At 57.1% G+C, this 57,671-nt stretch carries 49 protein-coding genes (2 of these 49 cut by a window edge); 15 read left to right on the top strand and 34 right to left on the bottom strand.

Annotated features, from left to right (window positions below; translation table 11 throughout):
- Positions 1 to 192, top strand: the end of a protein-coding gene (locus PZA18_RS02185) for a substrate-binding periplasmic protein (protein ID WP_284099142.1). It extends 558 nt beyond the left edge of the window; 192 of the gene's 750 nt are visible here — the last part of the coding sequence; the start codon falls outside the window, past its left edge; it ends in the stop codon at positions 190 to 192.
- A 67-nt stretch (positions 193 to 259) separates the two neighbouring features.
- Here the strand turns inward: PZA18_RS02185 and ampD are convergent, their stop codons facing one another.
- Entirely contained in the window at positions 260 to 820 is a 561-nt protein-coding gene (ampD, locus tag PZA18_RS02180; RefSeq protein WP_284099141.1) for a 1,6-anhydro-N-acetylmuramyl-L-alanine amidase AmpD, read from the bottom strand.
- A gap of 362 nt (positions 821 to 1,182) precedes the next feature.
- Between ampD and can the strand changes: the two genes are divergently transcribed.
- A complete protein-coding gene (gene can / locus PZA18_RS02175) occupies positions 1,183 to 1,827 on the top strand; it encodes a carbonate dehydratase (protein WP_284099140.1) in 645 nt (214 codons plus the stop codon).
- Between the two features lie 105 nt (positions 1,828 to 1,932).
- Here the strand turns inward: can and PZA18_RS02170 are convergent, their stop codons facing one another.
- Entirely contained in the window at positions 1,933 to 4,005 is a 2,073-nt protein-coding gene (locus PZA18_RS02170; protein ID WP_284099139.1) for a prolyl oligopeptidase family serine peptidase, read from the bottom strand.
- A gap of 210 nt (positions 4,006 to 4,215) precedes the next feature.
- On the opposite strand from PZA18_RS02170, the gene PZA18_RS02165 reads away from it, so the two are divergent.
- From PZA18_RS02165 to prfA, 7 genes are all read left to right on the top strand, one after another.
- A complete protein-coding gene (locus PZA18_RS02165; RefSeq protein ID WP_284099138.1) occupies positions 4,216 to 4,791 on the top strand; it encodes a TetR/AcrR family transcriptional regulator in 576 nt (191 codons plus the stop codon).
- A gap of 99 nt (positions 4,792 to 4,890) precedes the next feature.
- Positions 4,891 to 5,385, top strand: a complete 495-nt coding sequence (locus tag PZA18_RS02160; protein WP_284099137.1) for a DUF4442 domain-containing protein — start codon at positions 4,891 to 4,893, stop codon at positions 5,383 to 5,385.
- Positions 5,386 to 5,515: 130 nt separating this feature from the next.
- Positions 5,516 to 6,337, top strand: coding sequence for a crotonase/enoyl-CoA hydratase family protein (locus tag PZA18_RS02155; protein WP_284099136.1), 822 nt, complete (start codon positions 5,516 to 5,518; stop codon positions 6,335 to 6,337).
- Between the two features lie 171 nt (positions 6,338 to 6,508).
- On the top strand, positions 6,509 to 8,797 hold the full coding sequence (locus tag PZA18_RS02150; RefSeq protein WP_284099135.1) for a PAS domain-containing sensor histidine kinase: 2,289 nt from the start codon (positions 6,509 to 6,511) through the stop codon (positions 8,795 to 8,797).
- Entirely contained in the window at positions 8,787 to 9,404 is a 618-nt protein-coding gene (locus PZA18_RS02145) for a response regulator transcription factor (RefSeq protein ID WP_284099134.1), read from the top strand. Before PZA18_RS02150 ends, PZA18_RS02145 begins: the two co-directional genes overlap by 11 nt.
- Positions 9,405 to 9,935: 531 nt before the next feature.
- Positions 9,936 to 11,189: a glutamyl-tRNA reductase gene (gene hemA / locus PZA18_RS02140; RefSeq protein ID WP_284099133.1), complete on the top strand. Its 1,254-nt coding sequence runs from the start codon at positions 9,936 to 9,938 to the stop codon at positions 11,187 to 11,189.
- Between the two features lie 2 nt (positions 11,190 to 11,191).
- Positions 11,192 to 12,268: a peptide chain release factor 1 gene (gene prfA / locus PZA18_RS02135; RefSeq protein ID WP_284099132.1), complete on the top strand. Its 1,077-nt coding sequence runs from the start codon at positions 11,192 to 11,194 to the stop codon at positions 12,266 to 12,268.
- 106 nt (positions 12,269 to 12,374) lie between these two features.
- Here the strand turns inward: prfA and PZA18_RS02130 are convergent, their stop codons facing one another.
- From PZA18_RS02130 to argS, 5 genes are all read right to left on the bottom strand, one after another.
- Positions 12,375 to 13,334 carry a GGDEF domain-containing protein gene (locus tag PZA18_RS02130; RefSeq protein WP_284099131.1) on the bottom strand — a complete coding sequence of 320 codons (960 nt, stop codon included), beginning with the start codon at positions 13,332 to 13,334 and terminating at the stop codon, positions 12,375 to 12,377.
- Positions 13,335 to 13,347: 13 nt separating this feature from the next.
- A complete protein-coding gene (locus tag PZA18_RS02125; RefSeq protein WP_284099130.1) occupies positions 13,348 to 13,974 on the bottom strand; it encodes a chemotaxis protein CheC in 627 nt (208 codons plus the stop codon).
- A 1-nt stretch (position 13,975) separates the two neighbouring features.
- Positions 13,976 to 14,347: a response regulator gene (locus tag PZA18_RS02120; RefSeq protein WP_284099129.1), complete on the bottom strand. Its 372-nt coding sequence runs from the start codon at positions 14,345 to 14,347 to the stop codon at positions 13,976 to 13,978.
- 14 nt (positions 14,348 to 14,361) lie between these two features.
- Entirely contained in the window at positions 14,362 to 14,820 is a 459-nt protein-coding gene (locus tag PZA18_RS02115; RefSeq protein WP_284099314.1) for an acyl-CoA thioesterase, read from the bottom strand.
- Positions 14,821 to 14,965: 145 nt separating this feature from the next.
- Positions 14,966 to 16,690, bottom strand: a complete 1,725-nt coding sequence (argS, locus tag PZA18_RS02110; RefSeq protein WP_284099128.1) for an arginine--tRNA ligase — start codon at positions 16,688 to 16,690, stop codon at positions 14,966 to 14,968.
- A 178-nt stretch (positions 16,691 to 16,868) separates the two neighbouring features.
- Between argS and tcdA the strand changes: the two genes are divergently transcribed.
- Positions 16,869 to 17,660: a tRNA cyclic N6-threonylcarbamoyladenosine(37) synthase TcdA gene (gene tcdA / locus PZA18_RS02105; protein ID WP_407951171.1), complete on the top strand. Its 792-nt coding sequence runs from the start codon at positions 16,869 to 16,871 to the stop codon at positions 17,658 to 17,660.
- Between the two features lie 44 nt (positions 17,661 to 17,704).
- Here tcdA and PZA18_RS02100 read toward each other — a convergent pair whose 3' ends face one another.
- On the bottom strand, positions 17,705 to 18,142 hold the full coding sequence (locus PZA18_RS02100; RefSeq protein WP_284099126.1) for a DciA family protein: 438 nt from the start codon (positions 18,140 to 18,142) through the stop codon (positions 17,705 to 17,707).
- A gap of 23 nt (positions 18,143 to 18,165) precedes the next feature.
- Here PZA18_RS02100 and PZA18_RS02095 point away from each other — a divergent pair, with 23 nt between their 5' ends.
- Positions 18,166 to 19,062 carry a M23 family metallopeptidase gene (locus PZA18_RS02095; protein WP_284099125.1) on the top strand — a complete coding sequence of 299 codons (897 nt, stop codon included), beginning with the start codon at positions 18,166 to 18,168 and terminating at the stop codon, positions 19,060 to 19,062.
- A 184-nt stretch (positions 19,063 to 19,246) separates the two neighbouring features.
- Positions 19,247 to 21,949 carry a preprotein translocase subunit SecA gene (gene secA / locus PZA18_RS02090; protein WP_284099124.1) on the top strand — a complete coding sequence of 901 codons (2,703 nt, stop codon included), beginning with the start codon at positions 19,247 to 19,249 and terminating at the stop codon, positions 21,947 to 21,949.
- 84 nt (positions 21,950 to 22,033) lie between these two features.
- On the opposite strand, the gene corA is transcribed toward secA, so the two are convergent.
- The 12 genes from corA to PZA18_RS02030 all read right to left on the bottom strand — a co-directional run bounded on the left by corA (position 22,034) and on the right by PZA18_RS02030 (position 36,108).
- Positions 22,034 to 23,113: a magnesium/cobalt transporter CorA gene (gene corA, locus PZA18_RS02085; protein WP_284099123.1), complete on the bottom strand. Its 1,080-nt coding sequence runs from the start codon at positions 23,111 to 23,113 to the stop codon at positions 22,034 to 22,036.
- Position 23,114: 1 nt separating this feature from the next.
- A complete protein-coding gene (gene ppx, locus PZA18_RS02080; RefSeq protein ID WP_284099122.1) occupies positions 23,115 to 24,611 on the bottom strand; it encodes an exopolyphosphatase in 1,497 nt (498 codons plus the stop codon).
- 169 nt (positions 24,612 to 24,780) lie between these two features.
- Entirely contained in the window at positions 24,781 to 25,482 is a 702-nt protein-coding gene (gene phoU / locus PZA18_RS02075; RefSeq protein WP_284099121.1) for a phosphate signaling complex protein PhoU, read from the bottom strand.
- A 378-nt stretch (positions 25,483 to 25,860) separates the two neighbouring features.
- The gene (gene rpiA, locus PZA18_RS02070) at positions 25,861 to 26,514 is read right to left on the bottom strand and encodes a ribose-5-phosphate isomerase RpiA (protein ID WP_284099120.1); all 654 of its coding nucleotides are present in this window, start codon (positions 26,512 to 26,514) and stop codon (positions 25,861 to 25,863) included.
- Between the two features lie 89 nt (positions 26,515 to 26,603).
- Positions 26,604 to 27,215: a MarC family protein gene (locus PZA18_RS02065; protein ID WP_284099119.1), complete on the bottom strand. Its 612-nt coding sequence runs from the start codon at positions 27,213 to 27,215 to the stop codon at positions 26,604 to 26,606.
- Between the two features lie 87 nt (positions 27,216 to 27,302).
- A complete protein-coding gene (speE, locus tag PZA18_RS02060) occupies positions 27,303 to 28,160 on the bottom strand; it encodes a polyamine aminopropyltransferase (protein WP_284099118.1) in 858 nt (285 codons plus the stop codon).
- Entirely contained in the window at positions 28,142 to 28,516 is a 375-nt protein-coding gene (gene speD / locus PZA18_RS02055) for an adenosylmethionine decarboxylase (RefSeq protein WP_284099117.1), read from the bottom strand. Before speD ends, speE begins: the two co-directional genes overlap by 19 nt.
- A gap of 62 nt (positions 28,517 to 28,578) precedes the next feature.
- Positions 28,579 to 29,832, bottom strand: a complete 1,254-nt coding sequence (locus PZA18_RS02050; RefSeq protein ID WP_284099116.1) for a putative Na+/H+ antiporter — start codon at positions 29,830 to 29,832, stop codon at positions 28,579 to 28,581.
- A 578-nt stretch (positions 29,833 to 30,410) separates the two neighbouring features.
- Entirely contained in the window at positions 30,411 to 32,528 is a 2,118-nt protein-coding gene (locus PZA18_RS02045; RefSeq protein ID WP_284099115.1) for a 3-hydroxyacyl-CoA dehydrogenase NAD-binding domain-containing protein, read from the bottom strand.
- Positions 32,529 to 32,539: 11 nt separating this feature from the next.
- Entirely contained in the window at positions 32,540 to 33,748 is a 1,209-nt protein-coding gene (locus PZA18_RS02040) for an acetyl-CoA C-acetyltransferase (protein WP_284099114.1), read from the bottom strand.
- Between the two features lie 36 nt (positions 33,749 to 33,784).
- On the bottom strand, positions 33,785 to 34,936 hold the full coding sequence (locus tag PZA18_RS02035; protein ID WP_284099113.1) for a CaiB/BaiF CoA transferase family protein: 1,152 nt from the start codon (positions 34,934 to 34,936) through the stop codon (positions 33,785 to 33,787).
- Positions 34,937 to 34,944: 8 nt separating this feature from the next.
- The gene (locus PZA18_RS02030; protein ID WP_284099112.1) at positions 34,945 to 36,108 is read right to left on the bottom strand and encodes an acyl-CoA dehydrogenase family protein; all 1,164 of its coding nucleotides are present in this window, start codon (positions 36,106 to 36,108) and stop codon (positions 34,945 to 34,947) included.
- Between the two features lie 256 nt (positions 36,109 to 36,364).
- Between PZA18_RS02030 and PZA18_RS02025 the strand changes: the two genes are divergently transcribed.
- The 3 genes from PZA18_RS02025 to PZA18_RS02015 all read left to right on the top strand — a co-directional run bounded on the left by PZA18_RS02025 (position 36,365) and on the right by PZA18_RS02015 (position 38,765).
- Complete coding sequence (locus PZA18_RS02025; protein WP_284099111.1) at positions 36,365 to 36,559, top strand: hypothetical protein; 195 nt, start codon at positions 36,365 to 36,367, stop codon at positions 36,557 to 36,559.
- Positions 36,556 to 36,939 (top strand): type II toxin-antitoxin system death-on-curing family toxin, encoded by a 384-nt coding sequence (locus PZA18_RS02020; RefSeq protein WP_284099110.1) that lies wholly within the window; start codon positions 36,556 to 36,558, stop codon positions 36,937 to 36,939. The genes PZA18_RS02025 and PZA18_RS02020 overlap by 4 nt, the downstream gene beginning before the upstream one ends.
- Positions 36,940 to 37,307: 368 nt before the next feature.
- Complete coding sequence (locus tag PZA18_RS02015; protein ID WP_284099109.1) at positions 37,308 to 38,765, top strand: 2-isopropylmalate synthase; 1,458 nt, start codon at positions 37,308 to 37,310, stop codon at positions 38,763 to 38,765.
- 89 nt (positions 38,766 to 38,854) lie between these two features.
- On the opposite strand, the gene PZA18_RS02010 is transcribed toward PZA18_RS02015, so the two are convergent.
- From PZA18_RS02010 to pcnB, 14 genes are all read right to left on the bottom strand, one after another.
- The gene (locus tag PZA18_RS02010) at positions 38,855 to 40,771 is read right to left on the bottom strand and encodes a hypothetical protein (RefSeq protein WP_284099108.1); all 1,917 of its coding nucleotides are present in this window, start codon (positions 40,769 to 40,771) and stop codon (positions 38,855 to 38,857) included.
- Positions 40,772 to 41,834: 1,063 nt separating this feature from the next.
- Positions 41,835 to 43,247 (bottom strand): FAD-dependent oxidoreductase, encoded by a 1,413-nt coding sequence (locus tag PZA18_RS02005; RefSeq protein ID WP_284099107.1) that lies wholly within the window; start codon positions 43,245 to 43,247, stop codon positions 41,835 to 41,837.
- A 27-nt stretch (positions 43,248 to 43,274) separates the two neighbouring features.
- Positions 43,275 to 47,729: a glutamate synthase large subunit gene (gene gltB / locus PZA18_RS02000; protein ID WP_284099106.1), complete on the bottom strand. Its 4,455-nt coding sequence runs from the start codon at positions 47,727 to 47,729 to the stop codon at positions 43,275 to 43,277.
- Positions 47,730 to 48,087: 358 nt separating this feature from the next.
- The gene (locus PZA18_RS01995) at positions 48,088 to 49,938 is read right to left on the bottom strand and encodes a phosphoenolpyruvate carboxykinase (GTP) (protein ID WP_284099105.1); all 1,851 of its coding nucleotides are present in this window, start codon (positions 49,936 to 49,938) and stop codon (positions 48,088 to 48,090) included.
- 277 nt (positions 49,939 to 50,215) lie between these two features.
- Complete coding sequence (locus PZA18_RS01990) at positions 50,216 to 51,100, bottom strand: AEC family transporter (RefSeq protein WP_284099104.1); 885 nt, start codon at positions 51,098 to 51,100, stop codon at positions 50,216 to 50,218.
- Entirely contained in the window at positions 51,097 to 51,729 is a 633-nt protein-coding gene (locus tag PZA18_RS01985) for a hypothetical protein (protein WP_284099103.1), read from the bottom strand. Before PZA18_RS01985 ends, PZA18_RS01990 begins: the two co-directional genes overlap by 4 nt.
- Before the next feature lie 110 nt (positions 51,730 to 51,839).
- Positions 51,840 to 52,736 (bottom strand): oxygen-dependent coproporphyrinogen oxidase, encoded by an 897-nt coding sequence (gene hemF / locus PZA18_RS01980; protein ID WP_284099102.1) that lies wholly within the window; start codon positions 52,734 to 52,736, stop codon positions 51,840 to 51,842.
- Between the two features lie 128 nt (positions 52,737 to 52,864).
- Positions 52,865 to 53,242, bottom strand: a complete 378-nt coding sequence (gene panD, locus PZA18_RS01975) for an aspartate 1-decarboxylase (RefSeq protein WP_284099101.1) — start codon at positions 53,240 to 53,242, stop codon at positions 52,865 to 52,867.
- 16 nt (positions 53,243 to 53,258) lie between these two features.
- On the bottom strand, positions 53,259 to 53,735 hold the full coding sequence (locus PZA18_RS01970) for a GNAT family N-acetyltransferase (RefSeq protein ID WP_284099100.1): 477 nt from the start codon (positions 53,733 to 53,735) through the stop codon (positions 53,259 to 53,261).
- 4 nt (positions 53,736 to 53,739) lie between these two features.
- Positions 53,740 to 54,585, bottom strand: coding sequence for a pantoate--beta-alanine ligase (gene panC, locus PZA18_RS01965; RefSeq protein WP_284099313.1), 846 nt, complete (start codon positions 54,583 to 54,585; stop codon positions 53,740 to 53,742).
- Positions 54,586 to 55,536: 951 nt separating this feature from the next.
- A complete protein-coding gene (gene panB / locus PZA18_RS01960; protein WP_284099099.1) occupies positions 55,537 to 56,328 on the bottom strand; it encodes a 3-methyl-2-oxobutanoate hydroxymethyltransferase in 792 nt (263 codons plus the stop codon).
- A 69-nt stretch (positions 56,329 to 56,397) separates the two neighbouring features.
- Positions 56,398 to 57,036: a deoxynucleoside kinase gene (locus PZA18_RS01955; RefSeq protein ID WP_284099098.1), complete on the bottom strand. Its 639-nt coding sequence runs from the start codon at positions 57,034 to 57,036 to the stop codon at positions 56,398 to 56,400.
- Positions 57,037 to 57,097: 61 nt separating this feature from the next.
- Positions 57,098 to 57,580, bottom strand: coding sequence for a 2-amino-4-hydroxy-6-hydroxymethyldihydropteridine diphosphokinase (gene folK / locus PZA18_RS01950; RefSeq protein ID WP_284099097.1), 483 nt, complete (start codon positions 57,578 to 57,580; stop codon positions 57,098 to 57,100).
- A protein-coding gene (gene pcnB, locus PZA18_RS01945; protein ID WP_284099096.1) for a polynucleotide adenylyltransferase PcnB crosses the window boundary here: on the bottom strand, positions 57,577 to 57,671 show its end. The gene runs 1,237 nt beyond the window's last position; only the last 95 of its 1,332 coding nucleotides appear in the window; its start codon lies beyond the right edge, outside the window; the stop codon is at positions 57,577 to 57,579. Before pcnB ends, folK begins: the two co-directional genes overlap by 4 nt.

The following is a 57,671-nucleotide window of genomic DNA, read 5'->3' as shown; positions in this document are numbered from 1 at the left end:
ATTGTCGATGTCGATGAGTTGACCTATCTGCGCCAGATGCCCGAGCTGAAGGGGTTGAAACTGGAAACGGTGCCGTTTCCTGACATCCCTGCCGGAAACGTCCGCTACATCATGTGTGCCAGAACGATCGGTGTAGAGCTGATGCAACGCATCAACACCGCGATCCAGACGGTTTTTCCCAACAAGCCTTAGGCTCTGTTGACCTTAGGTTTGCCGTTGCGCGGGATCGGCTATCGCTTTGATGTCTGGCTGATTGCGATCAGCGGCGCCATTGCGGCATGGTGTCGAAAATCTGCTGCCAGTCGAAATATGGGCCGGGATCGGTTTTGCGGCTCGGGGCGATGTCGTGGTGACCGGCGATCGAGGCAATCGGATAGGCAGCTTGCAGCGCAGTCAGTAGCGATAGCAGGCTGCGGTATTGCGCGGGCGCAAAGGGGTCGTCATCGCCACCTTCCAGTTCAATGCCAATCGAAAAATCATTGCAGCGCTCCCGTCCTTGCCAGCTGGAAACACCGGCATGCCATGCCCGTTGGCCGCAGGCTACAAACTGCACCAATTCCCCATCGCGCCGAATGAAAAAGTGCGCAGACACCCGTAGCTGGTGGATTCCTTCGTAGTAAGGGTGCTCGGCGGGATCAAGCTGGTTGAGAAACAGCTGCTCTACACCCGGCCCGCCAAACTGGCGCGGGGGCAGGCTGATTGCGTGGATGACCACGAGATCAATCCTCTGGCCATCTGGCCGGGCATCGAAGTTGGGCGAAGGGATCTGGCGCGCCTGCGGACACCAGCCGTTGGGGTCGATTTCGAGAGAGTGAGTCATGGTTTGAGGGCGGAAGAGGGTGGGAGCGGGCGGGCTGCTTTTGCAATCAAATCGTGATTCTGGCGATAAATGGGCCAAAATAGCGGGTTTTCCAGTTGTTGTTGACGTTTTGTTTCGGTCGCGCCGGATCGATTTTGGGGGGCGGGCGACGTTAGGGCTCGCTCATTTAGTTTGTCAGGCCGCGCTCACCCTGCCCGGCGAGACCGAAAACGAAACGTCAACCGCGCCTGGTCGAGTACCCGGCAAATTGGCAGCAAAGCCGGGAATGTGGTCCCGCTATTCTAGGCGCTATTGCAACGGTTTTGAGGGGTGTATCAAACCAATGCCAGTGGCCTGGGTTCAATGATTCAAGGAAATTGCCGATGTCCCATGCCTTAGAACATCTGTTCGAAAACAATCGCCGCTGGGCGGCAGAGATTACGGCAGCGCAACCCGATTTCTTCGAGCTGTTATCACGTCAACAAACCCCAGAGTATCTATGGATCGGCTGCGCTGACAGCCGGGTGCCGGCCAACGAGCTGATCGGCTTGTTGCCTGGTGAGGTGTTCGTCCATCGCAATGTGGCCAACCTGATTGTTCATTCTGATCTGAACTGCCTGTCAACCATCCAGTTTGCAGTCGAGTTGCTGAAGGTCCGGCACATCATGGTCTGTGGCCATTATGGCTGCGGCGGGATTCGCACGGTCTTTGAGAAGAAGCGGGTGGGTCTGGCCGATAACTGGTTGCGCCATATTCATGACATCCGTCGCGCGCATCGGCTGCGGCTGCAGGATGTCCCCCCTGAGCAGCGCTTCGATCGCCTGTGTGAACTGAATGTGATTGAACAGGTGGTCAATGCCTGCCAGACCACCATCGTGCAGGATGCCTGGTCTCAGGGGCAAGACCTGACGGTTCATGGTCTGATTTACCAGCTGAAGGACGGATTGCTGCAGGATCTGCGGATTTCGATTTCTTCTTCAGACCAGCTGGTGGATAGCTACGCAGCAGCGCTGGATGCGCTGGGCTAGGTTCTGTTGACGATTCGTTTTCGCAAGCAAACGTCAACAGCGCCCGGCCGCCGAGGACACTTCATATACCGATCATGAATTGTCCTCGGCGCCGGGTGTGATGGATTACTTATTGAGCTGATGCCACAGATAGGTGTAAGCCACGCCGTTCATCAGGGCGCGCTGGGCATTGTCGGCGGCACCGCCGTGGCCACCCTCGATGTTCTCGAAGTAGCTGACGGGTTGCCCCATTTCCAGCATCTTGGCGGCCATCTTGCGGGCATGACCAGGGTGAACCCGGTCATCCTTGGTGGAGGTCGCAAACAAAGTCGGAGGGTATTTCACGTCCTGCTTCAGGTTGTGGTACGGCGAGTACTTCGAAATGTAAGCCCATTCCTCCGGCTTGTCCGGGTTGCCGAACTCACCCATCCACGATGCACCGGCCAATAGCGTGTGATAACGGCGCATATCCAGCAGCGGCACCTGACATACCACCGCGCCGAACAGGTCTGGGCGTTGCGTCAGCATAACGCCCATCAACAGGCCGCCATTGCTGCCACCCATAATGCCGAGCTTCTTCGGCGAGCTGACACCACGCTTGTGCAAATCTTCAGCAATCGAGATGAAGTCATTGTAGGCAGTTTGGCGTTTTTCCTTGAGCGCGGCTTCATGCCAGCGCGGGCCGAACTCGCCTCCGCCCCGGATATTCCCCAGCACATAGACGCCGCCTTTTTCCAACCAGGCTTGGCCTACCGTAGCGCTGTAGAAAGGTGTCTGCGGCACTCGGAAGCCGCCGTAGCCATACAGTAGCGTCGGGTTGTTGCCATCGAGCTTGATGCCTTTGCGGGCGATGACGAAGTAGGGCACCCGTGTACCATCTTTCGAAGTGGATTCGTATTGCGCCACCTCGTAGGGGCTGGCATCGAAGAAGGCAGGCAGCTGCTTGAGCTTCTCACGCTTGTCCTGGCCGGCTTGGGCCAGGTACAGCGTAGTGGGGGTCAGGAAGTCGGAAAATGTCAGCAGATAATCGTCCGAGGCTTCTGTGTCCACGGCATGTACTTCCAGATTGCCAAATGCCGGCGTCTCGACACTGCGTCGCCACCATTGATCTTTTTCCAGCCGCCATTCATAGAGCCGGCTTTTCACGTTATCGAGCACTTCAATCAGCACATGCTTGCGGGTGGCCGTCATTCCGCCCAGGGATGTGCGCTCGGTCGGTTCGAACAGGGCGGTGAACCGGCGCTCGCCGGCCTGATAGCGTGCAAAATCAATCACCAGCACGCTACCGGCCGGATAGGTGCGGTCCGCAGCCTTATAGTCGCTTTTTACATTCAAGATCAGCTGATTGCCGATAAAGCTGATCTGGGCATCCTTGGGTTTTTCGATCTTGACCTGCTTGCCTTGCGTGACCAGAAACTCCTCGCTCTCCCAGAAAGTGACGGCACGGTGCAGGGTCAGATAGTGCTGGCCTCGGCTGAAGTGATGGGCTGCCGAGACCGAAACATCGCTTGCCTGGCCTTCAAGTACGGTTTCGGCCGCAGTCAGGGGGGTGCCGCGCTTCCAGCGCTTGATGATGCGGGGATAGCCTGAGTCGGTCATCGAGCCTTTGCCGAAGTCGGTTCCGATGTACAGCGTATCGCGGTCGATCCAGGTGGTATCCGATTTCGCTTCAGGCAAGGCGAATCCATCTTTGACAAAGGACTTGCTGGCCAAATCAAATTCGCGCACGACAGCAGCATCCGAGCCACCACGGGACAGGCTGATCAGACAACGATCATTTTCCGGTTCACGGCAATTGAAGCCGTGCCAGACCCAGTTTTCCCCCTCCGACTTGGCCAGTGCATCTAGGTCGAGCACGGCTTCCCACTTGGGTTTGTCCTTGCGGTATTCGGCTAGCGAGGTACGGCGCCAGACGCCTTTAGGATGCGCTGCATCCTGCCAGAAGTTATAAAAGAATTTGCCGAGCTTCTGGACCGAGGGAATGCGGGCCGGAGAGTCATAAACCGAAAGCAGACTTTTCTGGAGCTTGCCAAATGCGGGGTCGGTTTCCAGCTGATTCAGGGTTTTCCGGTTATGGGTTTTGACCCAGTCCAAAGGCTTCTGGCCCTCGATTTCTTCCATCCACAGATAAGGATCATCGCCGGGGGCGGCCAGGGCCGTGCCAGCCAGCAGAGCAGCCGTTGCAATCAGGTTTTTCATTTTTCGTTGTCTCCGGGGGAAAGTCGGCCAGTTTAGCGGGGGTGGAGCGAGGTTGAAATGCGTTTTGCGGTGGTGTCGTTCGGATGGCGGATCAGGCATCAATGGCTTGATTTCAGCGAATACCCCGGCAAGTCAGGCCAAGGGTGCGCAGAGCGCACGGCTAGCGTCTTGGGTTTGACAGATCAACTTACTAATAAGTAAATTTTGCCTATGTCTAATTCGCGTACCGATACCCGCAAGCAGATTCTGGATTGCGCCGAAACCCTGATGCTGTCGCGTGGTTTCAATGCTTTCAGCTACCAGCATATTTCCAGCCAGCTGGGGGTAAAAAATGCCGCTATTCACTACCACTTTCCCAGCAAGACGGATCTGGGCGTGGCGGTGATCCAGCGTTTTCGTCGCCGTTTTGCCCGTTGGACCGAGCGTGAGGGCCAGCTGACGGCTGATCCATGGATGCGCCTGGAGTGGTATTTCGACCTGCTGGGTCGTTACTACGACGATGACCAGAAAATTTGCCCTACCGGCATGTTGTCTGCGGAATTCCATGCCCTGCCCGAGCCCATGCAGGCGGAAGCACAGGCTTTTGCACTGGGGTTGATCAATTGGGGCGGCGATATCCTGCGCGACGGTGTTGAACGGGGCTATTTCCGCTTTCCGGGCAGCGTAGCGGATAAAACCCTGCAGATATTCGCAGCGCTGCAGGGCGCTTTGCAATTGGCACGCGTACAGCCAGCTGCGCTGGAAGCGGTCATCAAGCAAATCCGCCTTGATCTGGGCGCGCGCTGACAACCTGCAGGCCGTTCCCCGTCGGCCTCTGTGCCAATACCGGCTTGGTGAGACCGGACATGAAACGTCAATAGAGCCTATGTCCCGAGAAGGAAAATCATGACCCCGTTTGAAAATCGCATGACCCGGCAAATCGCCAAATTCGACCGCTTTCCTGGTTTTATGCGCCAGCGTCTGATGTCCTGGGCTTTTGGCAAAGTCATTAAATTTGCCGGGACCGCCGGCGTCAGCTTTGATGTGGTGACGTCGGAAGAGGTGGTGGTCAGCATCGCGAATGCCTCCAAAGTCCAGAACCACATTAAAGGCGTACATGCGGCAGCTATGGCACTGCTGGCCGAAACGGCGACGGGTTTCTGTGTCGGTATGAACCTGCCGGATGACAAGCTGCCGCTGATCAAAAGCCTGAAGGTCAATTATCTGAAGCGTTCGCAAGGCAGTATGCGTGCCGTAGCCCGTCTGACTGAAGCGCAGCGGCAACAGATTCGCACCGAGCCCAAGGGGGAGGTGCTGGTGCCGGTAACGGTGACCGACGAGTCGGGCGAGTCACCCATTACCTGCGAAATGCTGTGGGCCTGGATTCCCAAGAAAAATTGAGCATCTTGCTGGGTGCTGTTGCCGGTTCATTCTCGATCTGAAAATGAAATGTCAACAAAGTCTGGCTGCCTATAATCGAATCAACTTGAATAGAACCCTTTCCTATCCCTCTCTGGAATTGCCAAACGCCATGCCGATACCCACTTTCAGTACTCTTGAGCTCAAGCTCGAAAATCACACGGCCAGCATCAACCTCAATCGCCCCGAAAAAGCCAATGCGATGAACGACGCGATGTGGCAGGAGTTGCGTCAGGCCTTCGTCTGGGCGGATCGAACCCCGGGCGTGCGAGTCGTGGTGCTGTCGGGCAATGGTGACAATTTCTGTGCCGGCATTGATCTGTCTTTATTGATGAGTGTGCAGGCCGCCGTAAAGGATGAGTGCCTGGGCCGGCAGAATGAAAAACTGCATGCCCTGATTCTGGATCTGCAGGATTGCCTGACCGCTTTGGAGCGATGTCGCAAACCAGTTCTGGCGGCGATACATGGCGCCTGTGTTGGCGGTGGCCTGGATCTGGTGGCGGCAGCCGATATGCGCTATTGCACTGAGGATGCTTTCTTCCAGATCAAAGAGATCGATATGGGCATGGTGGCCGATGTCGGTAGCCTGCAACGCTTGCCCAAGCTGATCGGCGATGGGCGGTTGCGTGAACTGGCTTACACCGGCCGTCGCATGATGGGCGAGGAGGCTGAGCGGATCGGGCTGGCCAATAATGTCTACGCCAACCGCGACTCGATGATTATGGATGTGCTGGAAATCGCGGCGACCATCGTGGCCAAGTCACCGCTGGCGATTCGCGGCAGCAAAGAGATCATCAATTATTCCCGAGATCATTCCGTGGCCGACAGCCTGCGCTATGTGGCAGCCTGGAACTCCGGCATGCTGGTGTCGAAAGATCTGGAAGCGGCTGCCATGGCCACGCTCACCAAGACCACCCCACACTTCAAGGATTGATCTGTGGGGGCGCGGGGGCTGTATCGCCCCTTTGCGTCCCCAGGCCCGACGTAACACGATCTGGCAACAAAACGTCAACAGAGCCTAGGGAAATCCCGCGTTCAGATCAATTGAAAAGCCCCTCCTTTGCAGTCACCATGAAGTGATTGCACCCTGCCTGCGTGTCACACCATGCCGCCCAATCGAAAAATCTCCTGGAAGACCCGCGCACTTTGGGCATTGCCCAATTTGTCGATGCTGTTGTTCCTGTTGTCGGTGGGGGCGTTGCTGGTTTACATGCAGCGCAACGAATCCGAGTCAGGGCGCGAGCGTTTGCTGGAAGATCTGCTGTGGCAGGAACAGGCGCTCCGGCATCGGGTGCAGATTCATCAGAATTTTTTGGCGGATCTCGGGCGGGATTTTGCCAAGTCCAATCTATCGGAAGTCGGATTCTACGCGGCGGCCACCTCCAAGGTGGATGACGCACCCGAGGTGGTTGCCGTTGCCTTATCCGATGAATACGGCGATTCGCGCTGGAGCTACCCCGCAGGAAGTCTCGACCCGATCCGTAATATGCCGGCGGCGATTGAACCCATACAGCGCTCGGCCCGGATTGGCATGGCCGGTACCACGCCGGTTTTCGACCTGCCGGGGGTTGGGCCTTGTATTGCCGTTGCGCAGCCCTCGCTCTCGCGCAAGGAATCGCTGGGGGCATTTGTCGCCATCATTTCCTTGAAAAATCTGTTGCGACGCCAGGTGCCCTGGTGGATTGCCGAGCGCTATCAGATCGGCGTGATCGACATCGAGGGGCGGACCGTTGCCGAGACGTTTGAGCAGCGCACGCCCGAGGGAGCGTTGTCGCACGATATTGCGTTTGATCCCCCGGGTTATGGATTGCGTTTGCGGGCAACCAGCTATCGCACCAGTTCGTCCGTTCTGCAGAACCTGCTCTATCTGGTGCTGGCCGGGGTGAGCATGCTGATGGTCTGGTCGGTGTGGGCTTTGCGTCGGCATATGCGAGTCCGGCTGGAGGCTGAGCAGGCACTGCAGCGGGAAACCAGTATGCGGCGTGCCATGGAGAATTCCATGGTGTCCGGGATGTGCGCGATTGATCTGGATGGTCGCATCATCTATGTGAATCGGGCTTTTTGCGAAATGGTGGGGTGGCCCGAGCGAGATTTGCTGAACCGTACCGCGCCCATGCCATTCTGGCCCGCAGATGCCGTTGCGCAATGCCAGGCGGTACATGACGCGATTCTGGCGGGTGAAAACCCCTACAGCGGCTATGCCTTGCCCTATCGGCGTCGCAATGGGGTGCGCTTTGACGTACGCCTTTATTCGGCACCATTGATTGACGATTACGGCAATCACACCGGCTGGATGGCTTCACTCAATGACATTACTGAATTGAAGATCGAACGTGAGGCCCTGAAAGCGGCCCATGAACGTTTTCTGGCGGTCTTGAACGGGTTGGATGCAGAAGTGGCGGTGACCAACTGCCAGACCGGGGAATTACTGCTATCCAACCAACCCTATGCCGAGGCGTTCCAGCTTGGCAGCCCCGATGGGCCGCTCTGCGCCTTGCCATTTCATCGTATGAGCGATGCAGGCGGGGGGGAGGTGTTCGACCCGATCAGTCGGCGCTGGTATCAGGTGCGACGACGCCAGAGTACTTGGGTGGATGGCCACCGCGTCTGGCTTGATTTCGCCAGTGATATTACCGAACGCAAGCTGGCCGCCGAGCGGGAACGACAGCAGGCTGAAAAGCTGCAGCAGTCTGCCAGGCTGATTTCGATGGGTGAGATGGCCTCCAGCCTGGCACACGAGCTGAATCAGCCGCTGGCTGCGATTTCCAGTTACAGCACGGGGTGTACCAATCTGCTCAAAGGCGGCAACCTGCCGGTGGATGCGTTGGCGGAAGCGTTGGAGAAAATCGGCAAACAGGCACGTCGAGCCGGCGAAATCGTGCGGGGCATTCGCGAATTTGTGCAAAGACGTGAACCAAGACGTACGACCTGCAGTCTGGATGAACTGGTCGATACGGTTCTGCCACTACTGCAGGCGGAGTTTCGCAAGCATGGCGTCAAGCTGATAGACCGTCGCACCCCCATGCTGCCGATTCTGCATGCCGACCGGGTCATGCTGGAACAGGTGATTCTCAACCTGACCAAGAACGCAATCGAAGCCATGGCGGATACCCCGCCAGGCTCGCGTGAAGTGACGATAGAAACCGGGCGTGAAAACGGTCAGCTCATCATCACCGTGGCCGACCGAGGCTGCGGAATCGAGCCAGATCAGCTGGAACGCTTGTTCTTGCCGTTTTACACCACTAAACAGGAAGGGATGGGGATGGGTCTGAACATCTGCCGTTCCATCGTCGAATATCACCATGGCAGGCTGTGGGTTGAACCCAACCCCGGAGGCGGGTCGCGCTTCCGGGTCAGCTTGCCACTCAATAAGGAGATGGCTCATGCCGCCTGAACACCGCATCTGTGTCGTTGATGACGACGAAGCTATCCGGGATGCCCTCAAGTGGTTGTTTTTGTCGCGCGGTCACCGCGTTGAAACTTGCGAAAGCGCTGAGCGCTTTCTTGAACACTATAAACAGGACGACTTTAGTGCCTTGTTGCTGGACTTGCGTATGGAGGGGATGAGTGGCATCGAGCTGTTTCAGATCCTGCAAAAACGAGGCTATTGCCCTCCTACGATCTTCCTGACCGGCCACGGCGATGTACCACTTGCCGTGTCATCACTCAAATTGGGCGCCATCGACTTCATCGAAAAGCCATTTGATGACAATGCGCTGGTTGATCAGGTTGAACGCTGCTTGGGTTTGGATGAAATGCGCCGGGCGGAATATCTGGCACGTAGTGAGCTGGAGAAAAAGCTGGGCGACCTCACACCTCGCGAGCGGGAGGTCATGGAGTTATTCCTGCTGGGCCGGCTCAACAAGCAGATTGCCGATGAACTCAGTATCAGCATGAAGACCGTAGAGGTTCACCGCGCCCGCGTGCTGGAAAAGATGGGAGTCAAGTCGGCTGTCGAACTGGCCTCCCTGGTGCGGGATCATCCCGACTTCAAGCGCTAATCGCGATTGAGGATTCATTGACAAGATCGTATTCCGTCAGCGGGGGAGCGAGTCGATTTTTGGGGCATGGTATTGTGAGGGTTCGCTTGTTTAGCCCGCTAAACCGCTTTCACCCTGCCGCATGCGGTGGTTGGGGCATTCGCCCCTAACCACTCACGGCCTACTCTTTGCTGGTATCTCCCTGCCCCAAGACCAGGCCCGGCGCGACCGGAGACAAAACGTCAACAGCGCCTCGCAAGCCTGAAACCCGACGACGTGTGATCCGGTTGCATAAGGCGCCAGCAAGCCAGAAGTTTGGCCTTGCTGAGCCCGCCCCCTTCTGACACCTTACCTCACAGCTATCGGTTGGCGTGGCAATGTGTCAGCCCCTTTCCACCTTGATTTTATTCGTAACGCTTCGGCTTCATCGCTGGTGGTTTATGCCACGCTATTGCGGAAAGCGTCACAGAAAGTCGGCCTGATTGCAGCGACTTCTCAGCAAACCCGGCATTACCGTAATAAAATGTCGGGTTTGCTTTTTTGGACGGCTCCATGCAGTTGTTCGCTTACGGTCTGAATCACCAGACAGCGCCTATCGAGGTGCGGGAAAAACTCGCCTTTGCGCCTGAACAGGTCGAAAGCGCGCTGGCGGACTTGCTGGAACGCCAGGGTGTACGCGAGGCCGCGATTGTCTCGACCTGCAATCGCACCGAGGTCTACTGCAATGCCCGCGATCCTGAAGGTGCCATGCGCTGGTTGGCCGAGTACCGCCAGCTCGATGTGTCCAAGCTGAACCCGTTTCTTTACCGTTTGCCAGGCCGCGATGCCGCACGCCATGCCTTCCGGGTGGCTGCTGGATTGGATTCGATGGTGCTGGGCGAGGCGCAGATCCTTGGCCAGATGAAGGATGCTGTTCGCGCTGCGCAAAGCGCCGGCGCTTTGGGCATTTTGCTTAATGGCCTGTTTCAGCGTGCGTTTTCGGTCGCCAAGGAAGTACGCACCCAGACGGCGATTGGCGCCAATTCAGTTTCGATGGCTGCTGCTGCGGTCAAGCTGGCAGAACGCATCTTCCCGGATATTGGCGAACTCGCCGTCCTGTTTGTTGGCGCCGGGGAGATGATCGAGCTGACAGCCACGCATTTCGCCGCCCGCAAGCCGCGTCGTCTGACGATTGCTAACCGTACGGTAGAGCGTGGTGCTGCGCTCGCTGCCCAGTTTGGTGGCGAGGCCATCTCTTTGGCGGATTTGCCTGAAAGCCTGTCTGCGTTCGATATAGTGGTGACCTGTACTGCCAGCCAGCTGCCGTTGATTGGCAAGGGCTTGGTCGAGCGCGCCATCAAGCGGCGCAAGCATCGGCCGATATTCATGGTTGATCTGGGGGTGCCGCGCGATATCGAACCTGAGGTCGGGCGGCTATCTGACGTCTATCTCTATAGTGTGGATGATCTTGCTGAGATCGTCAGACAGGGACGGGAAGAGCGACAGACTGCCGTCGCCGCTGCCGAAACCATCGTTGACCAGCATGCAGATGACTTCATGCACTGGATAGATAGCCGTGCGCTGGTGCCCACGATCCGGGATCTGAAAGACCATATTGACCGTATTCGCCGACATGAGCTGGAGCGAGCACACAAGCGTCTGGCCAAGGGGGCGCCTGTTGATGAGGTGCTCGAAGCAATGTCCCAGGCAATGGCCGCCAAGTTCATCCATGCGCCCCTGGCAACCCTTAACGAAGCCGGCGCCAGCCAGCATCCCGAGCTAATCGAGCTGGTGCGTCGCCTTTATCACTTGCACGATCGGAATTAAAAATGAAGCCCAGTATTCTCGCCAAGCTAGCTCAACTTGCTGACCGTCTGGATGAGGTCGGCCATCTGCTGGCGAGCGAAGATGTGACCCGCGATATGGACCAGTATCGCAAGCTCAGTCGCGAACATGCCGAGCTAGAGCCGGTGGTTGCACTTTTCCATGCATTCCAGCGCTGTGAGGCCGATCTGGTGGCAGCGCAGGAGATGTTGGCCGATCCTGAAATGCGTGAGTTGGCAGAAGCCGAGATCAGCGATGGGAAGCTGCGACAGGAAGCGCTGGAGGTGGATCTGCAGAAAGCCCTGCTGCCTAAAGATCCAAACGACGAGCGCAATCTGTTTCTGGAAATCCGTGCGGGCACCGGGGGGGATGAGTCGGCCTTGTTTGCCGCAGACCTGTTCCGTATGTATTCCCGTTTTGCCGAGCGAAACCGCTGGCAGGTGGAGATCATGTCGGTATCCGAGTCTGATCTGGGAGGGTACAAGGAAATCATCGCCCGCATCGCCGGCCTTGGGGCGTACTCCAAGCTCAAATTCGAGTCGGGCGGCCATCGAGTGCAACGCGTGCCTGCTACCGAGACGCAAGGGCGTATCCATACCTCGGCCTGCACGGTGGCCGTGATGCCGGAAGCTGACGAGCTGGAAGCGGTCAACATTAATCCCGCAGATATCCGCATTGATACTTTCCGTTCTTCGGGTGCGGGCGGGCAGCACATCAACAAGACCGACTCGGCCGTGCGTATCACCCACATGCCGACCGGTATTGTGGTCGAATGTCAGGATGATCGTTCGCAGCACAAGAACAAGGCACGGGCCATGGCGGTGCTGGCCGCACGCATTCGCGATGGCCAGGAGCGCGAGCGCCACGCCAAGGAAGCGGCTACCCGCAAGAGCTTGGTGGGGTCAGGCGATCGTTCCGAGCGGATCCGAACCTACAATTTCCCGCAGGGACGGGTGACAGACCATCGCATCAACCTGACCTTGTACAAGATCGACGCGATCATGGACGGCGACCTGTTCGAGCTGTCGCAAGCGCTGGTCAACGAATATCAAGCCGAGCAGCTGGCCCTGCTCGGCGAATAAGCCGGCCCGGCCTTGCGTGGTTGTTGCCGCAAAGTGGCGCGCTTTTCGCCTTGCATCAGGCCCATATCCGACAAAGCGCGATCCGGAAACAAAACGTCAACGGTGCCTAGCAGGAGATCCGGCACCGCCCTGCGGCCTTGGCTCGATACAGGGCAAGGTCGGCAGCCTCAATCAACTGGCAGACTGGCACATCCTGCCATTCGGTATTGCAGGCAATGCCTATGCTGACGGTGACCCATTCCCCCGTAGCGGATTGCGGGTGCGCGAGCTGTTGTGTGGCAACGGCACTGAGCATGGCATGGGCTACCTGCAGGGCGCCGTCGTTATCGGTTTCTGGTAGTACGGCTACAAATTCTTCCCCGCCATAACGGGTGATCAGGTCTGACGCCCGCCGCATGGTGCTTTGCAGGGTGTGGGCAATCTGTACCAGACAGCGGTCACCGGCCTGATGGCCGAGGGCATCGTTGTATTTCTTGAAATGGTCAATATCGACCATCAACACCGCCAGAGGGCGCCTGGCCCGGCGGGCCCGCCCCCATTCGTGCTCCAGATACTCCATCAGGCGGCGCCGATTGGGGAGGTTGGTCAGCGCATCATGATAAGAGTGATGCGTCAGCTGCTCGGCTTGTCGCCAGAGAACCTCCTCGCGGTGAACTGCCTGAGTGACGTCTTCGATCTGCAGCAGACACCAACGACGCTGATCCGGCCCTAGCAGTGGAGCTATACGGATTGCCTGCTGGATGCGTTGCGGCTCTTCATCCGGACGGCTTTGCTGGTATAGATCAAAAGGGGCGCGATGCAGCGACTGTGACAGCACTACCGGAAAGCCCCCGGTTAGAACGCCTTGCACGGATTGCTGCACCCGGCTGCGTGCGAGATAGGGAAAGGCTTCGACAAAATTGCGTCCCAACATCTGCTCCGCAGGCTTGCCAGATTTTTCTTCCAACCAGCGATTCCACAGTGCGATCTGGCCCGAAGCATTGAATACCATGACTCCCAGCTGCAGGCTGTTGACGACCTGACCAACAAAATTGTCGTGATCGGACGTATCTGGGCGGCTGGTCATGATGACTCCCGATTCAACCGGCTCGATGCAAGGCGCCTGTCAGAAAGCGATCCAGGCCGGTTCGCAGGCCATCCAGCGATGAGGTGTCCAGCAAAAAGGCCAAAAAGCCCTTTACCTCGCGCTTTTCCAGCGAAAATGCGATCTGCAGCATCAGGATTTCGTGGCTTTGCTTTTTATCCGGCCTGTCGAGCAGGTCTCGACCGCTACCCAGATGCAAGACCGGTGGGTCGCACTGGATGGCCTCGCCGAAGACATCTGAAAGCGTTGAGATACAGGCATTCAGGATGATGTTGCCGATTTCCGTCAGTGCATCCTGTTCCAGCTCGGTCAGGTAAGACAGCGGCATTGGTTTGCCTATCATCAGGCGAACCAGCTCCAAACTGTTTTCTTCGGGAAACATCACCAGGGCTTCCCCGACAAAGCTGCCGGAAAACGCCTGCGACACGGCGCAGACTTTCTGGTTGAGGTTGGGCACCAGCAGCTGGCCGGCTTCATCGCGTGACACAATCCGCAGTTCAGGAATGTTCAGCAATACCGAGTCATGCAGCAGCTCAGACAAGGCTGATGCGGCATGCCCGACACCGATATTGAACACTTCCGACAGGGCATCAAGTTGCAAAGGCGTGAACTGTATGGCCATTTCACGCCCCAATCAGCGCAAGTGCCTGCTGGATCGTGGCGGCCGTGATGGGCTTCTCCAGAAAATGCACGCTGATGGCTTCTGCACGCTGCCTGACGCTGTTCTGTACATTCGCCGTCAGCATGGTAATGGTGGCAGCGGGTTGACTTGCCTTGATCTGCTCGGCGGCCTCCAGGCCGCTGATACCGGGCATGTTGACGTCCATCATCACTAGATCAAGCGACAGGTCGGCCGCGATCGACAAAGCTTCCTGGCCGTTGCCGGCCTCAAGAATCTCCCAGCCCGGATACTTCTCCTCTATATAGGCCCGTGCCAGCATCCGTGACACCTTGCTGTCATCAACGATCAGTACCCGCTTGTTGTTCGTGCTCACCTTGTTGTCTCCGGTTAGTCAGGCTGCTTGCGCAGGGCTTCGTGGCGCTGCACCAGCTCCAGTCGCAGATTTTTTCGCAGCAGCGCCGCTTCAAATCGTCGCTTTTGTTCGGCATCGGCTGGCCGCAGAGGTGGTACCTCCTGAGAGTGACCATCCACTCCCATTGCAACCATCGTGAAGTAGCAGCTATTGGTATGGCGAGATACGCCGCTGTGAACGTTTTCGGCGATCACCTTGATACCAACCTCCATGGAGGTGCGTCCGGTGTAGTTGACGGCAGCCAGGAAGGTCACCAGCTCCCCCACATGGATAGGTTGGCGGAATACCACCTGATCGACGGATAGCGTCACCACGTAATGCCCGGCATAACGACTGGCGCAAGCATAAGCAACCTGATCCAGCAGACGCAGGATGGCGCCGCCATGCACATTTCCGAAAAAATTGGCCATGTCGGGTGTCATCAGCACCGTCATGGTCAGTTCTTTAGGGCGTTCGATGTCCACACGAGGTGCCTTTACCAAGTCTTACTTTCCAATCATAGGAAATCGACAGGCAAACGGCTGAGAAGACTGGATGAGTGGAGCGGTGTGGCGGGCATAACGCCCGCCAGCGGGGAGATTACATTGACTCAGGTGCTTCAATGCCCAGCATATTCAGGCCGGCAGCGAGGATCTTTGCCGTCAGCGCGGATAGCTTCAGACGGCTTGCACTGATCGCAGGCTCGGCCTTCAGTACTGGGCAGGCTTCGTAGAAGCGCATGAACTGCCCCGACAGTCCGTAGAGGTAGGCTGCAAGAAGGTGTGGCATTGCTTCCCGTCCTACGCCATGCACGACCTCGCCAAAACGGGCCAGTTCAAGCGCCAGATTGCGTTCTGCCGGATCTGCAAGCGCGACGCTGGCATTGGAGAAATCCACTTCCGCCTTCCGCAAGATGCTGCAAATCCGGGCGTGGGCGTATTGCAGGTAGGGCGCGGTGTTGCCGTCCAGGGCCAGCATGGTGTCCCAGCTGAAAACATAGTCGCCGGTACGGTTCTTCGAGAGATCGGCATATTTGACGGCGGCAATGCCAACCGTATGCGCAATTTCCCGCCGACGGCTTTCATCCAGATCGGGGTTCTTCTGGCTGACAACCTCGAATGCCCGGTTTTCCGCCTCTTCCAGCAACTCCACCAACTTGACCAGATCGCCAGACCGGGTTTTGAACGGTTTGCCGTCTTCACCGAGCATGGTGCCGAATGCAATGTGCTCCAGCGACATGGCTGCCGGCGCAAAACCAGCTTTCTTGGCCGCACCGAATACCTGCTGGAAATGCAGACCCTGCCGGACATCGACGACGTACAACACCCGGTCCAGTTGCAGGGATCGGGTCCGGTAACGAATGGCAGCCAGATCGGTCGAGGCATACAGATAACCACCATCACTTTTCTGCACGATCAGCGGTAGTGGTGCACCTTCCTTGTTCTTGAACTCATCAAGGAATACGCACTGTGCGCCTTCTGACTCCTGCAACATGCCTAGTGTCGCCAGATCTGCCACGACCTTGGGCAGATCATCGTTATAGGCGCTTTCACCGCGCACGCTGTCGCGGTCGAGCAGCACGCCCAGCTTGCGATAGACCGCATCACAATGCTCCATCGAAATGGCCAGGAACTGCTGCCAGAGTGCCAGCACTTCCGTATCCCCGCCTTGTAACCGCACCACGTAGTCCCGTGACAGATTGGCAAACTCAGGCTCCGCATCGAACCGCTTCTTGGCTTCGCGGTAAAAGGCTTCCAGATCGGTCAGCGCAAACTCGGCGGAGCCACTGTTGCGTACCTCCAGAAAATGGGCGATCAACATGCCAAACTGGGTGCCCCAGTCACCAACATGGTTCTGGGTGATTACCTCATGACCCAGAAACTGCATGATGCGTGCCAGCGCATCGCCAATGATGGTCGAGCGCAGGTGGCCGACATGCATCTCCTTGGCCAGATTAGGCGAGGAGTACTCAACCATGACCTTTTGCTGCGCCGGCATGGGTACGCCCAGCTTGGTGTCAGTAAATGCCAGTTCGGTTTGTTTGGCCAAAAAAGCTGGCGATAGCCGGATATTGATAAAGCCCGGGCCGGCAATCGACACTTCGTCAGCGATGTCCTTCAGGTCCAACGCGTCCACGACCTTCTGCGCGAGCTCTCGCGGATTCAACTTCAATCGCTTCGCTGCAGCCATGATGCCGTTCGCCTGATAGTCGCCGTATTCAGGTCGGCTGGCGGTTTGCAGTAGGGCAGGGCAGTCAGCAGGTGCGCCTGCTGCCAGCATGGCCGCAGCGCAACGAGAAGTGAGAAGTTCGTGAAGTGTTGTCATAGTTAGATTTCCAATAAAACCAGGCCCTGGCGCGAGCGCGACATGCGGTCGAGGAAGAGCCTAGTCTCGATTTTGTGCGCTGCAATGGGGTGCTGGCAAGTTGCTCAGGGTTCCGTATCGTGCCCGACTAAGCTACCCTCGCGGCCGACAGGCCCGGAACAAGGGTGTAATGCAAGGAATGGATATGGAACACGATGATTACGAACGGCGCTTTGGTGGGGTCGGTCGTTTATTTGGTGATGCAGGCTGGCAGCGTTTTCAGGCGGCGCATGTCTGTGTGATTGGCCTGGGTGGCGTCGGCTCTTGGGCTGCCGAGGCGTTGGCTCGTAGTGCGGTGGGCAAGCTCACGCTGATTGATCTTGATAACGTTGCCGTATCGAATGTTAATCGCCAATTGCATGCGATGAATGGCGAATTTGGCAAGCCGAAAGTGACTGCCATGTCCCAACGGCTGAAGGCGATCAACCCGCGATGCGACATTGTCGAAATCGAAGAGTTTGTGGAAGAAGCCAACTTCGATCGAACGCTGGGTGCTGGCTATGACTGCGTGCTGGATTGCATTGACGGCGTGCGCACCAAAGCAGCGTTGATTGCCTATTGCCGTGAGCGCGCCATCCCTTTGGTAACGGTAGGGGGCGCTGGCGGCCAAGTGGATCCTACCCAGATCAAGGTCTCTGACCTGGCACTGACAATACAGGATCCGCTGCTGGCAAAAGTGCGTGCCTTGTTGCGCAAAAACTATGGCTTCCCACGAGAAGCCAAGCGTAAGTTTGGCGTCGAGTGCGTCTTCTCGACAGAACCACTGCGTTACCCTGAGGTTGCCTGTGAAGTTGACGAAGTACCGCAACGACCCCAAGGGTTGAACTGCGCAGGATTCGGCTCCTCCATGTGCGTAACTGCAACATTTGGCCTGTTTGCCGCAGCGCGGGTGCTGAATCAATTGTCCGCCGGGACTTTGACGGAAAGTTAATTATTTTGACAGTGTGAAATTATGATGCTGTGCTGGTCTGAGTACTAGCTCTGGCGCCGTTTGGCGAGCAAAGTGTGCAAGGCCTGCTTGAGCGGCGAGTCAGGTAATTGCTCGCTGGCGGAACTGAAAGCATTCAGTGCCGATTCGCCAAGTTCCAGATTTCGTTTGGGATTTTTAGCCTGATGTGGCAAGAGCTCAACTTGCATCCGTACCTTGATTGCGCTAACTTCAAGCCCGTTTTTTGCCAGATTTATCAGCAGACGGGTTTCCATCTGCCTGAGTTTGGCGGCCACTGCACTGGATCGGGTTGCCACCACCAGGGTTCCTCCCTCTCCGCCTACAGCTTCAGATAAGCCTTTCAACTCGTCGGGGAGCGAGTCGTTCCATGTTTTTTGCAACTCGCGCAAAGCTGCTGCGAGTTTGCCCAGCCTGGCAAGGTTGGGGGTGCGGTCTATAAAACTTGCAATCTTGCGTGAATGCATGGCGGTGAAGGAGTCAAGTAATCGTGAACATTATCGTTGTATCAAACCGTCTCTCCAAGGCAGTAACCCTGGATGCACGTCATCTGGTGGTCGTTGCTGCGCTGGCATTGTTTGCGGTGCTGGGGATGGTTTCTGCTGCAAGTTGGGCCACATACACCCTTACCCGGCAGTTTGGTTGGCATTTGCCGACATTGTCGGGCTCCGCTGCGGCCAACCAGAAGGAAATAGACGCATTGGCTGTGAAGCTCGGCGAGATTCAAGCCAAATTGGTGCAGCTGGACGGCCTTACCGAGCGCGTAGCGGACAAGTCAGGGGTCGATCCCCGTCCGTTTCTGAGCGGCGAAAAGAGCCCTCGTGGCGGTGCCATGCTACCGGGGCGTCCGTTCAACGTGCACGAGCTTGCAGCGGAGATTGGTCAGACCGCGCGGAGACTGGATGATCGGACTGATCAGTTGAATTTGATTGATTCGTTGCTGTTGGAAAAGCGCATCATGAGCTGGCGGGCGCCCTCCGAATTACCCATGCCATCGGGTGTTCAATCTTCGCACTTTGGCTGGCGAATAGACCCGTTCAATGGTCGGCAGACTTTTCATGAGGGTATAGATTTTATTGGCGATGTCGGCGCCCCCATTCAAGCGGCCGCGCCAGGTACTGTCGTGACGGCAGAATACCACCCTGAGTATGGTAATATCGTCGAAATTGACCATGGCAATGGTTTTACCAGTCGCTATGCACATGCCAGCAAGCTGTTGGTTAAAAAAGGTGATCTCATTGCTGCTGGGCAGCAGGTTTCTCTGATGGGAAGTACGGGGCGGTCAACAGGCCCGCATCTGCATTTTGAGATTCGCTACAAAGGTGTACCTCAAAACCCTTTGCATTTTCTGCAGATGGCTGGAACCCAGAATATAGCGTCGCGCTGATTTGATGAGCCGCTTGAAACTGGGTAGTGGTGCCCCAATCCTTTTGGTGAGCTGGTTGTAAAGCCAAGAATTGTTGGCACGGCGGATCGGATTGCCCGATCCGCCGTGTTTTTACGCCCGCACTAATTGCGGGTATTGATTTTGAATATTTAGATGGGGCGCTAGAGCCCCGACTGAAGAGACCATGATCTCCAACCTGCTAAAGAAAATCTTCGGAAGCCGTAATGATCGGCTGCTCAAGCAATACAGTGCCTCGGTACGTCAGATCAATGCTCTGGAAGGGCAAATGTCTGCGTTGTCCGATGCTGATCTGCAAGCCAAGACAGGCGAATTCAAACAGCGGATTGCCAAAGGGGAAGCCTTGCAGGCAATCCTGCCAGAAGCGTTTGCCGTATGTCGTGAGGCTTCCAAGCGGGTTATGGGGATGCGGCACTTTGATGTCCAGCTGATCGGCGGCATGGTGCTCAATGATGGCAAGATTGCCGAAATGCGCACCGGTGAAGGCAAAACCCTGGTCGCTACTTTGCCAGCGTATCTCAACGCCTTGTCTGGCAAAGGTGTGCATGTTGTTACCGTAAACGACTATCTGGCCACCCGGGATGCTGCCACCATGGGGCGCCTCTATAACTTCCTTGGGTTGTCGGTTGGGGTCAATTTGTCGCAGATGCAGCATCAGCAAAAGGTTGAGGCCTATGCGAGCGACATTACCTATGGCACTAACAACGAATTTGGCTTTGATTACCTCCGAGACAACATGGTGTTCTCAAAGGAGGAGCGTGTTCAGCGTGGCCTGAATTTTGCCGTTGTTGACGAGGTTGACTCGATCCTGATTGATGAGGCCCGTACCCCGTTGATCATCTCTGGTCAGGCTGACGACGATATCGGTCTGTATCACAAGATGAACCTCGTTGTTCCGCATCTGGTCAGACAAGAGACTGAGGAAGGCCCCGGTGATTTCTGGGTAGATGAGAAGGCTCATCAGGTTATTTTGTCGGAGACTGGGCATGAGCATGCCGAAGAGTTGCTGGCAAATGCGGGGATTTTGGTGCCCGGTGATAGCCTGTATGCGGCAGCCAATATCAGTCTAATGCACCATTTGTACGCGGCTTTGCGTGCACATGCCTTGTTCCACAAAGACCAGCATTACGTTGTTCAGGGCGATGAGATCGTCATTGTTGACGAGTTTACTGGGCGGTTGATGCCGGGCCGTCGTTGGTCGGAAGGTCTGCACCAAGCGGTTGAAGCCAAGGAAGGTGTCTCGATCAACAAAGAAAACCAGACACTGGCTTCTATTACGTTCCAGAACTACTTCCGCATGTACTCCAAACTTTCGGGGATGACTGGTACAGCGGATACAGAGGCTTACGAATTCCAGCAGATTTATGGTCTGGAGACTGTGATTATTCCGACCAACCGGCCGATGATTCGCCGGGACATGAACGATCAGGTATTTCGTACTGCTGCCGAGAAATACAAAGCCATCGTTATAGATATCAAGGAATGCCAGCAACGTGGTCAGCCAGTGCTGGTTGGTACTACATCCATTGAAAATTCAGAGTTGATTTCGCAACTACTGAATCAGGAGCAGCTCGCGCATAACGTCTTGAATGCCAAGGAACATGCGCGCGAAGCTCAGATTGTGGTGCAAGCGGGCCGCCCCGGCATGATTACGGTGGCGACCAATATGGCTGGCCGGGGAACCGATATTGTGTTGGGCGGCAATATTGAACCGGATATCAAAGCGATTGAAGCTGACGAAACACTCAGCGGTATTGATAAGCAGCAAAAGATTGAATCTTTGCGGGCTGAGTGGCAGATTTTGCATCAGCAGGTATTGCAGGCGGGTGGGTTGCATATCGTCGGCACAGAGCGACATGAATCGCGGCGTATTGATAATCAGCTAAGAGGTCGTTCTGGCCGTCAAGGGGATTCAGGGTCGAGTCGATTCTTCCTGTCGCTCGAAGATCCTCTGTTGCGTATTTTTGCGTCTGACCGGATCGGCGCTTTGATGCAGAGACTCAAGTTACCAGAGGGCGAGGCTATTGAGTCGGGCATTCTGAGTCGTGCTATTGAGAACGCGCAGCGCAAAGTAGAAGGGCGTAACTTCGATATTCGTAAGCAATTGCTTGAGTACGATGACGTTGCTAACGAGCAGCGCAAGGCCATCTACTCGCAACGCAACGAGTTGCTGGAGTCGAGTGATATTTCCGAAACCATTAGCAATTTGCGAGATGGCTTGTTCGGAGATCTGTTCGATCAGTACCTGCCTCCGCAAAGTATGGAAGAGCAATGGGATGTTGCCGGGCTAACCAAAGCCCTGACCGAATTCCAACTTGCTGTGCCGGTTGCACAATGGATAGAGCAGGATAAAAACGTCGATTTGCCAGAAATCCGAGATCGGGTGATTGCGGCATGTCGAGATGCCTATGCCGCTCGCGTTGAGCTGGCTGGCGTGGAAGTGATGCGCCATTTTGAGCGCGTCATGATGTTGCAGATGCTTGATCAGCATTGGCGCGAACATCTGGCGGCGTTGGATCATCTGCGTCAGGGGATTCATCTGCGTAGCTATGGTCAGAAGAATCCAAAGCAGGAATACAAGCGAGAAGCCTTCGAGTTGTTCTCTGATCTGCTTGAGCGAATTCGCCGTGATGTTGTGCATTTGGCGATGACGGTTCAGATCAGCTCTGAAGCGGATGTAGAAGCGCTGGAGCAGCATGAAGAGCCTTCGATGCAATTCCACCATGCGGATTATGAAGAAGCCTTGGGTGCGACCCGTACCACAAGCATTGGTATTCCGGAGGAAGGGTACGAGAAGATCAATCGTAATGATCCTTGCCCTTGCGGGTCTGGCAAAAAATACAAGCAGTGCCATGGTAAGCTGGCTTAATACTTGCCAGAGTCTCCCAAAGCAAAACGCCACAGCATTGCTGTGGCGTTTTGCTTTGGTGCGAAGCGCATGATCACGGAGAGCCTAGCGTAGCCATTTTTTTCGCCAGAAGAAAATCCCCATAGCGGCAGCCAGAAAGGCCATGAGCGCTAGCACGCCAAAGTAACCCCAACGCCAATGCAGTTCGGGCATGAACTCAAAGTTCATGCCATAAATACTGGAAATAAGCGTCAGCGGCATGAAAATGGTGGTGATGACGGTCAAAAACCGCATTTCCAGATTCAGACGATGACCTTGCGCTGACATGAATATATCGAGCAGACCTGCAATCAGATCTCTCAGGGTTTCCAGCGATTCGATCAGGTGAATGGTGTGGTCATAGACATCTCGTAGATAAAGCTGGGTTTCTTTGCTGAAAAGATCGGGTTCATCCCTCTGCAAGGTATTCAGCACTTCGCGCATAGGCCATAGCGCCCGCTTTAACCCAAGCATTTCCTGTCGCAGGCTGTGGATACGGGTGAGTACTGATGTTTGTGCCTTAACCGAGACCTCATCTTCGAGCAGCTCGATTTCTTCTCCAATGTCTTCCACTACCTTGAAGTAGCGGTCAATTACCTTGTCGAGTAGCGAGTAAACCAGATAGTCCGGGCCGCTGCTGGCGACCTGTGTGCCCCCGACTTTGAGCCGTTCCCTTAGCTCTGTAAAGGTGCCGGTCGGCTTTTCCTGAAATGTCAGTACGAAGTTGCGGCCAAGTACGATGCTGATTTGTTCAGAGCTCAAACAGCGGCGATCATTATCAAAGTGAATCAGGCGCGCCACGATATAGCTGTAGCCGTCATAGACATCGACTTTGGGCCGTTGTCCGGTATTCAGGATGTCTTCGAGTACCAGCGGGTGCAGGCCGAAACGTCGCCCCACCTCTTCCAGCAGGGGAATGTTGTGCAAGCCGTGAATGTTCAACCAGAGATTCGGATGCTGCGGCTGAAAGCCTCGTCCTTGCTCAAGTGAAGTAAAGCAGGTTTCCCGATAGCCATCGTGGCCATACTCGATCAGTGTTGCCAGCGGTTCGCTGGTTTTGATCTCGCCGACATGAACCAGACTGCCTGGAGGGAGCCCGGCCTTCTTCGAGTTATGGCCAACGAGTCGGTGCTTATTGCGGCTCAATTCAAGACCAATGATCAAAATTGGGGGATAGATTGAGGTGGATGCCCACATCGCGCCATTCAGCTGACTCTTGCATCAAGGCGGTATGAGTCAGAGGGTTGGCCGTCAACCAGTCATCAGGTGCTGACAGCGTAAACTTGCCGCGATTCACTTCCAGATGGAGTGCGGGTTGATCATGCTCGATTCGACTGCGGCACATCAAGACTGCAAGGCGTAAGGACAGGATCTGCGCCCACTTGGCATCGGGCAGGTTGGTTCCGAGCTTTTTCAGGCCACCTCGATGCGCCAGTACCAGTTGTGCCAGCCGTGCCTGTTCCTGACTCGAAAAGCCTGGCATGTCCGCATGTTGCAGAATGTAGGCTGAATGCTTGTGGTAGGCAGTGTGGGATACGGACAAGCCAATTTCATGCAGCTTGGCTGCGCGAAGCAGGCCGGGCAGTTCGATCTCGGGGTCGATTGCCAGAGAGCGACAGAGCTGACGGTAAAAATGTTCACAAAGCGCGGATACTCGATCTGACTGCGCCAAATCTACATGGTAGCGCCGTTTGAACTGGGTCACGGTGACATCGCGCATATCCCGTTGATGCTGACGACCCACCAGATCGTAAAGTACACCATCACGCAGGGCGCCAAGGGTAATCGACATCTTTTCAATGCCTAACTCGGCAAAGACGGCGGACATGATGGCAAAACCACCGGGCAATACTGGCCGACGGTCGGGGCGCAGGCCATTGAGTTGAATCGCGTCAAGTTGACCAGCTTTGAGCATGATGGAGCGGAGCTTTTCCATCCCTTCAAGGGTAATGCCGCCGGCTGACAGCCCGTTCAGTTCCATGATGTCAGATAGCGAGCGAGCGGTACCTGAGGTGCCGATAGCGGTTTGCCAGTGGTCACGCTGAAATTCACCAGCTATCGACTGTACTTCATTGCGCGCAGCCAGTTCGGCCTCGCGGAATGCCTGCTTGGTTAGCTTGCCATCGGGAAAATACTTGAGGCTGTAGGAGACGCAGCCCATCAGCAGACTCTCGGTTTTCTGCGATTTGAATTGCTGGCCAATGATGAACTCTGTGGAGCCGCCACCGATATCTACGACCAGGCGTTTTTCGCGTGTCAGCGGCAGGGAGTGCGAGGCGCCCAGGTAGATCAGCCGGGCTTCTTCGCGGCCGGCAATGACTTCGATCGGAAACCCGAGTGCAGCTTCGGCTTTGGGCAGGAATTCAGCGGCATTGCGGGCGACCCGCAAAGTGTTGGTGGCGACAGCGCGGACGCTTGCCGGGTCCATGCCACGGAGTCGCTCGCTGAAGCGGGACAGGGCCGCCAAGGCTTTGGTCTGACTCTTCTCGTCCAGCATACCGCGGTTATCAAGGCCTGCGCCAAAACGCACGGTGTCTTTCAGTGAGTCCAGGGGGTAGATTTGATCATCAACGACCCGGGCAACTTGCAAGCGGAAGCTGTTGGAACCGAGATCGACGGCGGCAATGGTGTTATGTGAGGTCATGACTGGACTCTGGCAACGCGGCAACCTACGAATTGTAGCTGGCGGCAGGCGCTTTGCCTAAGCGCCCGCGCAGGATTTTGCTGCATTGCAAGAAGAGGAGGGGCTGCCTCAGGCATTTTGCGGCTGACTCCCAGAGTGCAACGGGGGTAGCCACAAATGTCCATAGCGCCTAGCCCCTGGCTTCCCGTTCCAGCGTCTCCAGGTCGGAGTGGCGAACATCCTTGCCCTTGACCAGATAAATCACATACTCGGAAATATTCTTGGCGTGATCGCCTACCCGCTCAATGGCCTTGGCGATTTCAATGATGTCGAGCGAGGTGCTGATGGTGCGTGGATCTTCCATCATGAAGGTAATGAGCTGGCGCTGCAGGGCACGGTATTCATCGTCAACCTGTTGATCGGCCCGGGCGACTTCGACTGAGACGGTCGGATCAAGCCGGGCAAAGCCGTCGAGTGACTTGCGCAGCATGGCCAGGGCCAGGTCCGCCAGATGGCGCAGTTCCGGAAAACGGGGCAGATTGATGCGGCCGCTCTCATACAGTTTCTGGGCGCGGTTGGTGATCTTGGTGGCTTTGTCGCCGATGCGTTCCAGATCGTTGATGGCCTTGTTGATCGTCAGCACCATGCGCAGGTCGCTGGCCGCGGGCTGACGGCGGGCAATGATGTGCATGCAGGCATCGTCGATTTCCAGCTGCAGGGCGTTTACCCGCTGTTCGTTGTGGTGGACCTTGGCGATCAGGTCGGCATCGTTGGTGGATAGGACGTCCATGGCATCGGTGAACTGTTCTTCGACCAGTCCGGCCATCAGTAGAACGCGCGCGCGTGCTGCTTCAAGTTCGGCATCGAATTGTTTTGAAATATGTTCTGACATGAAGTGCTCCCTCTATTTGGTGGCGCGTTTCTTTTCTCTGTGCAAACCGCCGAGCCTAGGCTCTGTTGACAATTTATTTTCGGATCGCGTTTCGTCGGATTTGGGCCTGGTGCAAGGCGAAAAGTGCGCCGCTTAGTGGTAAGCCGTGCGGTTTTTAACACCGCAGCAGGCCCAAATCCGGCGAAACCCTCCGGGCCGGGTCGATTTTTGGGGCATGGTGTCGTTAGGGATCGCTTATTTAGCTCGCTAAATCGCGCTCACCCTGTCTAACCCTGCCCCAAAACTCGGCCCGGCGCGACCGGAAACAAAGCGTCAACAGAGCCTAGCATTGCTACATGAAGCCCTTATTGCAACCCGGCAGTTCAGGCAAATAGCCTATCAGTGTGTCTTGACGCCGTCCTTGGTGCCCAGCAGTACGATGTCAGCCGGACGATGGGCAAACAGGCCATTTGTCACAACACCCACAATCTCATTGATTGCGGACTCAAGCTTGTTGGCTTCGGCAATCTGCAGGCCGTGTACATCAATAATGATATTGCCGTTATCGGTTACTGTGCCTTCGCGGTAAACCGGATATCCACCCAGCTTTACCAGCTGGCGGCCGACATGGCTGCGCGCCATCGGAATCACCTCTACGGGGAGGGGGAATTTACCGAGGATATCGACCCATTTTGACTCGTCGGCAATGCAAATGAACTTCTCCGCTACCGCCGCGACGATTTTCTCGCGGGTCAACGCTGCGCCACCGCCTTTAATCATCTGGCGGTACTTATTGACCTCGTCGGCGCCGTCCACATAAATCGACAGTTCGCTGATGCTATTGAGGTCATACACAGGAATACCGTGCTGCTTGAGCCGTGCGGCGGATGCCTCGGAGCTGGCGACGGCACCATCAATCCGATGCTTGATTTTGGCCAGTTCGTCGATAAAGAAATTGGCGGTCGAACCCGTCCCTACGCCAACAATGGTGCCATCCTGCACAAACGAGATGGCGGCGCGGGCAACGGCTTGCTTCAGTTCATCTTGGGTCATGGTTTAGACAGTCTTGGGTGGATTGGTAGGCTGATCGTTGTAAATGTTACCGGCTTTAGCGGCGTCAGACGAATGTGCAGCCAGCACTTTCAGGCGGCTTTCTGCAGTTGCCGCACAAATTTCTCGATGCCGGCCAGCAGCATTTCGATCGCAATGGCCGTGAGAATCAGTCCCATCAGCCGTTCGAAGGCCATGGTGACCTTTTCTCCGAGAAAGTCGGCGATTTTTTCTGAAAAGCCAAGCACAACAGCGGCAACCAGCATTGCCACGGTCAGCGCGCCTATCCATTCGTAAAGCCTGTGCGGTTCGCGTGATACCAGCAGCAGCACGGTTGCAATTGCAGATGGGCCGGCGATGAAGGGAATGGCCAAAGGCACCAGAAAGGGCTCGCCATGCGCTTCATGTCCCCAACTGCCCTCGGGATGCGGGAAGACCATTTTCAATGCGATCAGAAACAGAATGACGCCACCGGCAATGCCGAGTGAGGTGTCCGTCAGGTGCATCAGGTTGAGAATCTTCTGGCCAAAAAAGATAAAGAACAGCAATAGCAGGAAGGCAAAAAACACCTCCCGCACAATGATGCGGCGACGACGCTCGGGCTTGACCTGCTTGAGCAGGCTGACAAACAGCGGGATATTGCCGAGCGGATCGGTGACCAGAATCAGCAGGATGGTGGCTGAAACGAAAGAGGATGTTTCCATGCAGTGCTCCGACGGCCCGGCCGGGGGCCTCTTCCCGAACTATAGGCGGTCACTTGAAGGATTGATGGGGGGCGGTGCTGCCAGTGCTTAGGCCGGGAGTAGCCGTTGCACCCAGTTGGGCAAGGCAAACACGGCGCGATGGGTGTCGCCATTGTAGTAGTCGAGGCCGCAAATGCCCCGCTCCTGCAGAATGGCTTCCACGGCCTCTGGGCTTAAGGCTCGTGGGTCCGGACCGCGCGACGCAATCAGCATTCCCCATAGGCCGCCATATAAGGCAATGGGGACCAGATAGGGTCGCACCAGCGAAAATTGTTGTGCCAGTACGGCAATGCTGGCTTGAAAACGTTGCGGATGGAATTGTGGGGAACCGATATGCAGGCACAGCAGGCCATTCGGGCTCAGGTGCTGGTGGCAGGAGGCATAAAACGCGGGTTGGTAGAGGGGCAATGCGCAGCCTTGCGGGTCGGTCAGATCGAGAACGATCAGATCAAATTGCTCATGACTGTTGGTCAGATAGGCAAGGCCGTCGCCGATCTGGATGTCCACGCGGGGGTCATGCAGTGCGCCGTGGTGGATTGCCGCAAAGTGCTGCAAAGCGACATCGATGACAACGCCGTCGATCTCTGCCAGAACGATGCGTTCAATGCCCGGATACTTGAGCAGCTGACGCACCGAACCCCCGTCGCCCCCACCAATTACCAGCGCCTTGCGTGGATTCGGGTGGCTGACAGCCGCCGGGTGGATCAGGTTTTCGTGATAAAAAAACTCGTCGGCCTCCGAGCTCATCAGGCAGCCATCAAGCCGGAAAACCCGACCAAAGGCTGGGGTATCCCGTACTTCGATTTGTTGGTATGGCGTTTGTATGCAGGCCAGTGGCGAGCTGGCCCGAAAGGTCAGGGCGATGTCATCGGTCAGCCATTCGTGGATCAGCTCGGTATCGCGCATGGCTGCCCCCGTTTAATCTGCTGGGTTTCGACTTCGGCAGGTTGGAAAGCCTGCTGTAGCTGGTCTAGCAGCCAGCGTGCCTTGCTGCTGTTATCGGTCGTGAAATTGCAGACGAAGACATCCAGTGACACATAACCATGTTCCGGCCAAGTATGAATGGCCAGATGGGACTCTTTCAGTACGATGGCGCCTGTAGCCCCGACAGGCTCGAATTGATGAAAGTGCTGGCCCACCAGACTCAGACCGGAGCGGCGAACCAGATCAACGCAGAGTTCACGTAAGGCTGCTGCATTATCGAGCAGGCGTTGATTGCCTTGGCACTGGTGAAATTCCGCCAGTAAATGGATTCCTTGCATTGCCATCCTTCCACGGCCGTTCGGGGCCGTCCAAAACCGGCCGGGAAGTCTAGCATGGCCTGCTAAAGCAGATAGAAGCTGGCGCCAGCACAGAGGGTGGGGAGCAGTGCGGCACGGAATAAACCCAGTGGGCTGATCGCGCCTTCATCGAAACGCTCACGCAGCAGTGCAAAGCCAGCTGGATTCGGAGCATTGGCGATCACGGTCAGGCCCCCGCCGGTGACGGCGCCGGCCACCAGGGCATAGCGGGCCTCGGGCGAGAGGCCATTGATCAGCGAGCCCAGATAGGTCAGCGCCGCATTGTCGGTAATGGCCGTCAGGCCGGTTGCACCGAAGAACAGTGAGTCTGGCCCGAGGTTTTCGATAATGGGCTGCAGCCACCAGCTCTGCGGGCCACCGATAACGACAAGGCCCGCCAGAAAAAACGCCACCAGCAGGCTCTCGCGCAACAACAGCGGGCTCTGGAAGCGGGGGTAGGCTGCGGTAAAGCCCAGGAAAAACAGGAACATCCCCATGAATACCACCGGGTGATGGCTGAAAATGACGGTGGCCAGCAAAAACAACCCGTGCACCACAATCACCCACGCGGGCATTGCCACCTCGGCCGGTGGCGTATCGCTGACTTTGGCCAGCAGCTCGCGGCGAAAGCGCGCGGTAACGATGAGGGCGTTTACGCAAACAGCCAATGCAGCTTTCCAGCCGAACGTTGCCAGCATGAAGCTGATGTCCCAATTCCATTTGCTGGCGACCATCAACACCGGCGGTGCCGCGTAAGGGGTGAGCGTGCCGCCGATGGAAATATTTACCAGCAGCACCGCCAGCGTCGCGTACTTGAAGCGTGTGCTGACACCATCAACAAAATAACGGTCGCGTAGCAGGATGGCTGCAACGGTCATGGCCGCGGGCTCGGTGATGAAGGAGCCGAGCAGTGGCACCACCGACAGGCAGATAAAGTAAGCGGCGACGACCGATGAGCCCGGGGCTAGCCTGGCCAGCAGAAATACCAAGCGTCTGGCGGCCATCAGCAGGGGTTGGGTAGCGGCAATCGCCATGACCGCAAACACGAACAGGGGCTCGGTAAAGTTGCAGCTTTCCAGGTAGTCGATGGCGTGCTTCTGGCCCTGCAGCCCCCATAAGCCCAGTATCAGCACTAAGGCCCACAGGCCGAATACGACCTCGACTTCCCCTAGCAAATGCCACAGGCCGCCATGATTGGGGCTGCGATGGGCGCGGTGTTCAAACCACTTGGTAGCGAAGGTATGCAATACCGCCAGCGCGAAAATGGCTGCGGCAAAGTAGAGCGAGGTTTGAGACATGCTGCCGATCTCCCTGTCCTGAAAGTCCTGGCACTGTGCCGTCGCGGTCTGACGGCCAGGCTAGTGAATATTGGTACGACCTTTGCTTTGTGGCCGTCCCTTGATTGTGGTTCAACTTATCGGAGATGGGGAGTTGCGACAAGCCACAAGGGGTAGCATGGGCTGCCCCTTGTGGGTGCCGGCAATGACTGCTGCTTCTAGGCTCTGTTGACGTTTTGTTTCCGGTCGCGCCGGGCCAAGTTTTGGGGCAGGGCGAGGCAGGGTGAGAGAGGTTTAGCGAGCTAAATAAACGAACCCTAACGACGCCCTGCCCCAAAACTCGACCCGGCCTTGCGTGGCTGTTGCCGCAAAGCGGCTTACAGCCACGGCATCCCCCTTGCGGGGACGGAGGGTTTCGCCGGATTTGGGCCTGCTGCCACGTTAACTGCCAGGCTGTTGGCTTGCGATGCAAGCCTTACAGCCTGTGCGCCCAGACGGGAAATCGCGTGGCTTATCACTAAGCGGCGCGCTTTTTGCCTTGCATCAGGCCCAAATCCGTCGAAACGCGATCCGGATATAAAACGTCAACAGAGCCTAGCCTAACGCGGGTGATAACGCTCGCCGCTGGCAGCCATTTGCTTCAGGCTGGCGGGCACGGCAAAACGCTGGCCATATCGGCTGGCCAAGGCATCGCATTCTGCAACAAAGCGCTGGGCGCCCACGGTGTCGATATAGCTGAGCGGGCCGCCAAGGCAGGCAGGAAAGCCCCAGCCGAGAATGGCGCCGATATCGGCATCCCGCTTGGAGCGCAATACGCCTTCATCCAGACACTTCGCCGCCTCAACGGCCTGCACATGCAGCAAGCGCTGCTTTACCGTTTCGACATCGGGCTGGTCGGCCGCCAGAGGGAATTCCTGAGCCAAGCCCGACCACAGGCGTTTGCCCCCCTCGCCGTCGTAGTCATAAAAGCCTTGACCGGCCTTGCGACCGAGTCGGCCCAGATCGTTAACCAGCCGCTTGATGACGGTGTAGGCCGGTTTGGGCTGGAATGCGGCGCCGAGATCCTGCTCGGTCTGTCGGGTAACTTTGAGAATCAGCTCCAGCGAGACTTCGTCGGTGAGGGCGAGCGGGCCGACGGGCATGCCTGCGAGCCGGCCGGCGTGTTCGATCAGGGCCGGGGCCACGCCCTCCGCCAGCAGGGCCATGCCTTCGCTGATATAGGTGTCGAAGACCCGGCTGGTATAAAAGCCGCGTGAATCGTTGACGATGATGGGTGTCTTGCCGATGCGCTTCACCAGATCCATGGCACGCGCCAGCGTGGCGGCAGAGGTCTGCTTGCCGACGATGATCTCCACCAGCGGCATTTTCTCGACCGGTGAGAAGAAATGCAGACCGATGAACTGCTCGGGGCGGGCGCTGGCTTCGGCCAGACTGCTGATCGGCAGTGTGGAGGTATTCGAAGCGAAGATCGCCTCGTTGCTGAGCATGGCTTCAGCACGGCGGGTGACGTCGGCTTTGATGGCGCGATCTTCAAATACTGCTTCGATGACCAGCTCACAGCCCTCAAGTCGGGCCATATCGGTCGCCGGATGTATCCGGCTGACAATGGCGTCGATCTGCTCCGGGGTTTTACGGCTGCGGGCCAGGGCGTCGCGCGCATGCTGGCGGCCACGTTCGGCGGCTTCAAGGCTGGTGTCGATCAATACAACATCCAGTCCGGCCTGCGCGGCCACATTGGCGATGCCAGCCCCCATCATGCCGGCGCCGAGCACACCAATCCGGCTATAGCTTTGCTCGGGTACCCCGGCAGGCCGGTCGGCCAGTTTGTTGGCGGCCTGCATGCCAAAGAACAGGCTGCGGATCATATTGCGGGCTTCGGGTGAGCGGACGGCGGCGACGAAATAACGGGCTTCGATCTTGAGGCCGGTATCGAGGTCGGTCTGCATGCCTTCGTAGACGCAGGAGAGGATGTAACGCAGCGCCGGGTAATTGCCCCAGCTTTTTTCGCGTGTCAGGGCATTGCCGGCGATAAAGGTTTGCATGCCGCCGGGGCTTTGCACGGCGCCCCCCGGAATCTTGAAGCCTTTGCTATCCCACGGCTGTTGCGGCTTGCTTTGGCCTTCACCCAGCAACCAGGCACGGGCGGCGACGATTTCTTCACCCGCCGGGACCACCTTCTGCACGATCCCCAGCTTGGCGGCATCGGCCACTTTCAGACGCTTGCCTTCCAGCAACAGGGGCAGGGCGGGCTGAATGCCGATCAGCCTTGGTAAACGCTGGGTACCGCCGCCACCGGGCAACAAGCCCAGTGTGGCTTCGGGCAGGCCAATGCGGGTGCTGGAGCTGTCCGCTGCAACGCGATAGTGGCAGGCCAGTGCCACCTCCAGACCACCGCCCAAGGTGTTGCCATTGAGGGCGGCGGCGACAGGTTTGCCGCAGGTTTCCAGCTTGCGCAGGCCCTGATGCAGTCGCATGGTCAGGTCGAACAGGGCTTGGGCGTCGTCGGCCTGCGCCAGCATGTCGAGGTCGCCGCCAGCGATGAAGTCATGCTTGGCCGACGTCAGCAGAATGCCACGCAGACCGGGCTCGGCCAGGGCCCGGTCGATGGCGGCGTAAAAGGCGGCCAGTGATTCAGCGTTCAGCACATTCTGGCTTTTGCCGGGCAAGTTCCAGCAGAGGGTGGCGATGCCATCCTGGTCCAGTTGGTAGTCGATCATGATGGCTCCTTTCAAACCCGTTCGATGATGGTGGCAGTGCCCATGCCGGCACCGACGCAGAGGGTGGCCAGTCCGGTCGACAGGTTGCGGCGTTCCAGCTCGTCCAACACGGTGCCAAGGATCATGGCGCCGGTGGCTCCCAAGGGGTGACCCAGGGCGATGGCGCCGCCGTTGACGTTCATCTTGTCGTGGCTCACGTTCAACACATCCATAAAGCGCAGAACGACGGCAGCAAACGCCTCGTTCAATTCGAACAGGTCGATATCCCCCACCCCCATTCCGGCGCGCTTCAGGGCCTTCTCGGTGGCGTAGCTGGGGCCGGTCAGCATGATTGATGGCTCGCTGCCAATGCTGGCGTAGGCGCGCACTCTGGCACGAGGCTTGAGCCCCAGTCGCTCACCCATTTCCTTGCTGCCAAACAGCACGGCGGCCGCACCATCGACGATGCCCGAGCTATTACCAGCAGTGTGGACGTGTTCGACCCGTTCCAGCTCGGGGTAGCGTTGCAGGATCACCGAATCAAAGCCGGCCTGCCGGCCTTGTTCAGCAAAGGCTGGCTTGAGTGAGCCCAGCGATTCAAGCGTGGTCTCGGGCCGCAAATACTCGTCGCGGTCGAGGATGGTGAGGCCATTCAGGTCAAGTACGGGGGCGATCGAGCGATCAAAACGGCGTTCGGCCCAGGCCAGGGCTGCCCGTCGCTGGCTTTCCAGTGCATAGGCATCGACATCGGCCCGGCTATAGCCCCACTTGGTGGCAATGACATCAGCGGAGATGCCCTGCGGCACAAAGTAGGTTTTGAAGGCCGATTCCGGGTCCATGGCCCAGGCACCGCCCGATGACATCATCGGCACGCGCGACATCGACTCGACGCCGCCGCCAATCGCCAGATCGAGCTGGCCTGACATCACCTGACCGGCTGCCATATTGCAAGCCTCCAGACCGGAGGCGCAGAAGCGGTTGATCTGCACGCCGGGCACGCTCTGGTCGTAGTCGGCCAGCAGGACGGCGCTGCGGGCAATATCCGCGCCCTGTTCGGCAACGGGTTCGACACAGCCGAAAATCACGTCATCAACCAAGCGGGTATCGAGTTGATTGCGGTCGCGCAATGCGGCGAGTACGCCCGCAGCCAGTCGCAAGGGGGTGACCTGATTCAGCGAGCCACCAGCTCGCCCTCTGCCGCGCGGGGTGCGCACGGCGTCGTAGATGTAGCAGTCCGTCATGTGTTTTGTCCTCAATCGTTTTTGGATGGTAGGGGTTTATCCCACAACACCGCTGGCCGTCAGCGCCGCAATCTCGGCTTCGTCATAACCATAGTCGAGTAAGATGGCAGTGCCATGTTCGCCGGGGCGAGGGGGGGCAGAGGGCGGTGCGGCGGCGGTGCGGGAAAAGCGGGGGGCGGGCGCAGGCTGCGTGTGCCCGGCGACTTCGATAAAGCTTTGACGAGCCTGGTGCTGGGGGTGCTGCGGCAGCTCATCGAGATCCAATACCGGGGCGAAACAGACATCGCTGCCTTCCAGCCGGCGGCACCACTCGGCTTGCGATCGCTCGGCAATCCGGCGAGCGATGGTGGCCTTGAGGGCGGGCCAGTTGCTGGCGTCGAATTGCTTGCCCGTCACGGCGCTAGTCAGTTCCAGCTTTTCCAGCAGCAGCTGGTAGAACGGCGGCTCGATTGGCCCCAGTGATATCCATTTGCCGTCGGCACAGGCAAAGCAGTCGTAGAACGGCGAGTCGTAGCGAAATACATGGGGGGCCGGTGCATTGCTCCAGCCGCCGCTGGCCTTAAGCGCCCAGATCAGCGAGGTCAGGCTGGCGCTGCCATCGACCACGGCGGCGTCGATCACCTGTCCCAGGCCCGAGTGACGGGCTTCGAGCAGTGCGCAGACCAGACCAAAAGCGAGAAACAGCCCTCCGCCGCCCATATCCCCAACCACGGTGGCTGGCACGGTAGGGGCGCCCTCCGCCCGGCGCGAGAGGCCCAATGCCCCCGACAGCGCCACAAAATTCAGATCGTGCCCTGCCGCCTGTGCCAAGGGTCCGGTCTGGCCCCAGCCGGTCATCCGGCCATAAATCAGGCGGGGATTGGCGGCGAGACACGGCTCCGGCCCCAGCCCCAGTCGCTCCATCACTCCGGGGCGATAGCCCTCGATCAGCGCATCGGCCTGCGCGAGCAGACGGCGTGCCACGGCCAGCCCGGCGGGCTGTTTCAGATCAAGTGCCAGTGAACGTTTACCCCGGTTCAACACATTGGCACGGGGCTCGGTAAATCCCAGCGCCCGGCTGGCCGGGTCGCCGCCGGGGCGCTCGATGATGGTGACGTCGGCGCCCAGGTCGGCCAGCAGCATGCCGCAGTAAGGCGCCGGGCCGACGCCGGCAAATTCGACGACCCGGATTCCCTTGAGTGGACCCATACCTGGCCTCAACGCTTGTCGAGGGAGCGGGCGATTAGCTCCTTCATGATTTCGTTGCTGCCGCCAAAAATCTGGGCGACCCGGGCATCGGCCCACATGCGGGCGATCGGGTATTCGTTCATATAGCCGTAGCCACCGTGAAGTTGCAGACAGGTATCGAGCAACTGGCTTTGCTGCTCGGTCAGCCACCACTTGGCCATATAGGCCGCATTGGGGTCGAGCGAGCCATCCAGATAGCGCTGGATGCAGTCATTGAGGTAACAGCGGGCGATATGAGCCGTGGTGGCACACTCGGCCAGTTTGAAGCGGGTGTTCTGGAAATCGAAGATGGCCTGCTTGAAGGCACGGCGCTCCTGCGTGTATTCGACCGTCAGCTTGACTGCACGCTCCATGGTGGCGACGGCGGCAACCGCAATCAGCAAGCGCTCGTAGGGTAGTTGCTGCATCAGCTGGTAGAAACCACGACCTTCCTCGCCGCCCAGCAGATTGGCTACCGGCACCCGCACTTCGTCAAAGAACAACTCGGCGGTATCAGAGCCGCGCATGCCCACTTTGTCGAGCACCCTGCCACGGCGAAAACCTGCCAGCTCATGGGTTTCGACAGCCAGCAACGACACCCCGCGCGCGCCGGCGTTCAGATCGGTCTTGGCAACGACCAGAATGAAATCGGCCATATGGCCATTGGTGATGAAGGTCTTGGCGCCATTGATGATGTATTCATTACCTTCGCGGCGGGCGCGGGTCTGGATGCCTTGCAGATCAGAACCGGCCCCCGGCTCGGTCATGGCAATCGCCCCGATCCACTCCCCTGACGCCAGCTTGGGCAGCCAGGCGCGCTTCTGGGCCTCGGTGCCGCAATCCAGAATGTAATGGGCGACAATGGTATGCACCGAGGTACCAAAGCTTGGTAGCACCTCACACGCCGTCATTTCCTCCTGACAGACGAACTGATGCGCGGCATTGCCGTCGATGCCGCCATAGGCTTCGGGCAGCTCGGGCAACAACATGCCCATCTCGGCAACCTGTCGCCACACCGCACGATCAACATGCCCTTGCTCAACCCAGCGGGCACGATGAGGCGTCAGCTCTTGCTCAGAAAAACGCCGCACAGCTTCACGCAGGGCGGCGATGTCTTCGGTCATCCACGGATGGTGGGCAGGGGTGGGTAGCATGCTTTGTCTCCTCTACTGGTTGTTGTGATGAAACTTGCTTCTGATTCTAGCGTGCGCTTGCTTGGTTTGGGGGGTGTTCCGTTACATATAACTTGTGGTTTGCCAGTGTCAGTAACCGTGATTGGACGCAGCACAGCTTTAAGCGTTTATTGGTCCAGACTTGTTCCCGAGAGTAGAATTTCAACATGGGTACTTTGCCTGGAGTTGCCAGACAACTGCCCTTGTTAGGTAATTTGATCTTAATAGAGGCCATGAAGTGGAAAAAAATCAAACGGTTAATCCACCCGCTCAGAAAACTATGTATGGGGTTGCGATTAAGCAGCGCAAAGAGGTTGTTGCGCCCGTTGCTATTGATCTGGATGCCCCTCAAGGGAGTCGTGTCGTCATGTCTAGCGCCAAGCGTGTTGCTGCGACCCATGCAGAAGTGATCAAACGGCTGGCGGATCGTTGAGTAATATTGGTCTACTAACGCTCCAGCAGGTAAAGGATATCCATGATTTGATCCTGGATAGCGAGCCTGGCTTGGTGGGGGACTATGGTGATGGTCCTTTGGAGGGTGCTCTTGGCCGTATACAGGCGCATATAGAGTATCGGAGCATGTGTGATGTGTTCGAGATTGCCGCTATGTATGCGGTAGCTTTGGCTCGCGGTCATACGTTTAGTGATGCCAAAAAGCGTACCGCCTTGGTGGTAGCGCTTACCTATCTTGATACGCAAGGCATAGTAATCCCTCGTAGCGCTATTCTTGAAGATGCGATGGTAGATGTGGCCACAGGCTTGTTGAATGCTGATGGTTTTGCTGAGTTGCTTTATTCGCTTGTCCCTGATTGAGCCTGATTAGATGTCTGCGGGTTGACATCCCCTGTCCCCATTGCTTAGTCTCAACCTCATGAACCCGCAGCTGATTCCCCTCCGAATTATTTTGGCCGTGCGCCTGCACGGCCTGTTGCTGCTGCGCCCAGCGCGCTAAAAACACCCCCCTCTCTCAAATTACCCAGTTGTTTTGATCGGCCCGGCCCAACAGGCCAGGCTATCGCTGCCGTTGCCGGCGCTTTCACAAGGAGCTTTGCCATGCGAATTATTCCGCTGATTTCGATTGTCCTGTCCCGACTGCTATCCGGCCGGCGCGCCTCGCGTCCGTGGCAGCTCGCTGGCCTGTTTGCCACCTTCCCGCAAGCAAACCCGCAAAGGACTCGACGATGTTAAGCCCCGCTTCAGCCAAATACCGCGCATTTCCCGCCCTGCATCTTTCCGACCGCCGCTGGCCCGATCAGGTTATCCGCCAGTCTCCGCAATGGTTGAGCTCCGACCTGCGTGACGGCAATCAGGCGTTGGTGCGGCCGATGAGCCCCACCGCCAAACTCAAGTTTTTCGAAACGCTGGTCCGCACCGGCTTTCGCCAGATCGAAGTGGCATTTCCCGCTGCTTCTCAAGCCGATTTCGATTTTGTCCGCCTGCTGATCGAGCAGAAGCGGATTCCCGACGATGTGACCATCCAGGTCATCACCCAAGCCCGACCCGAGCTGATTCGCCGTACTTTCGAGGCGCTACGTGGTGCGCCACGTGCAATCGTCCATCTGTACAACGCAACGTCGCCGCAATTTCGCAAGCTGGTCTATCGCGCCAATCGCAGCCAGGTGGTCAAGCTGGCAAGCGAGGCCGCCCAGTTGATGCAGGATCTTGCGCAGCAACAACCTGAAACAGACTGGCGTTTTCAGTATTCGCCCGAATCCTTCAATGCGACAGAGCTCGATTTTGCATTGGAGATGTGCGAGGCGGTGCTCGATATCTGGCAGCCTACGCCACGCCGTAAGGCCATCATCAATCTACCCGCTACCGTAGAGCGTTGTACCCCGAATATTTATGCCGACCAGATTGAGTGGATGCATCGCAAGCTGTCACGCCGCGACAGTATTGTGCTGAGCGTGCATCCGCATAACGACCGTGGCACTGCAGTAGCGGCGGCCGAGTTGGCCTTGCAGGCGGGAGCCGAACGGGTAGAAGGCTGTTTATTCGGCAACGGCGAACGTAGCGGCAATGTCGATCTGGTGACGCTGGCGCTGAATCTGTATACGCAGGGTGTTGATCCGGGGTTGGATTTCTCTGATCTCGACGCGATTGCGAGAGTGGCAACCGAGTGCAATGGCTTACCAATTCATCCGCGCCATCCTTACGCAGGTGAGCTGGTGTACACGGCATTTTCGGGTTCGCATCAGGACGCGATCAAGAAGGGTCTGGCGGCGCAAATCCCTGGGGATTTCTGGCAAGTGCCATATTTACCGCTGGATCCGCAGGATGTCGGCCGTGACTACGAAGCGCTGGTGCGCATCAATAGCCAGTCTGGTAAAGCCGGGGTGGCGCATGTGTTGCAGCAGGAATTTGGCGTGATTCTGCCGCGTGTGGCGCAGATCGAGCTGGCCGAGCAAGTGCAGCAACTGGCTGATTTCACGGGGCGTGAGGTCGGGAGTGAAGAGCTGTGGCGCCTGTTCGAGCAAGTGTTTCTGCTCAGTGGCCGCATTCTGTGCCGAGGACGTGAGATGGCTGATGACAGCGAATGCTGGCTGATGGAAGTTGATGGGCAGCTCAGCCACTGGCCGCGCCGGCATGGCGGCCGACTGGAGCAAGCTATGCTCGGAGATGCCAGCCGCGTTGATTGAGAGGGAGTTACCTGCCAAAACCAAACGGGACCAGTTGGTCCCGTTTGGTTTTGCTATGCCAGAAGACGACGCATTAGTAGCGCCTGGGTTTACCACTGGCCATCGGCGTGGACGAAATCCAGAATCTGATTGGTCCAGTAAGATGGCACTTCATTGTGGATGGAGTGGCCGATTCCATTGAGGCGACGGAAGCGCCCTCTGGTGCCGAACATGCCGGCGGACATCGAGGTTGTGGCATCGCAGATGCTGGCGTAGTTGAAGTTATCGTCTGCACCACAAGCCAGCAGCAGTGGCCGCTGATCATTCCATTGGTAGAGTGGCTTGGCTGGCTTGCCGGGTTGGGGCGGGTCACCACTTGGGGCCAAGCTGCTGACGACGGTGCGGTGGCTGTACACCAGCTGCTCAAGGGCCAGGCGATAGTGCCAGACCCGGAAGTTGGCATTGTAGGTTTCCTGGCGTTCCCGCCGGTCTTGCTTGATGGCTTTATCTTTGCAGGGCCAATTGCTCGAATACCACATCACCGGCCCTTGTGGCGAAATCACATTGAAGCCCAGATCAATTGGTAACACGGCAATTTTGGTATCGAAGGCATCGGTGAACCAGGCATTGCGATCAGCCAGCACTTCGTTGCCGGGCGCATTGGCCGGGTCGCCGCCAGCTTTGAACCAAAGGCTGCGCAAGGTTGCTTTCTTGCCGGCGAAATCCACGCCGTCGGCAAAGGAGTCCCAGACCGAGGCGGCGGACCATGCCACGGTGGATGGCAACCAGGGGATGTCATGCCGGCGGCCAATCCGCAAGGCCATGTTGCCACCCAGGCTGCCACCCATGAAAGCCTTGACCTGTGCCTTGTCGAGCAGGTTTTTCTCGTCCAGGGTGGTGACGAAGTTCACCAGAAAGTTCTCGATGAAGTTCAAGACCGGGACGTTATGCGTGCCATTGGCGTCGAAGCTGGTTGGAAACGGGGCATCCTTGGGGTGGCCCACGTCTTCCAGGCTGCTGATGCTGAAATGGTTGATCTGATCAGCGTAGCCGCTGGTTGGCAGGTCGAGCGAAATCACCACGTATTTCTTGCCATCTTCCTTGGCCCGCTTCTGGAAAGCTTCGGCCATCTGTTCGGCCTCTTCCGCCCGGGAATCCATTCCGTGGATATAGATATAGACTTCGGCATTCGGGTCGATGCGTGGCGTGAAGGTACTGGCGCCATCTTCTCCGACGCCCAGCACGAAGCGCGGATGCATGCCACCCCATTGCTCGACCATTTGCGCCCAGGCATTACCATCCTTTTCATCTCCGGCAACAAAGTAGCGGGTGTGGACGGTCAGATCCGACTTTCCTCCCGAACGCGGCACTGCCACGGCCAGATCGTATTGATTGAACTGGGTTGCATGGGCATTGACCGGCCGATACGGGCTATCGTCCTCGCCCGAAACGGCGATCCACCCCAAGTCATAGACTTGGCGTAGCGCTGGGTAATGCAAGGCATTGGCAACCTTGTAGGCACGATCCAGTGCGCGGGCGGCATGGGTGGCCGCGTTGTCGGGGGTGAGATTGCCGTAGGGCGTCTTGAGTTTGCTGACAATGTATTGGGTCAGATCTTCATCTTTGATTTTCAAATCCATGAATTTGCCAAAAGATTTACGGCCCGTTACCGCAATGTCGGCAAATGCATTCCCTTTGGCGGTATTACCCGCAGCGTAATACGCCGCAGCCATATTTAAACTGGCCATGGGGTCTTTACCTTGGGCAAACATGCGCAAGTCAAGAGAAAGGCGATGTTCACCCGGAACGAAGAACGGGATGCTTTCCTGCAGCGCAGCGGGCGGTGTGGGCATTAAATCAATACTGCAGGTTTCTGCTGCCGGGGTCCGGTCATAGCCTTTTACCAGATTGTTGGTGGGAATATTGGAGCTAGGAAAAGCATGGGCAATATTAATGCTTAATAATGAAATTGCCGCAATGCCGGAAAATGCTGCAATGGAGCGCTTTGGTGGGTAATGATTATTCATGGTAATTTCCTTTGGTCTCTGAAATTAAATCTCGGTGAATGGCTTTTCGTGCTGGGTAATGTAGATTTGAATAAGCCTGTCGACAATGAGTAATCTGTCCTTTTGTGATTTTTTACAGTTTATTTGTTGTTTTTGTTGTGTGTATTTATTTAAATAAATAAGTTTCGTAAATACTGCAAATGCATGCATTCGTCGGGTGAAAAGTACTGAGACAGGAGCCGGTTGGCAGACGCGGGGCGTCGAGGGGGGCGCCAATGAACGGGGGGTGACAAGAGAGAAAGGGCGCTAGGTTCTGTTGTCGTTAGATTTACAGTCGCCCCGCTCCGAAATTTGGCCGGGTGCGACCGGAAGAAAAATGTCAACAGAGCCTAGCCGACCGCTGTGTCCAAAGAAAAACTGCGAAGCGGCGAGGTGGTTTGTGTCATTTACCCGGCTATTGCATGTGAATGCCGATTCTTCTGGCGCAACCTGAAAAGACCCCGCAGGGTTGTATTCATTACAATGGGTTTTGTGTGAATCGCCTCTTGGGCGGAGTTATAAAGAAAATAAGCGCCTGGATTTTGATGGTCAGGGATGCTTTGTGGAAGATGGGTGCTGCTATGACGGATTTTCATTGGAATACCCTCTCTGAGCATGGGGTGGTAAATTGCTGCTGGGTAATTCAAAGGTATTCTGAAAGTCGGATGGATTCAATGAGATAAATGTCCCGATTTGAGATGATTGTTTGGTAATTATTTTGGTTGTATTGGCCGGGATGGTTTTTTTGGTTTGTGTGGTTATGGTTTTTATTTTTCAGGATTAGGTTTTATTGATATTTTGTTTTGGGATCGCATTTCATCGGGTCTGAGTCTACTACCACGATTAAAAATCGCATGGCGTACCAGTAAGCGGCGCGCCTTTCACCATGTATCTGACCTAAATTCAACGAAACACGATCTGGGCTGGACATTCAACAGAGCCTAAATCACCGCTGCCAATGCAGGGTGGTACGGGCTTTTGATAAAGCAAAAAAACGGCACGGATTGACCGTGCCGTTGGGTGGGGTTATGGCGAAGGAAGGTTCTTACCAGATACCCAGATAAGCCAGCATACCCTCTGCGGCTTGCCGGCCTTCAAACACGGCTCTTACTACCAGATCCGCCCCGCGTACCTGATCCCCGCCCGCAAAAACCTTGGGGTTGGATGTCTGGTGCTTGAACTTCTGCCGTTCGGCAGCGACGGTGCGGCCGCGTTCATCCACGCGGATGCTGTGTGCTTCAAACCAGGCTTCGGGTTTGACCTGAAATCCAAAAGCGATGATGACGCGGTCGCATTCAATGATTTCCTCCGAGCCGGGTACGACAACCGGTGAGCGTCGGCCCTTGGCGTCGGGTTCGCCTAACCGTGTTGTCACCAGCTTGACGCCCAGCGCGCCGTTCAACTGGATGATCTCCACCGGCTGACGGTTCCACAGGAATTCGACGCCTTCTTCCTTGGCATTGGCAACTTCGCGCTTGCTGCCCGGCATATTGGCTTCGTCACGACGATAGGCGCAGACCACGCTGGCGGCACCCTGGCGGATGCTGGTGCGGTTGCAGTCCATGGCGGTATCACCACCTCCCAGCACAACCACGCGCTTCCCTTGCATAGTCTGGTGGGCTTCACCTTCTGGCAGCGTACCCAACCGCTGGCGGATGTTGTTGACGAGGAAAGGCAGGGCTTCCATCACCCCCGGCAGGTTTTCCCCAGCAAAGCCTCCTTTCAGGTATTCATAGGCACCCATGCCCATGAACACGGCGTCGTAGTCGGCCAGCAGGCTGTCGAATTCCACATCGCGACCGATTTCGGTATTGAGGCGGAATTCGACACCCATTTCTTCCAGGATGGCGCGTCGGCGGCGCACGATGTCCTTTTCGAGCTTGAATTCGGGAATGCCGAATGTGAGCAGGCCACCGATTTCCTCGTAACGATCAAACACAACAGGTGTAACACCGTTGCGAACCAGCACGTCGGCACAGGCCAGCCCAGCAGGTCCGGCCCCGATGATGGCGACCTTTCGATCGGTTTTGATCACCTGGCTCATGTCCGGCCGCCAGCCCAGTTTATAGGCTTCGTCGGTGATGTATTTCTCGACACTACCAATCGAGACGGCACCAAAACCGCCTTGGTTCAGCGTACAAGCCCCTTCGCACAGCCGGTCCTGCGGGCAGACTCGGCCACAGATTTCCGGCAGGCTGTTGGTCTTGTGCGACATTTCGGCGGCCTCGAACAACTTGCCTTCCTTCACCAGCTTCAGCCAGTTGGGAATGTAGTTGTGCACCGGGCATTCCCACTCGCAGTAGGGGTTGCCGCAGTCGAGGCAGCGCCCCGACTGCTCGGCCGCATCATGTTTGTTCAGCGGCCGGTAGATTTCCATAAATCGAACTTTGCGCTCACCGGCTTCGACTTTCTCACCGGGGTTGCGCGCAATGTTCATGAACTGGAATACGTCACCCATTTCAGATTCCTTTCCGCACCGTGGCGCTTAGTCCTTGAGCAGGCTGTCGAGTTTGGCGGCCTTGGGTTTCACCAGCCAGAAGTAGTCAACGTAGTCGTCGAAGTCTTCCAGAATCTGGCTACCCAGCTTGGAGCCCGTCAGCGCCACATGCTGTTCGATCTTGGCCTTGAGGAAGGCGCGGTACTGGCCCATGGCTTCGCCATTGATCAGGTGGATGTCGATCAGCTCGTTGTTGTAGCGGTAGGCAAACTTCTCGTCGCGGTCATACACGAAGGCAAAACCACCGGTCATGCCAGCACCGAAGTTCAACCCGGTCTGGCCCAACACAATCACGCAGCCGCCTGTCATGTATTCGCAACCATGGTCGCCCATGCCCTCGACTACAGCAGTAGCGCCAGAGTTACGCACGGCAAAGCGTTCACCGGCCAAGCCAGAAGCAAACAGCTCGCCCCCGGTGGCGCCGTAAAGGCAGGTGTTGCCAATGATGGTGCCTTCATGGGGCTCGTACATCACCTCACTGGGGGGGTAGACGACGATGCGTCCCCCGGCCATGCCTTTGCCGACGTAATCGTTGGCGTCGCCTTCCAGTGTCAGGTGCAATCCCTTGGCGTTCCACACGCCCAGACTCTGGCCGGCGCTGCCTTTCAGACGAATGTCGAGACAACCTTCCGGGAGCCCGGCTGCGCCATGCTGACGCGCAATCTCGCCAGACAGGCGGGCACCTATTGAGCGGTTCACATTGCGCACCGCATATTCGAGCGTGGTGGGGGTCTTCGCGGCGATGGCGGCAGCGGTGTCGCGTACCATGCGTTCCGCCAGCTCGCCCCGGTCGAACGAGGGATTAGAGGCTTGCACACAGTAACGTGGCTCGCTGTCGGGAATCGTGCCCTGGCTCAGCAGTACATCCAGCTTGAGCCGGCCTTGCTTGTCGGATTCGCCTGGCAGAAGTTCCAGCAGATCGGTACGACCAATCAGCTCTTCGAAATTGCGTACACCGAGCTTGGCCATCCACTCGCGGGTTTCGCGGGCAATGAAGACGAAGTAGTTCACCACCATATCGGGCAGACCAGTGAAGTACTTCGAACGCAGTTTGATTTCCTGCGTGGCAACGCCGGTAGCGCAGTTGTTGAGGTGGCAGATACGCAGATATTTGCAGCCCAAAGCCACCATCGGCCCGGTGCCAAAACCGAAGCTTTCCGCCCCCATGATGGCGGCTTTGATCACATCCAGTCCGGTTTTCAGGCCGCCGTCAGTTTGTACCCGCACCCGGCCGCGCAAGCCGTTGGCACGCAGCACCTGCTGGGCTTCAGTCAGGCCAAGCTCCCAAGGGGTGCCGGCATATTTGACCGAGGTCAACGGCGAGGCGCCAGTGCCACCGTCGTAACCGGAGATGGTGATCAGGTCGGCATAAGCCTTGGCCACGCCGGCCGCGATAGTGCCAACACCGGGTTCGGCAACCAGTTTGACCGACACCAGTGCCTGCGGATTGACCTGCTTCAGGTCGAAGATCAGCTGGGCCAAATCTTCAATTGAATAAATATCGTGGTGCGGCGGCGGGGAAATCAGGCTGATGCCGGGCTTGGAGCAACGTAATTTAGCGATCAGCGGGCTAACCTTGTCGCCGGGCAATTGGCCCCCTTCTCCTGGCTTGGCACCTTGTGCGATCTTGATCTGCAGGACTTCGGCGTTGACGAGGTAGTGCGGTGTCACGCCAAAGCGGCCGGAAGCCACCTGCTTGATCTTCGACATCTTCACTGTGCCATAGCGGGAAGGATCTTCGCCGCCCTCGCCCGAGTTGGAGCGGGCTCCCAGCCGGTTCATACCTTCGGCCAGCGCTTCGTGTGCCTCGGGCGACAGGGCACCCAGTGACATACCGGCCGAATCGAATCGCTTGACGATGGTTTCAACCGGCTCGACCTGATCCAGCGGGATACCCTTGCCGGGTTCGATCTTCACCTGCATCAAGTCGCGCAGCATGGCGATCGGTCGCTGGTTGACCAGCTCGGCATACTTCAGGTACTCGCTGTAGTCGCCGTTCTGTACCGCTTTTTGCAGCTGCATGACCACGTCAGGGTTGTAAGCGTGGTATTCCTCGCCAAATACATATTTGAGCAAACCGCCTTGCGAGATGGGGCGCATCGGGTTGAAGGCGGCTTTGGCCAGTACCTTCATGTCGGCTTCGAAGTCAGCGAAGTTGGCACCGCCGATCCGGCTGACGGTGAAAGGCATGCACATGCTGACCACTTCTTCGGCAATCCCGACAGCTTCAAACAGTTGGGCACCACGATAGCTGGCGATGGTGGAGATACCCATCTTCGACAATACCTTGAGCAAGCCCTTGTTGATGCCCTTGCGGAACTTGCTCATGGCCTCGCTGATGGTATCGTCCACTTGGCCGTTCGCCACCAGATCGGCGATCACTTCGTAGGCAAGGTAGGGATGGACAGCGGTGGCGCCGTAGCCGATCAGGCAGGCAAAGTGGTGTGGGTCACGCGCTGTTGCCGTGTCGATCAGCAAATTAGTGCGGCAACGCAGCCCCGCATTGACCAGCGCTGTATGGACCGCGCCTGTGGCAAACAAAGCATGAATAGGCAGCCGATCTTTGGCGATATTGCGGTCGGACAGCACGGCAATCGAAACGCCTTCACGCGAAGCGGCTACTACTTGCTCGCACAGTGCGGTGAGGGCGGTCTGCAAGTTGCTGGTGGCTGGGTCATACGTCAGATCGAAACTGCGTGCGGTAAATTGAGGCTCTTCCTGACTGGCCAGAATCTTGAATTTTTCATAGCTCAGTACCGGACTGCGAACTTCGATCCGTTTGGCGTGGTCGGCGGTTTCTTCAAAGATATTCTTTTCGGAACCGAATACCGTGTTGAGTGACATCACCACCGCTTCGCGAATCGGGTCGATGGGCGGATTGGTAACCTGGGCAAATTGCTGGCGCAGGTAGTCGTAGGGCTGACGGACGCGTTGTGACAGAACGGCCATCGGCGTGTCGTCACCCATCGAGCCAACGGCTTCCTGGCCATCTTCAGCCAGTACCCGGATTACCGCATCCCGTTCTTCAAAGCTGACCTGAAAGTGCTTCTGGAAAACAGCAAGCTGTTCTTTCGACAGCTCGGGACGACCCGAGTCTTCGTCCAGGCTCAGTTCCAGATGGGTGGCGTACTGCTTGACCCAACGGCGGTAGGGGTGTGCAGTCTTCAGCTTGTGGTCGATTTCATGGGGCAGCAAGAGCTGACCGGACTGCAGATCGACGGCCAGGATCTGACCGGGCTTGACCCGACCCTTCTTTACCACGTCTTCCGGCTTGTAGTTCCAGACACCGACTTCCGAGGCAATCGTCAGATGGCGGTCGCGGGTGATGACATAACGGGCAGGCCGTAGACCGTTGCGGTCCAGCATACAGCCGGCGTAGCGGCCATTGGTGAGCACAATACCGGCGGGGCCATCCCATGGCTCCATGTGCATCGAGTTGTATTCGTAGAAGGCACGCAGTTCCTTGTCGGTACTGTCCACATTCTGCCAAGCCGGCGGCACCAGCAGCCGTAAGGCGCGGAAGAAGTCGATACCCCCCATCAGCAGCCCTTCGAGCATGTTGTCGAGGCTCATCGAATCGGAGCCATTGGTCTGCACGATGGGGCGAATGTCATCCATATTCGGGATCAGTGGCGAGGCCATGATCTTTTCGCGCGCCTTGGCCCACGAACGGTTACCCGAAATGGTGTTGATCTCGCCGTTGTGGGCGATATACCGGAATGGCTGCGCCAGCTTCCACTGGGGCCAGGTGTTGGTGGAGAAGCGTTGGTGATATACGGCCAGGCTCGACTGGAAGCGCTCATCCTGCAGGTCCGGATAGAACACGGGTAGGTTCTCGGGGGTGACCAAGCCCTTGTAAGAGATGGTCTGGGCGGACAGGGTGGGCAGGTAAAACGCTGGGTCGGCCGCATTGGCCTTTTCGGCCAGACGACGGCCGATGTACAGACGCCGCTCGAAAGTGGCGGCATCCATGGTGCTGGGGCAATTGACAAAGAGCTGGCCAATTGCCGGCAGGGTGGCCAGAGCGTATTCGCCACAGGCGGCGGTGTTAACCGGTACGCTGCGGACGCCGCAGACTTCCAGCCCCTGGCCCTCCAGTGCATCTTTGAGGTTGGCCAGAGACTGCTTGCCGACAGTCAGATCCCGACTGTAGAAAACCAGGCCGGCTGCGTAGTGGGCAGCCAGATCGAAGCCTTTTTCTTTGGCAACGGCGCGCAGAAAACCATCGGGTTTGCGAAACAAAAGGCCACAACCATCACCCGATTTACCATCGGCAGCCACCGCACCCCGGTGGGTGAGGCAAGCCAGTGAGCTGATTGCGGTACTGACCAGCCAGTGCGAGGGCTTGTCATCCATTTGAGCGATCAGGCCGAACCCACAACTATCCTGCTCGAAGTTCGGACTGTATAAAGTGCCGTCAAGGCGGCTTTGTCTGTCTTCCATTGCAATTTACCCGTGTTCTAACCCTAATCGACCCCAATTCAATTGGGGGAACTACCGATTCTAGCTGACACATTTACACGGCTGCAATTATTTTGTTGCGGTGCGAAAAATCAATAAAATCAAATAGATATGTTTGTTCTGTGCGAAATTTGGTGATTTTGGTGCCGACGTTGTCACGAATTTGCCACTACAGAATGGACTATTTGCCGAGTTAATTTGGCTAACTTGTATAGATGGGTTGGCAATTTTTAATTGCCTATACAAGTGGAATCATTCTCATTTTTCTTATTTTGTTCGGGGGTAATCAGCCAAAAACAAAACCCCGCCTTTCGGACGGGGTTTTGGTCTGCGCCTGGATTTACTTCCAGACTCGCATTTTCATCAGTTCGCGTTTTAACACCAGCTGTTTGGGCAGGCGCTCGCCTAATTTGCTGAAGAACTCGCCGTGTTCTTCCAGCTCCTGCTTCCACAGTTCGGTATCAATGGAAGTCACTCTTTCGAAGTCAGACTGGGTGAAATGCTCAAGTCCATTCCAGTTCAGATCTTCGTAGCTTGGCATCCAGCCAAGAGCCGTCTGGCGGGCTTTGGCTTTGCCTTCGGTGCGATGGAAGATCCATTCCAGCACCCGCATGTTGTCGCCAAACCCTGGCCAGATGAACTTGCCATTGTCGTCTACACGGAACCAGTTCACACAGAAGATCTGTGGGGCGTGCTCAACCACATGGCCCATCTGCAGCCAGTGATTGAAGTAGTCGCCAATGTGGTAGCCACAGAACGGCAGCATGGCAAACGGGTCACGGCGGGTTTCGCCTTGCTTGCCCATGGCGGCTGCCGTGGTTTCAGAACCCATGGTAGCGGCCATGTACACGCCGTAGTTCCAGTTGAAGGCTTCTACAACCAGTGGCACCGCATGGCTGCGGCGACCGCCAAAGATGAAGGCCGAGATCGGTACGCCTGCCGGGTTCTCCCAGTCTGCGTCAATCGAAGGGCATTGCGCGGCAGGGGCGGTGAAACGGGCATTGGGATGAGCGGCTTTACGGCCGGTTTCCTTGGCCAAATCAGGCGTCCAATCGTGTCCTTGCCAGTCGATCAGATGCGCTGGGGCTTCCTTGGTCATACCTTCCCACCAGACATCCCCATCATCGGTCAGGGCGACGTTGGTGAAGATGCAGTTTTCGCGCAGAGTGGCCATGGCGTTCGGATTGGTTTTCTCCGAAGTACCGGGGGCGACACCAAAGTAGCCTGCTTCAGGGTTGATGGCGTACAGACGTCCATCCTTACCCGGCTTGATCCACGCAATGTCATCGCCAATGGTGGTGATTTTCCAGCCATCGTGCGATTTGGGCGGGATCAGCATGGCGAAGTTGGTTTTGCCGCAGGCAGACGGGAAGGCCGCTGCAACGTAGCGCTTCTTGCCTTCGGGAGATTCGACGCCGAGGATCAGCATATGCTCGGCCAGCCAACCCTGGTCGCGCCCCATGGTGGAGGCAATGCGCAAGGCAAAGCACTTCTTGCCCAGCAGGGCGTTGCCACCGTAGCCGGAGCCATATGACCAGATTTCCCGAGTTTCGGGGAAATGGACGATGTACTTGGTGGTTTTGTTGCAAGGCCATACCACGTCGGCCTGGCCGTTTTCCAGCGGCAGGCCGACTGTGTGGACGCAAGGGACGTATTCGCCGGCTTCGCCGAGCACGTCGTACACGGCACGGCCCATTCGCGTCATGGTGCGCATGCTCACGGCGACGTAGGGCGAGTCGGTGACTTCAATGCCGATATGGGCAATCGGGCTGCCGAGCGGACCCATGCTGAAAGGGACGATGTACATTGTGCGACCACGCATACAGCCTTGGAACAAACCATTGAGCGTGCCGCGCATCTCGGCCGGGGCGACCCAGTTATTGGTCGGGCCGGCGTCATCCTTGTTTTCGGAACAGATGAATGTGCGATCTTCTACCCGTGCGACATCAGAGGGGTCTGAGCGGGCCAGAAAGCTGCCAGGGCGCTTTTCCGGGTTGAGCTTGATCAGCATGCCGGTATCGACCATTTGCCGGCACAGCCTGTCGTATTCCTCCTGGGAGCCATCGCACCAATAGATGGACTGGGGTTCGCACAGCGCAACCATCTGGCGGACCCAGGCAATAAGCCCCGGGTGTTTGACGAAGGATGGCGGGGTGATTTCGGCTGGAACAGCCGAGGTCGAGGTCAGCATGTGGAGATTCTCCTAAACACGAAGGTCAAGGCGCGATACCTGCGACGGTTGGTTCGTTCAGGTTCGGCGCGGTCCGGCCAGGCGCAGGCCACCGGGTGGGCGGATTGCGTGGCGGCAAGGTAGAAGAGTGAACGCCGCAGAATTGGTTGTCGCTGCGGCGAAAGTCCAAAATTGTAGCTACATAAGCCGACGCTACAAAGCGCGCAGTCTGCGCCAGAGAGGGCCGGAATGCAATGTTTACAGCGGCTTTTCGACGAAATTTGCAGCATTAAGGCCACTATTGTTCGAGTGCCAGCATCAGCCCCACCGGCACGAAGCCCAGCGAGGCAAGGTTCCCCAGCAAGACGATGGAGGCCACCTTATCGGGCTCCTGGCCATGGCGTTCGGCGATCAGAAAGTTCAGGACGGCAGGTGGGAGGCTGGCAAACAGCCACAGCTGGCCACGACTGATGGCGTCGATAGGTAGCCAGGGGCCGACCAGTGCCGCGATGGCCAATCCAGCCAACGGACAGATTACCGCGCCAACCAACCCGGTACGCCAGCCTCGCAGGCTGACATCGGTCATTCTGGCGCCGAGTGAAAACAGCATGAGCGGGATGGCTGCATCGCCCAGCAGCTTGAGGGGTAACGCCAGCATCGGTGGCGGATGCAGGCTGGCGAGATTGCAGGCAATGCCGGCGATGGCGGCCAGAACCATGGGTGACCGCAAGACCGCGCCTAGTGAGGCTGTCGGATTGACCAGGCGTGCGCCCAGCGTGAAGTGCAGGATGCTGGTCAGGACAAACAGGGCCACCGAGGCCGGCAGATGTGCTGGACCAAAGGCCAGCAGCGCCAGGGGCAGACCCATATTGCCGGTGTTGGTGAACATCATGGGTGGCACAAAACTGCGGCGGTCTTCCCGGATCAGTTTGGCGACAACGGCCCCAATCACCCCTGAACCCAGTACAACCAGCAAGCCCCCGGCCAGCAGCCAGCGATTGGCGATCAGGTCAAAGTCTTTGCCGGTCAGCGACGAGAACACCAGCATCGGAGAGAGTAGATCGACGGTTAGTGTATTCATGGCGCCAAGATCGGGCTTGTGGCGCCGCGCGTATAGATAGCCGATCAATACGATCAGCAGGATGGGGGTGATGATGGCGACAATTCGAGGAAGGGCACTCATATCCAGCCCATGGCCAGCAGGCTGCCACCAACCACGATGTCAAAGCAGAATATGCTGGCCACGACCGCAATCTGGCGGCGTCTGGAGGGCATGTCATAAACCCAATAGCTGACCAGAAAGAAGGGGAGATAGCCAAACAGGAATATGCCCCAGGGGTGACTGCCATTCCACCAAGGCCACTCCCAGGTCAGCACCCCAAGCCAGTTGAGGGTGATTTCAACCAGCACGCACAACACACAGTTGATGGCCGAAACGATAAGGCGATTATTGATGCCGAACCATTTGAGTTTGGGGTCGGCAGGGAGGAGCAGGGTGGCAGTCAGCCCCATGATGAAGAATCCGAACAGTATTTCTATGTTCAGACCCATCAACAGCAGTAGCGAGGTCTGGCCGGAGATGCCCCAGATTGGCGCGTATTGGCTGAAATGGAAAACCAGTCCGTTGACGATCTCATTGAATCCGTCCATACCAACCAGTGCCAAGCCCGCCAGCACACGATTCCAGTTGCCGCGATCGGCTTCTCGTGAGTACAGATAGATCACCAGCATCATCAAAGGAATGATCGACCAGCTGAAGTGGCCCGGCTGGCGCAGGATGCTGAGGGAGTGCTGCGAAATGGCGGTAATCATGATAGGGCGGGGCTCTTGTTACCTTGCATTGTCGGATGATGTTCCCGGAAAGCCGCCTGCCAATGTAGGCGCTGACGACTTTTCGACGTTTTTCTCCCCTTGTTGGGCGCCTAAAGCCAGTCGCGCTCACACAGGAAGTCGCTGAGCAGCCTGGCCTCGGCGCTGCCCGGTGCTGGTGTGTGGTTATAGCGCCAGCTGACTTCGGGGGGCATTGACACCAGAATCGACTCAGTGCGGCCGTTCGACTGCAGCCCGAACAGGGTACCGCGATCCCATACCAGATTGAATTCGACGTAGCGGCCCCGGCGGTAGCATTGCCAGTCTCGCTGGGTTTGGTTCCACTCCAACGCTTTGCGGCGCTGGACGATGGGAAGATAGGCATCCAGAAAGCTATCGCCAATCGCACGCGTCATGGCGAATGCGTTGTCGAAGCCGCCCGCTTGCAGATCGTCAAAAAAGACGCCGCCGATGCCGCGGGGCTCGCTACGATGCTTGAGGAAAAAGTAGCGATCACACCATTGCTTGAATTGTGGATACCAGTCCGGGCCAAAAGGCTGCAGGGCGAGTTGGCAGGTCTGGTGAAAGTGAATGGCGTCTTCCTCGAAGCCATAGTAGGGGGTAAGGTCCATGCCGCCCCCAAACCACCAGACAGGGTCCATGCCCTCCTGCGTGGCGCAAAAGAAGCGCACATTCAAATGTACGGTGGGTACAAACGGGTTGTGTGGGTGTAAAACCAGGCTGACTCCCATGGCTTCAAAGCTACGCCCGGCCAGTTCGGGGCGCCCCGCCGAGGCTGATGGCGGCAGCTTCTGCCCGAATACATGGGAAAAGTTCACGCCGCCGCGTTCCAGTACGTGGCTGCTCTCGATGACGCGGCTGATTCCGCCGCCACCTTCTGCCCGTTCCCAGCTATCCCTCAGAAAAGTACCGCCATCCATGGCTTCCAGGCCGGTAACGATTTTGTCTTGCAGTGAGAGCAGATAGGTTTTGACGGCGAGGGCATCCATCGGAACATCCTATGAAAAAAGTGGGGTGGAAAGTGGGCCTAGTGCGACCGGAAACAATACGTCAACAAGTCTACGGCGACACAACGCAAAAACCGGGCAAGGCCCGGTTTTTGTGATAGAAACAGCGCTTACTTCTGCACTGGGGTTCGGTGTTGCACTTCGGTAATGCGGTTCTGCTCATCCACGAACACCAGCCGGGGAGCGTAGTCTTTGAGCTCGTCATCGCTGAACTGACCGAAAGCGGCGATGATCAACAGGTCACCCACCTGAACCCGGCGTGCCGCCGAGCCATTGACCGAAATGGTCCCCGATCCGCGTTCTGCTTTGATGGCATAGGTTGAAAAGCGCTCGCCATTGGTGACGTTCCAGATATCAATGGCTTCGTACTCACGAATATCCGAGGCTTCCAGCAGATTTTCATCAATGGCGCAGGAGCCAATGTAGTGGAGTTCCGCATCGGTGGTAACGACACGATGGAGCTTTGCTCTGAGCATATTGCGTTGCATAAGTATTCCTTTGCAGTCAGTCGCGCCGGGGATCGCCCGGATGACGGTAAAGCACGTCGGGACAACCTTCTTCGTTGCCCCCGCCGTTGGTAAATTCGACCGGCACAAAGCCGTGCCGTTCATAAAAAGCGCGTGCCGCCAGATTATCGGTAAAGCACCATAACGATGTCTCGTGCTGGGTACGCAGGATATGGCCCAGCAACTGACTGCCTAGCCCCTGGCGCCAGTAGCGGGGGGCGATGTACAGATGATGTATCCACTCCTGATCGTACCCCGCAAATCCGGCGATGTCGTCGTTGCCAGAGCGGGCTAATACGACGGTTTGCTGGTTGGGCAGGTCAGCCAGATAGGCACGGGTTGATTCAAAATCATGCCTTTGTGGCAGCCATGGCATGGCTGTCTGTCGAGCATCCATAAACAGACGGCACAGCTCGGTTGCAATGTCGTCGCCGTTGGACGCGATTCCTAACAGGAAAGTGGTGCCAGTTAGCATGAAATTAAAGCGACACTTCCAGATTGTCGATCAGTCTTGGTTTGCCAAGACGGGCTGCCGCCAGCACAACCAGCGCCTTATCGCCCGGCCGGGCGTGATCTAGCGTCTGGGCGGTGCGGATTTCAACATAATCAACGCGCCAGCCATGGTTTTCCAGGTCGGCGCGGGCTGTTTCGGTGAGCTTTACAAAGTCGCTATCTCCTGCTTTCAGAGAAGACTCGATCTGCTTCAGGTTGCGGTAAAGGCGAGGAGCTTCGGCTCTTTCCTCGGGGGTCAGATAACCGTTGCGCGATGACAGTGCCAGCCCATCGTCAGCACGGCCAGTATCGACCGGCACAATGGTGACCGGAAAATCAAGATCCGCCACAAAACCTTCAATAACCTTCAGTTGCTGGTAATCCTTTTTGCCAAACATGGCGTATTCAGATTGCACGATATTGAATAGCTTGGTGACGACAGTGGCGACGCCCCGGAAGTGGCCTGGCCGGAATTTGCCGCACAGCTCATCTTGAATCGCTGGTGGTTCTACCTTGTAGCGCTGTTCGGTGCGCGGATACAGCTCTTCGACGGATGGATGGAACACCACATCAACACCTGCCGCTTCAAGTTTGGCGCAATCTTCATCGAAGGTGCGCGGGTAGGTCAGGTAATCCTCGCCCTGACCAAATTGCAGCGGGTTGACGAAGATTGAGACCACCACTCGCCGGGCGTGTTGCCGGGCCGCTGCAACCAGGGCCAGATGGCCTTCGTGCAGGTTGCCCATGGTTGGGACAAAGGCCAGTGTCTCTCCTGCAACCAGCAGCGTTTTGCGCCAAGCGCGCAGCTCGGCAATCGAAGTAATAATCTTCATCGGCAGTCCTGAGGAAATCCGTTTCTCGTTTGTCTGTGTTTTGAGTTTTTGGCGCAGACCGTTTAGCGCTTCGTTGCACCAGGGGCGATCTGCTTCGCCGACTTGTGCAAGGTGCCGTTCGGCGTCTTGCAGGGCCTGTGACGCCTTGATCTGCTCACCTGCCAGTAGATGGGCATGGCCCAAACTTTCGTAGCCAAATAACCATTCCAGCGCAGCAGCATCGTTCTGCCGGCAGATGTCCAGGCAGGCCTGCGCATGAATGATGGCCGCTTCAGCAAGGCCAGCGGCACAGTGGCTCATAGCCAGACGGTATTCGGCCCGTTCGGTTTCCAGCCACCCCCCGGCAATCGCCCAGAATTGGCGGGCATAGCCAGCGGCCATCAGCATCAACTCGTTGGCCTGTGCCGAGCGTTCTGGTAGTCCCTCCAGGCTGCAAGCCAGGTTGTTGCCAGCAATGGCGACTGCCCGTGCTGCAGGATTGCCTGCTTCGGCATAAGTCTGGGCAGCCGTCGCGGCCCGCCTTAATAGCATCCCGGCGCGTTCCAGTTGCTGGTGGGCGGCGAGTGCCGATGCTGCAACGCCATCCGCCCGTATCGCCGCTGTTGGTGAAAGTGAGCTTGGTAGCGCATTGTCGCTACCTGAGCACAGGCGAAGTGCCGCCCGGTTGATGGCGATGGTTTCTGCGGCGGCTGTGTCGATTTCCGGCACATGGCGCGCGAGTTGATCTAACAACCGTATACCTGTTTCCCATTGGCCCAGATGCTCGCCCAAAACGTGGCTGGCTAGACGTGCCATACCCGCAATATCTCCAGGAGTGCGGAGTTGTGACATGCCTTGGTCGAGCCGGTCGGCAACGACCTGGGCGTTATCTGCGTGGTCATTCCACGCTTGATTGAGCCAATCGGTAAAGTTGTCCACGGTCGGATTCCTGTTCTGGACGTGATGGATAACTCAAAAACTATGCTCTGCAGCTGGGAAGGTCTTGGCCTTGACCGCCTGGACGTAGGCTTCAATCGCTCCTTGTATGCTGGTAGTGCCTTGCATGAAATTTTTGACGAAACGTGCTTTTTTGCCAGGGTAGACGCCGAGCATGTCATGTAACACCAGAACCTGACCATCGACGTCGGCCCCGGCGCCGATCCCGATGGTGGGGACAGTCAGGGACTCGGTGATTTCTTTGGCCAGTTGTGCGGGCACCATTTCCATCAAGACCATGGCTGCACCTGCGGCTTCGAGCACTTTCGCATCCTGCTTGAGCTGGGCAGCTTGTTCTTCAGTCTTTCCTTGTACCTTGTAGCCACCATAGCTGTGAACTGATTGCGGTAGCAGGCCAATGTGGGCGCAGACCGGAATGCCGCGCTGAGTAAGGAATTCGGTGGTTTCTGCCATGATTGCACCGCCCTCGATCTTGACCATCTCGGCACCGGCCGCCATCAATTTGGCGGCATTGGCAAATGCCTGCTCTTTCGATTGCTGATAGCTGCCAAAAGGCATGTCTGCCAGAACGAGCGCTTGCTTGGTTCCCCGGCAAACACAAGCGGTGTGATAGACAAGATCATCCAACGATACCGGCAAGGTGGAGTTGTGGCCTTGTATAACCATGCCGAGCGAATCGCCCACCAGCAGAATTTCCACGCCGGCTGCGTCGAGCATGGCTGCAAAGCTGGCGTCGTAGCAGGTGAGCATGGTGATCTTGTGACCCTCATGAACTTGTTTTTGCAAGGTACTGATTGTGATTTTCATGGTTTCTACTCGCAGGGGTTCGGCGGGAGGCGGCCGGAATAGCGTCTAACGACTGCAGAATCAGGTCGTTCAGGACTTGTTGAAGTATTCCCGGCCACTCTTCATTGCTTCGATGCGGCGCAACAATATCGCAAAGTCTTCTGATTCATCAACAAAATCAAGGTTGTTGGCATTGACGATCAATAAGGGTGCGTCATTGAAGTCATAAAAGAAGCGGCTATAACGTTCGACCAGTTTGCGTAAATAGCCATCGGGAATTTTCAGCTCATATTCATGACCCCGGGCGCGGATTCGCTGCAGCAATATTTCGACGTCAGCCTGTAAATAAATGACCAGATCAGGCTTGGGGGTTTGTAATTTCAGGTGATGGAAAATATCGCTATATAGCTTGAATTCATCATCGCTGAGCGTCAGCTCGGCAAACAACGGGTCTTTATCGAACAGAAAGTCAGCAACCGTTTGGCCATGAAACAGGTCTATCTGCGCGAGATCGGATATCTGGTGAACGCGCTGGAATAAAAAGGAAAGCTGGGTTGCCAAGGCATACCTGGGCATATCGACATAAAATTTGGGCAGGAATGGTACGTCGTCGGGACGTTCCAGCATGGCGTTGGCGTTAAGGTGATCTGCGAGTTTGCGGGCCAGAGCCGTTTTCCCGGCACCGATGGGGCCTTCCACAACAAGATAACGATATCGATCCAGTGTCATGCAGTCTCCCTTCTGGCCTGTCAGGGGCCGGGCGGCTACCCGGCTGCTGCAGGCGCTCGTGTTATTCGAGTTTCACGAGGTCGGTCAGATCTAACAGGCTGGCGCAACGGTTTGCCGGCCCGACGCCGGGAATGATGATGTCCGGCGCAATGTCGAGCAAGGGAACCAGCACGAAGCCACGTTGGTGCATGCGTGGATGGGGGAGCTCCAAATCGGGCTCATTCAGCACGCAATCGCCATACAGTAGCAGATCAAGGTCGAGAGTTCTTGGTGCGTTGCGGAAAGTGCGCTGTCGACCTGACTGCTCCTCCAGAGCCTGCAAGTCTGTCAAGAGTTGCAGGGGAGGTCGGGTGGTTTCGATACAGGCAACTGCATTGACAAAATCAGGCTGGTCCAGATACCCGACGGGAGCGCTGCGATAGAGTGGGGAGGCTGCCAGCAACCAGCTCTCGGGTAGCAGACCGATCGCTTGCAGGGCAACTTGCAAGGTATTGGCGGCCTCGCCCAGATTGGCGCCGAGGCCGATGTAGGCGCGCACTATCATTCCTGGCCGGACTCGTTGCCGCCATTGGGCTTGCGCTTGCGCCGCCGTTTTTTATTGCCACTGCCGGCGGGGGAGTCTTTGACCAGCATGG

It is taken from the genome of Parachitinimonas caeni (assembly GCF_030129945.1).
Classification (GTDB): domain Bacteria; phylum Pseudomonadota; class Gammaproteobacteria; order Burkholderiales; family Chitinimonadaceae; genus Parachitinimonas; species Parachitinimonas caeni.
Note: the sequence above shows the minus strand (reverse complement) of the source record. Positions and strands in the feature narration are given on the sequence as shown.

What these genes read in the sequence shown, in the direction of transcription:
- ampD (WP_284099141.1), bottom strand. Translation starts at nt 820, where the DNA reads ATGACTCACTCTCTCGAAATCGACCCCAACGGCTGGTGTCCGCAGGCG.
- can (WP_284099140.1), top strand. Translation starts at nt 1,183, where the DNA reads ATGTCCCATGCCTTAGAACATCTGTTCGAAAACAATCGCCGCTGGGCG.
- PZA18_RS02170 (WP_284099139.1), bottom strand. Translation starts at nt 4,005, where the DNA reads ATGAAAAACCTGATTGCAACGGCTGCTCTGCTGGCTGGCACGGCCCTG.
- PZA18_RS02165 (WP_284099138.1), top strand. Translation starts at nt 4,216, where the DNA reads ATGTCTAATTCGCGTACCGATACCCGCAAGCAGATTCTGGATTGCGCC.
- PZA18_RS02160 (WP_284099137.1), top strand. Translation starts at nt 4,891, where the DNA reads ATGACCCCGTTTGAAAATCGCATGACCCGGCAAATCGCCAAATTCGAC.
- PZA18_RS02155 (WP_284099136.1), top strand. Translation starts at nt 5,516, where the DNA reads ATGCCGATACCCACTTTCAGTACTCTTGAGCTCAAGCTCGAAAATCAC.
- PZA18_RS02150 (WP_284099135.1), top strand. Translation starts at nt 6,509, where the DNA reads ATGCCGCCCAATCGAAAAATCTCCTGGAAGACCCGCGCACTTTGGGCA.
- PZA18_RS02145 (WP_284099134.1), top strand. Translation starts at nt 8,787, where the DNA reads ATGCCGCCTGAACACCGCATCTGTGTCGTTGATGACGACGAAGCTATC.
- hemA (WP_284099133.1), top strand. Translation starts at nt 9,936, where the DNA reads ATGCAGTTGTTCGCTTACGGTCTGAATCACCAGACAGCGCCTATCGAG.
- prfA (WP_284099132.1), top strand. Translation starts at nt 11,192, where the DNA reads ATGAAGCCCAGTATTCTCGCCAAGCTAGCTCAACTTGCTGACCGTCTG.
- PZA18_RS02130 (WP_284099131.1), bottom strand. Translation starts at nt 13,334, where the DNA reads ATGACCAGCCGCCCAGATACGTCCGATCACGACAATTTTGTTGGTCAG.
- PZA18_RS02125 (WP_284099130.1), bottom strand. Translation starts at nt 13,974, where the DNA reads ATGGCCATACAGTTCACGCCTTTGCAACTTGATGCCCTGTCGGAAGTG.
- PZA18_RS02115 (WP_284099314.1), bottom strand. Translation starts at nt 14,820, where the DNA reads ATGACGGTGCTGATGACACCCGACATGGCCAATTTTTTCGGAAATGTG.
- argS (WP_284099128.1), bottom strand. Translation starts at nt 16,690, where the DNA reads ATGACAACACTTCACGAACTTCTCACTTCTCGTTGCGCTGCGGCCATG.
- tcdA (WP_407951171.1), top strand. Translation starts at nt 16,869, where the DNA reads ATGGATATGGAACACGATGATTACGAACGGCGCTTTGGTGGGGTCGGT.
- PZA18_RS02100 (WP_284099126.1), bottom strand. Translation starts at nt 18,142, where the DNA reads ATGCATTCACGCAAGATTGCAAGTTTTATAGACCGCACCCCCAACCTT.
- secA (WP_284099124.1), top strand. Translation starts at nt 19,247, where the DNA reads ATGATCTCCAACCTGCTAAAGAAAATCTTCGGAAGCCGTAATGATCGG.
- ppx (WP_284099122.1), bottom strand. Translation starts at nt 24,611, where the DNA reads ATGACCTCACATAACACCATTGCCGCCGTCGATCTCGGTTCCAACAGC.
- phoU (WP_284099121.1), bottom strand. Translation starts at nt 25,482, where the DNA reads ATGTCAGAACATATTTCAAAACAATTCGATGCCGAACTTGAAGCAGCA.
- rpiA (WP_284099120.1), bottom strand. Translation starts at nt 26,514, where the DNA reads ATGACCCAAGATGAACTGAAGCAAGCCGTTGCCCGCGCCGCCATCTCG.
- PZA18_RS02065 (WP_284099119.1), bottom strand. Translation starts at nt 27,215, where the DNA reads ATGGAAACATCCTCTTTCGTTTCAGCCACCATCCTGCTGATTCTGGTC.
- speE (WP_284099118.1), bottom strand. Translation starts at nt 28,160, where the DNA reads ATGCGCGATACCGAGCTGATCCACGAATGGCTGACCGATGACATCGCC.
- speD (WP_284099117.1), bottom strand. Translation starts at nt 28,516, where the DNA reads ATGCAAGGAATCCATTTACTGGCGGAATTTCACCAGTGCCAAGGCAAT.
- PZA18_RS02050 (WP_284099116.1), bottom strand. Translation starts at nt 29,832, where the DNA reads ATGTCTCAAACCTCGCTCTACTTTGCCGCAGCCATTTTCGCGCTGGCG.
- PZA18_RS02045 (WP_284099115.1), bottom strand. Translation starts at nt 32,528, where the DNA reads ATGATCGACTACCAACTGGACCAGGATGGCATCGCCACCCTCTGCTGG.
- PZA18_RS02040 (WP_284099114.1), bottom strand. Translation starts at nt 33,748, where the DNA reads ATGACGGACTGCTACATCTACGACGCCGTGCGCACCCCGCGCGGCAGA.
- PZA18_RS02035 (WP_284099113.1), bottom strand. Translation starts at nt 34,936, where the DNA reads ATGGGTCCACTCAAGGGAATCCGGGTCGTCGAATTTGCCGGCGTCGGC.
- PZA18_RS02030 (WP_284099112.1), bottom strand. Translation starts at nt 36,108, where the DNA reads ATGCTACCCACCCCTGCCCACCATCCGTGGATGACCGAAGACATCGCC.
- PZA18_RS02015 (WP_284099109.1), top strand. Translation starts at nt 37,308, where the DNA reads ATGTTAAGCCCCGCTTCAGCCAAATACCGCGCATTTCCCGCCCTGCAT.
- PZA18_RS02010 (WP_284099108.1), bottom strand. Translation starts at nt 40,771, where the DNA reads ATGAATAATCATTACCCACCAAAGCGCTCCATTGCAGCATTTTCCGGC.
- PZA18_RS02005 (WP_284099107.1), bottom strand. Translation starts at nt 43,247, where the DNA reads ATGGGTGACGTATTCCAGTTCATGAACATTGCGCGCAACCCCGGTGAG.
- gltB (WP_284099106.1), bottom strand. Translation starts at nt 47,729, where the DNA reads ATGGAAGACAGACAAAGCCGCCTTGACGGCACTTTATACAGTCCGAAC.
- PZA18_RS01995 (WP_284099105.1), bottom strand. Translation starts at nt 49,938, where the DNA reads ATGCTGACCTCGACCTCGGCTGTTCCAGCCGAAATCACCCCGCCATCC.
- PZA18_RS01990 (WP_284099104.1), bottom strand. Translation starts at nt 51,100, where the DNA reads ATGAGTGCCCTTCCTCGAATTGTCGCCATCATCACCCCCATCCTGCTG.
- PZA18_RS01985 (WP_284099103.1), bottom strand. Translation starts at nt 51,729, where the DNA reads ATGATTACCGCCATTTCGCAGCACTCCCTCAGCATCCTGCGCCAGCCG.
- hemF (WP_284099102.1), bottom strand. Translation starts at nt 52,736, where the DNA reads ATGGATGCCCTCGCCGTCAAAACCTATCTGCTCTCACTGCAAGACAAA.
- panD (WP_284099101.1), bottom strand. Translation starts at nt 53,242, where the DNA reads ATGCAACGCAATATGCTCAGAGCAAAGCTCCATCGTGTCGTTACCACC.
- PZA18_RS01970 (WP_284099100.1), bottom strand. Translation starts at nt 53,735, where the DNA reads ATGCTAACTGGCACCACTTTCCTGTTAGGAATCGCGTCCAACGGCGAC.
- panC (WP_284099313.1), bottom strand. Translation starts at nt 54,585, where the DNA reads ATGAAGATTATTACTTCGATTGCCGAGCTGCGCGCTTGGCGCAAAACG.
- panB (WP_284099099.1), bottom strand. Translation starts at nt 56,328, where the DNA reads ATGAAAATCACAATCAGTACCTTGCAAAAACAAGTTCATGAGGGTCAC.
- PZA18_RS01955 (WP_284099098.1), bottom strand. Translation starts at nt 57,036, where the DNA reads ATGACACTGGATCGATATCGTTATCTTGTTGTGGAAGGCCCCATCGGT.
- folK (WP_284099097.1), bottom strand. Translation starts at nt 57,580, where the DNA reads ATGATAGTGCGCGCCTACATCGGCCTCGGCGCCAATCTGGGCGAGGCC.